Origin of the sequence: Roseibium sp. (assembly GCF_965276855.1) — a bacterium.
Taxonomy (GTDB): domain Bacteria; phylum Pseudomonadota; class Alphaproteobacteria; order Rhizobiales; family Stappiaceae; genus Roseibium.
This window is the reverse complement of sequence record NZ_OZ255700.1, coordinates 1,425,017-1,482,687: the sequence shown is the minus strand read 5'-3', so window position 1 is coordinate 1,482,687 and position 57,671 is coordinate 1,425,017. Positions and strand designations below refer to the sequence as shown.

Genomic DNA, 57,671 nt, shown 5'->3' with positions numbered 1-57,671 from the left:
GAATGACATGCCGAAAATTGAACAGGCGACAGATATGACCGACAGCAAGATTTCAGCCAATAAAGTGCAGGTCTATTACGGCGACACGCACGCGATCAAGGACGTGGATATTGAAATCCAGCCGCGTTCGGTCACGGCCTTCATTGGCCCGTCCGGGTGTGGCAAGTCGACATTCTTGCGGACTATCAACCGCATGAACGACACGATCGATATCTGCCGGGTCGAAGGCTCCATCCAGATCGACGGAGAAGATATCTACGATCCGAAGGTCGATCCGGTGCAGCTGCGCGCCAAGGTCGGAATGGTGTTCCAGAAGCCGAATCCGTTCCCGAAATCGATTTACGATAACGTAGCCTACGGCCCGCGCATTCACGGTCTGGCCCGGAACCGGGCTGAGCTTGATGACATCGTGGCCTCCAGCCTGCAAAAGGCGGGTCTTTGGGAAGAAGCCAAGGATCGTCTCGACGAACCGGGCACCGGCATGTCCGGTGGTCAGCAGCAGCGCCTGTGCATTGCCCGCGCGATTGCCGTCAGCCCGGAAGTGATCCTGATGGATGAGCCGTGTTCCGCTCTCGATCCAATCGCGACCGCCAAGGTTGAGGAGCTGATCGACGAGCTGCGCGAGAATTACACGATCGTGATCGTAACGCACTCCATGCAGCAGGCCGCCCGCGTGTCTCAGCGCACTGCATTCTTCCACTTGGGAATTCTGGTTGAAGAAGGTCCGACACAGGATATCTTCACCAACCCGGTGGACAAGCGCACGCAGGACTACATTACCGGCCGCTTCGGTTAACCGGATCGCACATTTTTTCGAAGGGACACAGGATGTCTGAACATACAGTCACGGCTTATGATGACGAATTGAACGTCATGGCCGGCCGGATCGCTGAAATGGGCGGTCTTGCAGAAAAAGCATTTGCAGAAGCCGTTTCCGCCCTCGTGTCCGGCGACACCGATTTGGCGCGCCGCGTGATTGATCAGGATCGCCGTCTTGACGCGCTGCACCAGGACGTGGAGGAAGGCCTGATTGCAATGATCGTGCGCCGTCAGCCAATGGGGCAGGATCTGCGTGAAATCACAGCCGCCAGCCGGATCGCGAACGATCTGGAGCGTGTTGGCGATCTTGCAAAGAACGTCGCCAAGCGGGCAATCGCAATCGACAACGACATTCAGAGCAAGAAGCTGGCAATCGGCGTCGAGCACATGACCGAGCTGGCCCTCGGGCAGCTGAAAAAGGTTCTGGATGCCTACACCGGACGCAATGCAGAGGCTGCGCGCCACGTGCAGGAAGCTGATGCCGAAGTCGATGCGATCTACACCTCTCTGTTCCGCGAACTTCTGACGTACATGATGGAAGATCCACGGGTGATCACCTCCTGCGTCCATCTTCTCTTCTGTGCGAAGAACATCGAGCGGATCGGCGATCATGCCACCAACATTGCCGAAAACGTCTTCTTCATGGTGACGGGCGAGCGGCTTCCGGAAGACCGCACCAAGGTTGATGAAACCGGCGCTATGTGAGTTGCCAGAGCCAGCCTGAGCGGGCTGTGAAGCAGGAACTGTAAGCCGGCGCTTTAGTGCCGGCTGAGGGAATTGGAGCGAGAATTCATGCCGAAGGTCCTCATCGTCGAAGACGAAGAACCGTTGAGCCTTCTGTTGCGGTATAATCTGGAAGCTGAAGGATACGCCGTCGAGACCTGTGTCCGCGGCGACGAGGCGGAAATCCGCCTCCGGGAAACCCAGCCGGACCTTTTGTTGCTGGACTGGATGTTGCCCGGACTGTCCGGAATCGAACTGTGCCGGCGCCTGCGGGCACGCGAAGACACCGAGCGCTTGCCGGTCATCATGCTGACGGCGCGCGGCGAGGAAGCTGAGCGCATCAGAGGCCTGTCGACCGGAGCGGACGATTACGTGGTCAAACCGTTCTCTGTCCCGGAGCTAATGGCGCGTGTCCGCGCGATCTTGCGGCGGGCAAGCCCGGAGGTGGTATCTACGATGCTGCGCTCTGGCGACATCGAACTTGACCGGGAAACACACCGCGTCCGGCGCAGCACCAAGGAAATCCATTTGGGGCCAACAGAGTTTCGTCTTCTGGAATTCCTGATGACCGCACCAGGCCGGGTCTTTTCACGCGAACAGCTCTTGGATGGCGTCTGGGGGCACGATGTCTATGTGGATGAACGCACGGTCGATGTTCACGTAGGCCGGCTGCGCAAAGCGCTGAACAAAGGCAAGGCGAAGGATCCAATCCGCACGGTGCGCGGAGCTGGTTATGCCTTCAACGACCAGTTCACTGCAGCCTGATCGAGACTTTCAAGACAAACAAAAAAGCCCGCCAAATCGGCGGGCTTTTTCTTGGGTCTTTCGAGATCAGGAGGCCTGGGCAACACTGGTCTTGTTGTTGGCGCTCCGGCGGCGGTCAGCGACCGGCTGGTAAGCAATCTTGCAGTGGTAGGGGCAGTAGGGCACCCCGGCTTCGGAAACCTGACCGCAGAAGTAGAAGTCTTCTGTCGCCGGATCGCCGATCGGCCACTTACAGGTGCGCTCAGTTAGCGTCAGGATGGTCGCCCGCTTGGACATTGGAACAACGTCAGCGATCGGTTCTGCAACGGGTTGAACCTCTGCGACCGGGGCCGGTGTCGGTTCCATCTTCAACGCTGCGGAGCCTTGGGTCTGCGGCTGTGTTTGCGGACGTTTCGGTGCCGATTGAGACGATGGGTTGGCCGTTGTGCGCGGACGGCGCGGTTTCGCGCTTGAGGAAGAAGATTTGGCGCGGCCGGAAAGACCGAGCCGGTGAACCTTGCCGATCACCGCGTTCCGGGTGACACCTCCAAGCTCACCCGCAATCTGGCTTGCGCTTAAGCCTTCGCCCCAGAGCTTCTTCAAAAGCTCAACCCGATCGTTCGTCCAACTCATTGCCGCACCCCTTGCCAAGGCCAGTGACTGGCCAAAATCCCGTTATTGGACACGCAAACGCAAGTCCATTATGGCATATCTTGTGCCTCTATTTGACACGCCGCACGAGATGTCGTGTCTGATTAGTCAAAGGTTACAATAACGTTAATTTGTGAAGCAACCGTCAGGCTGCAGTGAGTTGGGGATGAACGGACTTTTCCCCAACAGATGCGAGGTCATTGAGACTTTTACATAAAACAGCCCGAACCCCGACAATGGCCATTTCCATTGACAGGCGGGGACCTCGGCAGTGTATAAGGATCTTGCAACGTGCCGCCGCTTTGGCGGCACATTGCGTTTTTGGCCTTTATTTTAGGCGATGCCCCGGAGTTCCGACGGTCCGATACCAGTGGCGCTTCCGGCGGCCAAAGGAGACTAAAGAGGTATGTCCGCGTCCGCGCTTTTTGGAAACTACGCAAGATCGAACCTGTCATTCGATCACGGGGAAGGTGTCTGGCTTGTTACGAGTGACGGCCGACGATTTCTCGATTGCGGGTCCGGGATCGCGGTAAATTCGCTCGGACATGCTCATCCGCATCTGGTCCAGGCTCTCCAGGATCAGGCGGCCAAGCTCTGGCATATTTCCAATCTGCACCAGATGCCGGATGGCGCGCGGCTTGCGCAGCGCCTCACCGATGCAACATTTGCAGACAAGGTTTTGTTCGTGAATTCCGGCGCCGAAGCTATGGAAGCGGCGATCAAGTGTGCCCGGCGTTACCACTATGACCGCAATGAGCCGGACCGGTATCAGATCGTGACCTTCGAAGGCGCTTTTCATGGCCGGACGCTCGGCACAATTGCAGCAGGTGGCCAGGCGAAATATCTGGAAGGTTTCGGACCAAAGGCCCCAGGCTTCGATCAGGTGCCCAGCGGGGACTTGGAGGCCTTGAAAGCCATGGTCGGTCCGCAAACCGCAGGGATCGCGATCGAACCCATCCAAGGCGAGGGCGGCATTCGGGAAGTCGACTACGAATTCCTGCGCGCTCTGCGTAAGCTTTGTGATGAAACCGGAGCCCTGCTGATCTTTGACGAAATCCAGACGGGTGTCGGCCGGACCGGAAAAATGTTCGCGCATCAGTGGACTGGCGTTGATCCGGATCTGATGGCCGTTGCCAAAGGCATCGGCAGTGGGTTCCCGATGGGCGCTTGTCTTGCGACCGAAGAGGTTGCGTCCGCGCTGGCACCTGGAACTCACGGCACGACATTCGGCGGCAATCCACTCGCCATGGCTGTTGGCAATGCGGTTCTGGACGTCATTCTTGCAGATGGTTTTCTGGAAGAGGTTCAAAAGAAGGGCCTCTCCTTCAAGCAAAAACTTTCCGGGCTGGTCGATAGCCACCCGAAGGTGTTTGAGGCTGTCCGGGGCAATGGTCTGATGCTCGGCATCAAGTGCACCGCGCCGGTGGGAGACTATGTCGCAGCCGCGCGCGAAGCGGGCATTCTTGCGGTCCCGGCGGGTGACAACGTTGTCCGGATCCTGCCGCCACTTACGATCTCGGAAGAAGAGATTTCCGATGCCGTTAACCGGCTTGAACAGGCTGCACTCGCCGTTGAGAAAAAGTTGTTGGAAGGAGCGGCCGAATGACCGCCAACGGAGCGTACAAAAACTTCCTGGATCTGACCCAATTCGAGGGCGATGATCTGCGCGCTATTCTGGAAACCGGAAAGAAGATCAAGGCAAACCGCAACGGCGTTCGCCGGGGTGAGGGGCCGCTGGCCGGCAAAGTTCTGGCCATGATTTTCGAACAGCCATCGACACGGACCCGCATTTCCTTTGACGTTGGAATGCGCGAACTCGGCGGCGAGACGTTGATGCTGACCGGTGCGGAGATGCAGCTGGGCCGAGGCGAGACCATTGCCGACACGGCGAAGGTGCTGTCCCGGTTCGTCGACGGCGTCATGATCCGGATCCTGGACCACGAAGCTCTCAATGAACTGGCTGAAAACGCGACCATTCCGGTGATCAATGGTCTGACCAAGATCTCGCATCCGTGCCAGATCATGGCAGACATCATGACCTTCGAAGAGCATCGTGGTGGGATCTCCGGGCGCAGCATTGCCTGGACCGGCGACAGCAACAATGTTCTGGCGTCCTGGGTTCACGCCGCACCGCGTCTGGATTTCGAACTGCGCATCGCGACACCGGCCGAACTGGCCCCACCGCAGGATCTAATTGAGACCGCCCGTGCCAAGGGTGGTTCCATTCTGGTTACCGACGACCCATATGAGGCTGTCAAAGGGACCGACTGTGTCGTCACCGATTGCTGGGTGTCGATGGGCGACGACGACGCCGAAAGCCGTCACAATCTGCTAAGTGCCTATCAGGTGAACAAGCGCCTGATGGCCGAGGCGAATGGGGACGCGCTGTTTATGCATTGCCTTCCGGCACACCGCGGCGAGGAAGTCACCAACGAGGTCATGGACGGTCCCAACTCTGTCGTGTTTGACGAAGCCGAAAACCGGCTCCATGCTCAAAAGGGCATTTTGGCCTGGTGTTTCGGCGCAGCTTAAGGCGTAGCCAAAGTGGCATTAAATTTGGAAGAACTGGGCATCAAGCCCGCAGGGCTGGACGCTGTCCGGCCCTTTGCCGTGGAAGGACTGGATGTCCGCGGGCGCAGTGTTGCGCTTGGCCCCATCCTTGAGAAAATTCTTGGACGCCATGATTATCCGGAGCCGGTATCCCGGCTTCTGGCGGAAGCCATTGTCCTGACAAGCCTGCTCGGAACCTCTCTGAAGTTCGACGGGCGGTTTACACTCCAGACCCAGACGCAGGGTCCGGTATCGATGCTGGTCGTCGATTTTGAAACGCCGGACGCAATCCGTGCTTGCGCAACGTTCGACGCAGAGCGTGTTGCCGGGTTGATCGATGCCGGTGCTGCTACGCCAGAAGCCCTGCTTGGGCATGGTCATCTGGCGATGACCATCGATCAGGGCAAGCACATGCAGCGCTACCAGGGCTTGGTCGAGCTGAATGGCATCTCTTTGGAAGAGGTCGCGCGCCGGTACTTCGAGCGATCTGAGCAGATCCCGACCGAAGTTCGTTTGGCTGTCGGTGAACTCTATACACGGCAGGACGGAGACGCGCCGGTCAAATCCTGGACAGGCGGCGGCTTACTCATCCAGTTCCTGCCTGAAGCGCCGGAACGGATGCGTCAGGCGGACATTGATCCGGGTGATGCGCCGGCGGGAACCGTGCGTCACGAAATTGACGAAGACGATGCCTGGGTCGAGGCCAAGGCACTTGTCGATACGGTCCAGGATGTGGAGCTGACCGACCCTGAAGTCAGCGTCGAAACGCTGCTCTACCGGTTGTTTCATGAGCGCGGCGTCCGGCTTTTCGATGCCCAGCCGATTGCCGACAAGTGCCGTTGCTCGCGCGACAAAGTTGCCAATGTTTTGGCAAACTTTAGCGCAGACGAAGTGGAAGAAGTCACAGTTGATGGCAAAATCGTCGTGACGTGCGAATTCTGCAGCACCACTTACGAATTTGACCGCTGAGAACAGACTGCAGGCCGGTAACATCTGGCCTGCAGACTGTATCCACTGATACATTTGGATACACGAATTCCGGCCTGAAGAGCGCGTTTCTGCGCTGAAAACCTTGATTTTTTGCAGTGCAAAGTAATCTTATGCCCACGGTTCGCGTATAGTTTAGAGCCGTCGCATTCGCACCTGTGAGAAAGCTTGAGTATGTTGCAGTCCGTTGAACCGGAAACCGGCAAGCCGCCAAGTCCTGAAGTCCTGCCGCCCGCAGGCCGGACACGGACACCGATGGAGCGCACAAAGCTGGTTCTGAAAGCGCTGCTTCAAACGGCGCTTGCATTTGCCATTCTCTTCGGTGCCTTCAAGGGCATGAATCAGCTCATTGCAACCCGCCCGGACGTGCCGAAGCGGCCGGTTCAGGAAAAAAGCTATGCGGTTGAGACAACCACCGTTCAACAAGGCGATTATGCGCCGTTGATCTCCGTTTACGGCCAGACCCAGGCTGGCCGGGAGGTCGATTTGCGGGCGTTGGTCGGCGGCGAGATTGTCGAAGTCCATCCGGATCTGAAAGCTGGCGGCAAAGTCGAGCGCGGCGATACCCTGGTTGTGATTGACCGCTTCGACTACGAAGGGGCCGTGACCGAAGCCCGTGCCAACCTTGCTGAAGCGCAAGCCGCCCTGGTGGAAAACGAAGGCCGTGTTGCGCTCGAAAAAGCCAATCTGGTTCGTGCCGGAGAACAGCTGGAGTTTGCCCAACGGGATCTGGAGCGGGCAGAGGAGCTTCTCGGACGCGGTGCGGCAACAGAGCGAACGGTCGACGACCGTAAGCTGATCGTGTCCCAGCGCCAGCAAAGTGTTGAACGGTCTGAAAACACGTTGGCTTTGGAAGAGGCAAAGGTCGTTCAGCAAAAGGCGACTGTCGAGCGCCTGGAATGGCGCCTTGAAAACGCTCAGCGCCAGTTGGAGAACACTGTCCTTACCGCACCATTCGATGCGATCGTGCGCTCTTCGGCAGCAGAGCCAGGACGTCTTATCAGCGTAAATGATGCAATTGTATCCCTCTACGACAGCAGCGAATTCGAAGTCCGGCTGACTTTGTCGGACAACCAGTACGGCCGCTTGCTCGAAGACAGCGGTACGGTTGTCGGGCGCCCGGTCGACGTAATTTGGAACCTCGGGGATCAGCCTGTCACTTATCCGGCCACAGTCACGCGAATTGGAGCGGATGTCGCAAGTGACCGGGGCGGCGTTGATCTGATAGCCCGCATTAATGCATCCGGAGCGGCTGTTCCGCTGCGCCCGGGTGCCTTCGTTGAAGTGGCGGTTCCGGACAGAACCTATGCCGACAGCTTTCGCATCCCGGAAACAGCCTATTATGGCCAGGGGACTGTCTATGTCGTTGAAGACAATCGCCTTCAGGCCAGATCAGTGAACGCACTTGCAATTGACGACGGCTTCATTCTCGTGCGCGGTGACCTGAATTCCGATGAAACCTTGTTGGTAACGCGTATCCCGGAAGCTGGCGAAGGACTGCTGGTCAGCGATGTGAACGCTGAGCAACCGGCGCCGAACCAAGCTGCTGAGCCTGCAGATCAATCTGCTGCGGTTGCGCAGTAAAAGGGGGACGACATGGCACGCCCTATGGAACCCCGCGGCATCATGGAAGTTCTTGTCCGGCACCCGAATGCAGCCAACCTGATCATGGCGATCATGGTGCTCTTTGGCGCCTACGGCCTTGCGAAGCTAAATACGCAGTTCTTTCCAACCGTCAAGATCGACAGCATCTCCGTTTCGGTTGCCTGGCCGGGAGCCAGTGCGGAGGACGTGTCGTCCAACATTCTCGAAGTTATCGAGCCCGAACTCCGGTTCATTGATGGCATGAAGGAATTGACGTCCTACGGCCGCGAAGGCAGCGCCTCGGTGCGGATGGAGTTCTTCGAAGGCACCGACATGCAAAAGGCTTTGTCGGATGTCGAACAGGCCGTCTCTGCGGTCACGACGCTTCCCGTGGATTCCGAAACGCCCGTCGTATCGGCGGCAAACTTTACAGACGGCGTGGCAACGCTTGCCCTTCGTGGTCCGTTCCCGGAGCAGGCGCTGAAAGTCTTTGCGCGGCAGATGCGCGATGACCTGCTCGCCCGCGGCATCGACAAGGTTGAGCTCAAGGGGTATCGGTCGCCGGAGTATCTCGTTGAAATACCGGAACGCGAACTCCGCCGGCTGGATCTGACCGTCTCGGATGTGGCCACCCAGATTGCCGGAAACACAGTTGATTTGCCTGCCGGCAATCTCGACGGAGGTGTCGAACGGCAGATCAGGGCCTTGTCTGAGGATCGATCTCCGGAGGCTGTCGGTCGCGTTGAGGTGAAGTCCTTTGCATCGGGCGAAAAGACCAAGGTTGAGGATATCGGTACGGTCGTCCGGGATTTTGACGAAAGCGAAAACCAGGGTTTTTCTCAGGGCGCGCGCGCAATTGAACTCGACATTCTTCGAGCCGAGACCACAGACACATTGAAGGCGGCGCAGATCGTCGATGACTATTTGGCAGAAATCACGCCTCAGCTGCCGCAGTCACTCGAAATCCTGAAATACGACGTCCGGGCCGACGCCGTGAAGGGTCGCATCAACCTGCTTGTCGAAAACGGGCTGACAGGTCTGGTGCTCGTGGTCGGGATTTTGTTTTTGTTCCTCAATGCTCGGATTGCCTTGTGGGTGGCAGCCGGTATTCCGGTCGCCATGATGGCAACGCTTGGGATCATGTGGCTGATGGGCGAGAGCATCAACATGATCTCCATGTTCGCCCTGATCATGATGCTCGGTGTGATTGTTGATGATGCGATTGTGGTCGGCGAGCATACGGCGACCCGGCAAGCCATGGGGGACAGTCCTGAAGATGCGGCTGTCAACGGGGCAACCACGATGCTGGCGCCGATCTTTGCCGCAAGCCTGACGACTATTGCGGCCTTTGTGCCGATCCTCCTGATCAGTGATGTGCTCGGTCAAATCATGGGAACGCTGCCCGTCGTTGTGGTCGCTGTTGTCATCGCGTCCTTGATCGAATGTTTCATGATCCTTCCGGGCCACCTGTCGCATGCCCTCGGCAGCCGGCCGCGCTGGAACTGGTGGCGCGTCGTTCTTCTTGCGAGTGCGCCGGCGCTGTTCCTGAGCGCGCTTGTCAACCAGCCGGACATGTCGGTTCCCCCATTCCTGGATGTGATCGATGATCCCTTGCGCGCCTTCAAGGAAACCGTCGGTTTGGTTCCGTTCGAGGCGATTGTTGTCGCGGTCTGTTTTGCGCTTGCAGTCGGATTTGAAGCTTTTCTGAGCGTCATGCGCCGATCACGGGCCGGGTCCCGCCGCAGCGGCCAGTCAAGCTGGTTCCGCCGCGGGTTTGACGCTGGCTTCAACTGGGTCCGCGATTATCCCTTCCATGCTTTTGTGAAAGTCGCGGTGAACTGGCGGTATGTGACATTCGCGGTTGCGGTCGCCGCCATGGTGCTGGCTGTGGGGCTCGTCCGGGGTGGCCGTGTGGGCTTTACATTCTTTCCCTCGCCAGAAGCGGAAAACCTGACTGCCTCAATATTTTTCCACGCGGGCATCCCGGAAGATCAAGCAATAGCTGGGATCATCAAAATTGAGGACGCCCTCAAAGAAGCGGAAGTGGAGCTCACTGGCGGTGCTGGTTCGAGCCTTGTCGTTGCGACTTACGCGACACTCGGCGTTGCGGGCAACAACCGTGGCGACAATGTCGCGAACATCACCGTTCAGCTCAGCCGGTCCGAGGAGCGAACTGTCAGAACACCGGCCATTGTCAATGCATGGCGGGCAGCCGTTCCAGAAATTCCCGGGATTTCACGTGTTGCGATCGCCGAGCGGCGCGGCGGTCCTCCAGGGCGGGATCTGGATATCCGTCTGACCGGCGCATCGCTTCAGGATTTGAAGGCGGCAGCACGGGAGCTGCAGCAGGAATTGTCTGCCTTCCCGGGGACCAGCGGCGTTGAGGATGATTTGCCTTATGGCAAGCCGGAGCTGCTGGTTGAGCTGACGCCACGCGGACGGGCACTCGGGTTCACGGTCGAAAGCGCAGCCCGGCAGATCCGCAATGCGTTTGAGGGCAACATCGCCCGGAGGTTTGCTGAAGGCGATGAAGAGGTGACCGTTCGGGTTCGCCAGCAAATCGATGTCGACGGTACAGCGGCCCTACGCCAGCTCTCGTTGCGAACACCGGGTGGTGAATTCGTACCGCTCACAGAAGTCGTCAACCTGACCGATGCGCAAGGCTTCTCGGTGATCCTGCGCCGGGATGGCAAGACGGTTGTCTCCGTGGTCGCCGACATCGACAGCACGGTGACGTCGAACAACCAGATCATTGCCGAGCTTCAGGAGGCTTTCCTACCCAATCTCGCCAGAAGCTACGGTCTGGAGTATTCCTTTGCGGGCCGGGCAGAGGAGCAGGCGAATGCGTTCTCCGAGCTCCTGACCGGTGTTCTCATGGCAATTGCCGGGATCTACATCATCCTTGCTGCGATCTTCGGCAGTTATTCCAGGCCGCTCGTTGTCATGTCGATCATTCCGTTTGGCATCGTCGGTGCAATTGTCGGCCATTACCTGATGGGCTTTAAGCTCACCATTCTCAGCATGATCGGTTTGCTCGGACTTGCCGGGATCCTGGTCAACAACTCGATCATTTTGGTCGCCCGTTTCGAGGAACGGCGCAAGAGTGGCGAGGACCTGGATTCAGCTGCAATCAGTTCAAGCTGCGATCGTCTTCGGGCCGTGTTGTTGACCTCAATGACCACTATCGGCGGGTTGTTGCCGCTGATGTTTGAGACCAGCCTGCAGGCGCAGTTCCTGTTGCCCATGGCCATCACGATCGTGTTCGGTTTGGCGACCGCAACAGCGCTTGTTTTGGTGCTGGTGCCGGCTCTCCTGAAGATTGGCGACGATATCGCCGGTCTTGTCCAGTTGCGCCAGAGGCCTGTGCCACCATCTGCTATGAACGGACGTGGATTGACTCCCGCCGAGTAGTGTCAAAGCCCGACTGCGAACTCTGCAACGGCTTGAGCGGCGGCGTTGATGTTGCCATCAAGCGTTGCGGGCGATTTGCCGCGCGGGCCAAAGTCATGGTTGCCGTCTTCCAGATATCTGAGCGCGACAGCATCGGGCAGAGTGATGGCATCAATTTCCGCCTGATTGCCAAAGGGATCGCGATCTCCCTGCAGAATTAGTACCGGGCGCTTGGCGTCCTGAAGAGGGGAAAGCCGCCAGTCTGCATCCGGCTTGCCTGTGGGATGGAACGGATAACCGAAGCAGCAGACACCCTTGACCCGGGAGGGCAGCGAACCGCCACCGGACAACATGGCAGCCACCCTGCCGCCCATGGATTTCCCGCCTACCAGAAGCGGTCCTTCTGCTTCACTCATCAGCTTCTGCAGGGCAGTTTGGAACTCACCGATCAGCTTGTCGGCCTTCGGCGGTGGTTTCTTGGGGCCGCCAGTTCTGCGGCCAGCCATGTAAGCAAATTCGAACCGTGCACTCGCAATTCTGTTTTCGGCGAGAGCACCTGCCAGCTTCTCCATGAATGTAGAATCCATCGGTGCGCCGGCTCCATGTGCCAGGAGTAGTGTTGCCAAGGGGGCTGTGTCCGGCCGGGTCCAAAGAAAATCAGTCATGGTTTTGTCTGCTGTGCCGCGCGAATGTGAATTGCTGGAAATCGTGTCCGTGCACTACATATGCTCGGCAAGGAAAGCAAGTCAGGGATGCGAGGTGCAGGTGGAGACGGCTGGATTACTGGAAGGTCTGGATACGAACACAATCCGGCTGACCTGTTTTGCGGGAATATTTGGCCTGATGGCGGCTATTGAATTCGCATTGCCGAAGCGGGAGCAACCACTCGGGCGGAGCAAACGCTGGCCGACCAATTGGGCGCTCGTCGTGCTTGATGCAGCGTTGGTTCGGTTCATCTTTCCAATTGGTGGTGTTGGCCTGGCGATGCTGGCCTTCGACAACGGCTGGGGCCTGTTCGGCTGGCTCGGCTGGTCGGGCGTTGCTGCCTGGTTGCTGACCTTCGTTATTCTGGATCTTGCGGTCTGGTTTCAACATTGGGCGTCTCACAAGGTGCCGCTGTTCTGGCGCATTCACCGGATGCACCACGCAGATGCTGAGGTCGATGTTTCGACCGCACTTCGTTTTCATCCAATTGAGATCCTTCTCTCGTTTGTCTGGAAAGGTGCGGTCATTGTCGCGCTCGGCGGACCGGTGGAAGCGGTGCTGGTTTTTGAAATCGTGTTGAATGGCGCAGCACTCTTCAATCATGCAAATGCCTCGCTCCCGGGATGGCTCGACCGGGTCCTGAGAGTGTTGATCGTGACGCCAGACATGCATCGGGTACATCATTCGGTTGAGCGCCGCGAGACGGACTCGAACTACGGTTTCAACCTTTCCGTATGGGATCGGATTTTCGGAACCTATGTGCCGCAGCCTGAGCGGGGGCACGATGGCATGGAGCTCGGCCTTGGACCCGAACTCACGCCGAAAGCGCACAGTTTGCCGTTCAGTCTGGCTATTCCGTTTCTGAGGTCCAGACGGCGTCCCGAGGTACCTGAAAATCAGTAGAAACTGAGTGGAAAATAACGCAGATACAGTTCCTGGTAGACGCCCTTTTGGTGCAGCTGTCTTAGGGCATAGTTCAATGCTGCGGCCCGCTCGGTATCGCCGCTCCGCGTAGCAATCGCCATACCCTCCCCAAAGTAACCCGGCTCCAACCAGGGACCACCGGCAAAGCGGCAGCAGTTTTCTGCCGCTGGGCTGCGCAGCCAGAACGAGAGACTGAGACCGTCACCAAAATGAGCATCTGCCGTCCCATCCTTCACGGCTTCTCTCGCTTCTGCAGTGGACGGGAAGTTCAGGATGTCGGCGCTGGGCCAGAACTTGCGGGCAAAGGCTTCGTGACGGGTTCCGTCTTGGACCGCGACTGTTTGGCCGGGTTCGGGAGCATCGCCGAAGTCGTTATCCGGTGAGTTTGAAACGATCACACGGGCCGGCAGTTTCATGTAATCGTCGGTGAATGTCAGATCGCGGGCCTGCGGTGAATACCTGGAAAGGCCTGAGATGATTGCGTCTCCCTCTTCCTCCTCCAAGGCCGGGATCAAGACCTCAAAGTCCTTTATTTTCAACGCACAGGAGATTGCGAGCTCCTGACATAGGGCACGGGACAAGTCGATGTTGAACCCTGTCAAGCGGCCTTGCGGATCGCGGAACACAAAGGGCGGGAAGTTGTCCGTTGCAAGAAACTGGATTGTGTCCGGGATGTTGTTCGGCCGGTCAAAAACAGCTTTGTGATCCCAGAAATTTGGAACGATGATTTCCGGTTGATTTGCCCGAGCTAAATCAGAAGTTGCAACCATAGCGATTATAATTAATAGTAATGCAACTAAAAATACGAAAGTAACACCAAATACCCGTTTGCCGGGGGGCAGCAACTCAGCTTCGTTTATTGACGATCCCCTACGGCAGAAGTGCGTGTATCGAGTATGCGGGGGGAACGGAAATGCAGGACAGTCTGCCGGGTGTTCTTGAAATCCTGTTGTCACGTGGCGTTCCCCGATCGGTTTTAACAGCGGCTCATGACGCGGCCCAAGTTCACGGCGTCCCGTTCGAAGAGTATCTGCTTCGCCACGCCATTGTCACTACGGAGTGTCTTTACAGCGCCTTTGCAGAACTCTGCAATCTACCGTTTTTGCCCGAAAACGGATTTCGGTTGCGCACCTTGAATGACCGGCCATTGGCCATAGGGGAGGCGGAGTTCGGCCCGACCCTGTTATCGCTTTACCGGAACCAGGCGCTTTATGCGATCGCTCCGGAGCCCGGACAGTTTCTCGCGGTCCGCCGCCATTTGGAACGCCATCCGGTGCTTGCCAAACAAATCCGGATTACGACCCCCGCCGCAATCGAATATGCGTCCCATGTATCCAATTCACCGGCCGGAGAATTGGAAATCCGGTTTCCGTCCTATTCGGCGCGGCATATCCGGTTGCCGGCGGTCCTGTTGATCCTGTGTTTTCTCGCTGTTTTTGTGCTGGGTGTCAGCCAGATGATTTCCGGGGCTTTGCTGTTTGTTGTAACCGGCGTCGTTTCGCTGGCCTGCTTGGGAGCCGGGATCATCCGCTTTGTTTGCGCACAGGCTTCTCAAGAGGAAGACTTGGTCTACCATTTGCCGGAACCCTTAAGTTCCGGGCTGATCATTTGGCCGCGATATACGGTTCTTGTTCCGCTCTATAGGGAAGCAGGTGTTGTTCCGGATCTACTACGAGCCTTAAATGCGCTGAATTATCCGCGCGACCGGCTTCAGATCCTCCTCCTGATGGAAACGGACGACCTTGAAACCGCGGCAGCCCTTCCTGAAGATCTGCCACCTCACATCGAAGCCTTGGTGGTGCCGGACGGGACACCCCGGACGAAACCACGCGCGTTGGACTACGGTCTGGCAGCAGCCACCGGAACTTATGTGACTGTCTTCGATGCGGAGGACAGGCCAGACCCTGACCAGCTGAAGAAGGCTGCTTTCCTGTTTGCTCGAGGACCGGCCGAACTCGCTTGCCTGCAGGCGCGATTGGTTGTCGATAACGCCAACGAGACCTTCATCTCCCGCCAGTTCGCGCTTGAATATACCTGCCTGTTTGACCAGTTGTTGCCGTGGTTGTTCAGGCATCGTTGGCCGTTTCCGCTGGGGGGGACCTCCAACCACTTTCGCATCAGTGCATTGCATGCTGTTGGTGGGTGGGACCGGTACAACGTGACCGAAGACGCTGATCTCGGCGTCCGGCTCGAACGGCTGGGGTTCCGGCTCGGTGTCTTGCCGTGTCAGACATTGGAAGAAGCGCCGGTTACCTTGAAGGCTTGGCTCGCCCAGCGTGCCCGCTGGCACAAAGGGTGGCTGCAGACAATTTTCGTTCATGCCCGATCACCGAGACGGTTACTGAGCGATCTTGGAGCGGTCAGAACAGCCGTTTTGGCGGCATTGTTCCTCGGCACTTTTCTCTTGATCGCACTACATCCGGTTTTCTTGGTTCTCCTGACCGGTTCTCTCCTTGGGTATTACGACCACACTTATTTCTTCGGCAATATTGTGCTGACCGTGATGTTTGTATCAGGTGCGGCCGCTGGCTATGCCGGCGCTTTGTTTGCTTTGTGGACAGGTGCCCGCAGGCGCGGGCATGGCATCCGGTTGCTCGACGCACCGGGCGTCTTGATCTACTGGATGTTCGCGGGTCTCGCCTTTTACAGAGCCGTCTGGGAATTGGCCTCAGCACCTTACCGCTGGAACAAGACGGAACATGGTGTATCGCGTCAACGAACCTCTTTGACCGATTGGAAAACGACGCCCGAAGCGGAACTAAAATAAGCATTATCTTTGTTGCTAAACGTAATCACCCCATTTTCTTGAAAAATCGAAAACTGCTGATCTCTTTCCCCTCTGGCTTATAGGGGCGTTGAAGGCCATATTTCCATCTGCAACTGAATTTAAGGGAAGAATGGCAGTGCCGAAGTCGTACTACGCGCCAACAGGCGGACATCCAGGGCAGGAAACACTCTTGACTGACAGGGCCGTCTTTACAGACGCCTATGCCGTCATTCCGCGCCGGACCATGCGCGATATCGTAACCAGCTATCTGCCATTTTGGGACGAGACGCGTCTTTGGGTCCTGTCCCGCCCATTGTCCGGGTTTGCTGAGACCTTTTCGCAGTACATCATGGAAGTCTCTCCCGGTGGTGGCTCAGAGCGCCCGGAAACGGACCCCGATGCTGAAGGTGTTCTGTTTGTTGTGGAGGGCGAGGCCGTTCTGACTGTCGAGGGAACGCGCCATGATTTGCGCGCCGGAAGTTATGCCTTCCTGCCGCCCGAGACGGATTGGACCTTCAAGAATGAAAGCGCCAACCCAGTGCGCTTTCACTGGGTACGCAAATCCTATGAAGCTGTTGACGGTCTGGATTTCCCTGAGGTCTTTGTGACCCATGAAGACGATGTCGCGCCAATAGAGATGCCGGGAACGGACGGCAAGTGGGCAACGACCCGGTTCGTCGATCCCAAGGACTTGCGGCACGACATGCATGTCAACATCGTCACCTTCCAGCCGGGGGCGGTTATTCCCTTTGCCGAGACCCATGTGATGGAGCACGGGCTTTATGTGCTCGAAGGCAAGGCGGTTTACCGGCTCAATCAGGATTGGGTCGAAGTGGAGGCCGGTGACTACATGTGGCTCCGGGCCTTTTGTCCTCAAGCCTGTTATGCCGGCGGCCCGGGGCCATTCCGGTACCTTCTCTACAAGGACGTCAATCGGCACATGGCGCTCTAAACATCTGCGTCAGACGGAATGGGAAGAGGTAGGGCATTTGCCTGCCCTTTCCCATAATTGTCTCTAAGGACAATGTTTTTCGAGACAGACAGCCGTGGATTGATAAAAGTAAGGCCGCGGTTCGGCTGCATTAGCCGGGCCGTATTAACCCGGCCATGCCGGGTGTTTCGGCTGCTCTTCATCATAGCGGACATGTAACATGCGGATCGTCATCAACGGGTTCGGCCGTATTGGCCGGACTGTCTTGCGCCAAATACTGCGGTTGCCAGCTGATCACTCCATTGATGTGTTGCAGATCAATGACATCGCAGCGCTCGAGACCTGCGCATACCTCTTCAAGTACGACAGCGTCTTTGGTCCTTATCCGGGATCCGTTGAGCGCACGGACGACAGCCTGATCGTGGACGGGCGTAAAATCCCGTTCACGTGTGCTCCGGACATTTCCGGGTTCGACCTGTCAGGTGTGGATGTGGTTATGGAATGCACCGGGCGGGCAGATACCAGAGATGTTGCGTCCCGGGGCCTCAAGGCCGGCGCCAGCAATGTGCTGATCTCTGGTCCTTCGGCTGCTGCAGATGTGACCTTGGTCCTCGGTGCGAATGAAGATCAGCTCGGCAGCCACACGATTGTGTCCAATGGGTCTTGCACAACGAACGCCTTGGCTCCGCTCTTGCGCGGAATTGATGATGCGATCGGTATCGAAACCGGCCACATGACGACGGTCCACTGTTACACCGGCAGTCAGCCGATGGTGGATGCGCCGCGTGGGCCGCTGGAGCGCAGCCGGGCAGGCGGTGTGTCTATGGTTCCGACGACCACCAGTGCGACCAAGCTCTTGGGCGTTGTGCTGCCGCAGCTGGACGGCAAAGTCAGCGGGGCTGCCGTGCGAGTTCCCTCGATCAGTGTCTCGGCAATAGACGTCACGCTCACGTTGAAAGAGCCGCCCGAAGGCGACGTCAACGCGCAGCTCCAGAAGATCTTTGACAGCAGTTCAATCGTCGGTTTTACAAACGATCATGTCGTCTCGACCGATATGCGTGCCCGGCCGGAGTCTCTGGTTGTTGCTCTGCCGGAAACGCTTGCCGTTGGGGACCGTCAGGTCCGCATTTTCGGTTGGTACGACAATGAATGGGGATTCTCCTGCCGGATGATCGACATGGCGCGCCTCATGGCGGCCCGGTAGGTCAAACAGCTTCAACGATCCAGGGCGTATCGAACCAGTGTTCTTCTAGGTTTGCGCCATCCCCGATCCGGTCGACGACGATATAGCGGCCGGGTTTTTCGATTGGGGCAAGGACCCCGTGCCACGTCCCCCGGTGAAGGTTGATGGACTGCCCTGGCTGGGTGACAAAGGCTTTCAAATTGCCCGGCGCGCCGTCCTGGTCTTCGGCGACAATCACCAGCATCGGAACACCGTCCAGTGGAACAAATGCCTGACTGCCGTCCGGGTGCCGCTCGACCATGTCGACCGTGTAGGGAAAGCTCCGAGCCTTGGCGTCAAAGAGGCTGATCCCGGCGCGGCCGGTGCCAAAATCAACCTTTGCCAGATCGTGATGACGCCCGCACATACCTTGGTTGATGATCTTGTCCGGCTCACCGGATACCTCGATCACATCGCCATAGGCCGAAAAGGCCTCAGCTGTCAGTGGCGCGGGCGTCAGAACATGGGTCATGGCAGAACATCCATCAGGCGGAATTCCGCGATCCGCTCAACCTGTCGGCAGGCCTCGGCAAATTCCGTTTCACGGTCATTGCCGATCCGCTCGTGAAAGGCAGCCAGGATGGACGCCTTGGTGTGATCACGGACGGCGATGATGAATGGGAAGCCATGTTTTGCGACGTAGTCGGAATTGAGCTTGGTAAAGGTCTCCCGCTCGTCGTCGGTGAGCATATCCAGACCCGCACCTGCTTGTTCGCTGGTGCTTTCTGCGGTGAGGCGTCCAGCCGCTGCCAGCTTTCCGGCAAGGTCCGGGTGTGCGGTCAATACGCCCAAACGCTCCTCCGCGTTCGCGGTCCGGAATTTGCGGCAGAGCGCATTGTGCACCCCGGCCGCACAGTCATGCGCCGGGCCGAGTTCCAAATCAAACGCACGTTCCGCAATCCAAGGCGAGTGCTCAAAGATGCCGCCGAATTTGGCAACGAACGTGTCGCGATCCATCTGGCTCGGCCGCTCAAAGGCTTGCGGCGGATGGTGTTTGGCCCAATGCTCAGCAATCTCGATCCGGCGCGGACACCAAACGCCGGTGTGGCTCTGGATGTAATCGATAAACTTCTTCAAGGCCGCGATCTTGCCTGGTCGGCCGATCAAGCGACAGTGAAGGCCTATAGACATCATCTTCGGAGCGCCCGCTTCGCCTTCGGCATAAAGGACATCGAATGCGTTTTTCAGGTACTCGAAGAAATCCTCACCGCTGCTCCATCCCGGCGACACAGAAAAGCGCATGTCGTTGGCTTCCAGCGTGTAAGGGATGATCAGCTGTTGCCTGCCGCCGATCTCAAGCCAATACGGCAGGTCATCGTCATAGGTGTCGGAGATGTAGTCAAAGCCACCTTCTTCCGCGACCAGCCGGACCGTGTTTTCCGAGCAGCGCCCGGTGTACCAGCCGTGCGGACGCTCACCTGTCACTTCCGTGTGGAGACGGATCGCTTCTGCGATGGCCGCGCGTTCGGTCTCCGGATCCATGTCCTTGTGTTCGATCCATTTCAGACCATGGCTGGCAATTTCCCAGCCGGCGCTCTTCATGGCCGCGACCTGTTCCGGATTGCGGGCGAGCGCCGTCGCAACACCATAGATCGTCAGTGGAATGTCTGCGCCGGTAAAGAGCCGGTGGATCCGCCAGAAACCGGCGCGCGCGCCGTACTCATACATGGATTCCATGTTCCAATGGCGTTGACCCGGCCACTGGGCGGCACCCGGAATATCTGACAAGAACGCTTCAGACGCGGGATCGCCGTGAAGGACGCAGTTCTCGCCGCCTTCCTCATAATTCAGAACGAATTGCACAGCGACCTTGGCACCGTTCGGCCAGTTTGCGTTCGGCGGCGTGGGACCATAACCACGAAGATTGCGGGGATAGCGATTCAAGACAGACCTCCAAGCTTTCCGGTCTTATAAAACAGCGCACGGGTGTTTGGTTTTCGATAATTCTTGAAAGTGCTTCACAGTTCCAGCTTCAGACTGAAGGCGTTTTGGCCAGTTCGTCCTGAATGTGTGAAACCATGAAGTCGATGAAGAGGCGGACTTTAGGATCCTGACGGCGGCGGTGGGTATAAAGGCATGCCATTTGAACGGGGATCGGTGGTTCGCTTTCCAAAACTTGAACCAAGCGCCCGGACTTCAAGTGTTCTGCAACTTCGAACACCGGTTTGACGACGATGCCATGACCTTCCAGCGCCCAAGCGGTGAGCACATCGCCGTGGTCGGACTCAAAAGGACCTTTGACCGGAATGCGTTTCACACCCTCGGGTGTTTCAAGCGGCCACTGAAATTCTGGCGCGCCGGGATAGCGCATGTTCAAGCAGTCGAATTTGCCTGTCGACAAATCAGCGCTCGATGCCGGTTGCCCCGTCTTGGCAATGTAGTCCGGAGAGGCGCAGAGGATCCTCTGGCAATCGGCGATCTTGCGGATTTTAAGGTTCGAGTCTTCCGGAACCCCCAAAAAGAATGCGGCATCGAGGCCTTCGCCTGTCAGGTCCACCTTCCGGTCCGACAAACGCAACCGGATATCGATCAGCGGATGGTCTGCCTTAAAGGTCGGAATGGCCGGGGCAATCAGACTTTGCCCCATGCTGATGGGAGCCGCGACGAACAATGTCCCGCGCGGTGAGCGGGTCATGTTGGTGATTTCCGCTTCCGCTTCTTCCACCGCTTCCATTATTTTTGTTGCGCCGCGGTAAAAGATATTGCCCTGTTCGGTCGGGCTCAGGGCGCGGGTCGTGCGCTGAAACAGCCGGACATTCAGGTGTTCTTCCAGTTGAGAAATCCGGGACGACGCGACCGCAGACGAAATTCTAAGGTCCCTTGCGGCCGCGGACATGTTACCGAGCTCATAGACACGTAAAAAGGTGCGGATATTCTCCAGGTAAGCCATTTGGCGATTGTTCCGGATTTTTTGAAACTGCTTGGATTATGTCGGGATACCAGAAAATTGGATGATCGACTAGGTTGATGGCAAAGTTTTTGGAGGGATTGGAATGCTGGATATCGCCATCATTTGGGACTGGCTGATGTTTGCCGTCAGGTGGCTTCACGTCATCACCGCGATCGCCTGGATCGGATCGTCGTTTTACTTCATCGCGCTTGATCTGGGCCTTAGAAAAGTGCCGCATTTGCCTGTTGGCGCGCATGGTGAAGAATGGCAGGTCCACGGCGGCGGCTTCTACCATATCCAGAAATACCTGGTCGCGCCCGCCAACATGCCGGAGCATCTGATCTGGTTCAAATGGGAGAGTTATGCGACCTGGTTGTCCGGCGCGGCTCTCTTGATGATGGTCTACTGGGTCGGCGGCGAGCTTTATCTGATCGATCCGGCAAAAGCGGACCTTGCGCTTTGGCAGGGCATCTTGATCTCCGCAGCATCCCTGTCGATCGGCTGGCTGGTCTATGACTTCCTCTGCAAGTCGAAGCTCGGCGACAATCCGACTCTTCTTATGGTGCTCCTGTTCGCGCTGCTGGTCGTCATGGGCTATGGCTACAATCTGGTCTTCACCGGTCGCGCCACCATGCTGCATCTGGGAGCCTTCACGGCGACCATCATGTCGGCGAATGTGTTCTTCATCATCATTCCGAACCAGAAAATTGTCGTCGCGGACTTGAAGGCGGGCCGGACGCCTGATCCGAAATACGGCAAAATTGCCAAGCTGCGGTCCACGCACAACAATTACCTGACCCTGCCGGTGATCTTCCTGATGCTGTCCAATCACTACCCGTTGGCATTTGCCTCGGAGTACAATTGGGTGATCGCAGCGCTTGTCTTCCTGATGGGCGTTACCATCCGGCACTACTTCAACTCCAACCATGCCGGAACCGGCAATCCGACCTGGACATGGCTGGTAACCGCACTGCTGTTCCTCGGTGTTATCTGGCTGTCGATGGCTCCGCTTCAGCACGACACCTACGAAGCGTCCGAAGTGCGGCCGCTGACAAAGACCGAGCAGGCCTTTGCCAATGCCGAAGGGTTTGAAGAGGTCATGGCGATCGTGCCCGGCCGCTGTGCCATGTGCCATGCCCGGGAGCCCTTCTACGAGGGGATCCATTGGGCGCCGAAGGATGTGCTCCTGGAGACAGAAGCAGATGTCGTACGCTCGGCCAAGCAGGTTTATCTCCAGGCCGGTGTGACCAACGCCATGCCGCCGGCCAATGTGTCTCATATGGAAGAGAGCGAACGGCGCGCGATTGTGGCTTGGTACAGGAACGCCACAAAGGATCAGCCGTTCTGGATTGGCGCGCGCTGACGGACCGGTCGGTCAATTTCTTTCACGCTTGAAATAACGCGCTTGTTAAACCGCACCTGCTGGCCTCCCAATGCTTACATTCGGGAGGCGGCGTTGTTCAGTGTTCGGCTCTGTCGATTGAAGAGTTGTGTCATTCGTCAAATTTCCCAATAAAAAACTTTGCCTATGCCCTTGCGTCACGGGGTTTTACTGAGGCCGTCCCGCATCTATGGTTGAGGCGCAATCTTTGCTGCTTGAGGAGGCAACTAAAGGTTGTTTAAGGAGCAGGCTGGTGATGCCGGGAGGAAGCAATGACATCAAGCGATCGTCCGTGGACCGCGTTTTATGGCCCCGATGTGCGGTCCGATATAGACGCCGCATCCTACCGCACGATCAGTGATTTGATCCGGTCTGCAGCAGACACTTACAAGTCTGCCCCGGCCTTCACGACCTGCATGCACAATGGCATGAACGGCACTTTGACCTTCGAGCAGGTCGATGAAATGTCAGACGCCTTTGCGGTCTATCTTCGGGAGGTGGCAGGACTTGCGCAGGGCGACCGCGTGGCGTTGCAAATGCCAAATGGCCTGTCGTTTCCAATCGCTGCCTTTGGGGTCTTCAAGGCCGGCTGTGTTCTGGTAAACGTCAACCCGCTTTACACGGCTGAAGAGATGGCGCGGCAGTTCCAGGATGCGGAACCGCATGCGCTGGTGATTGTCGATATGTTTGCTGACAAGATCCCGGCTGCAACAAAGGGACATCCGATCCCCAATATTATCGTCACGCGGGTTGCGGAGTTTTTGCCTTCATTGCCGCGCGGCATCATCGGGTTGGTGCAAAAGTACTGGGACCGGTCGGTCAAACCGATCGAAGTCCCGCATATCCGTTTTCCGGAAGCGCTTGCCGCGGGGCGGGAACACAAAACCCGCGACCATGTCGAAGTTGATGCCTATCACCAGTCCGTCGAGCCCGACGATGTGGCCTGCTTGCAATACACCGGCGGGACGACGGGTGTTGCGAAGGGCGCGATGCTCACCCACAAGAATCTCCTTATGAACATGGAGCAATCGCTGGAGATGTGTCCGGCGGTGCAACGAGGTGAGGAGGTCGCACTGACTGCCCTTCCGCTTTACCATATCTTCGCGTTCACGCTGAATTTGCTTGCCTTTTATTGGATCGGATCGCGGAACATTCTGATCCCGAATCCTCGGCCGCTGACAAATCTCAAACGCGCGTTTGAGAATTACAAGATCACCTGGATGAGCGGGGTGAACACCTTGTTCAACGGTCTGTGCAACGAGACGTGGTTTCTCGACAGCCCGCCAAAATATCTGAAGTTTTCCTCAGCCGGCGGCATGGCCTTGCAGGCAGATGTTGCTCGGAGATGGGAGGAGGTGACCGGCCGGCCGGTTCTGCAAGGCTACGGGCTGACAGAAACCTCACCTGTTCTCAGTTTCAACCCGATCGGCAAGACGCGTGACGGTTCAATCGGGATACCGCTGCCGTCCACCTTGTTGCGCTGTGTGGACGATGACGGCAACCCGGTGCCGCAGGGCGAGCGCGGGGAAATCGCCGCCAAAGGCCCACAGGTCATGGCTGGATATTGGAACAAGCCGGAAGAGACCGCGATCGTCATGCGAGATGGCTGGTTTCTGACAGGTGATATCGGCGTGATGGAGCCGGATGGGTACTTCTACATTGTTGACCGGAAGAAGGACATGATTGTCGTGTCGGGCTTCAATGTGTACCCGAACGAGGTCGAAGACTGCCTTGCATTGCATCCGGGCATCTTCGAAGCCGCCGTAATTGGCGTTCCGGATGACACCACTGGAGAAGCGGTGAAGGCCTATGTTGTTCTGAACGACAAGAGCCTGACCAAAGAGGCGATCCGGGCTCATTGCAAGGAGCACCTGACAGCGTACAAGGTGCCCAAACGGGTTGAGATCCGGGACGACCTGCCCAAAACAAACGTAGGCAAGATCCTCAGAAAAGACCTGCGCGCAGAAGAGCTGCAGGCGGCGGAGTAATAATCCATGGTCGGAGCATTTGAACAGGCGCTTCTGGCGGCCATGATCTTCGTCATCATGCTGGGAATGGGCGCGTCCCTGACCCCGCGCGACTTCTATCTGGCACTGCGCCGGCCCTATGGTCTCGCCGTTGGTGTTGTCTCACAATATGGCTTTATGCCGTTCATCGGCTTCCTGATGACACTGGCTTTGGCATTGCCCGAGCCGATTGCAATCGGACTCTTGATCATGTCCTGCATGCCGGGGGGCACGACATCGAACATTTTTGCCTATTTCTCCAAAGGCAATCTGGCACTGTCGGTTCTCATGACGGTGACCTCGACCGTGTTCGGCGTCATCCTCATTCCGATTGTCCTTGTGATCTACGCCACGGCGCTGGACCTCGAAATCCCACGGGAAAACATCATCGCAACCCTGGTGATCCTGTTGGTCCCGGTCGCGATCGGTATGGGTTTGCGGAAAATTTCCGCGAATATCGGTGCGGTGACCGAGTTCTTCGGATCGGCCTTGGCCTTGTTCTTCATCGCCTTCATCGCGATCTCCTGGATCCCGCGGAACTGGCAATTCCTTCTGACAACCACGCCGGCAACCTATTTCGCAGCGATCATGCTCGGTGTCTTCGGGATATTGGTCGGCTATCTCTTCGCCCGGTCCTTGAAGCTCCATCCGCGCAACGTCCGGACTATTGCCTTGGAAACCGGCATTCAGAACGGACCGCTGGCCGTTGCCATCATCGCCCTAACCTTCCCAAGCGACGAGCAACAAGGGATCATGGCCGTGGCGGCGCTCTATTCCCTGTTCATAGTGATCACGTCAACGTTGGTGACACTCATCTTCCGGCGGGCGAACACGGCCGCGGAACAGAAGATCCCCGACAGCCTGCTTTAGAGCGTGTCGCGGTTAATCGAATTCAGCAGGTTTAGCGTTCGAGGCGCTACCGAGAGGCAGCGAAACCTGAATCCGTTTAAACGCGATTTGCTTTAACGGCTGTCGAGTCTCTGCGCCGATCGGATTGCCGTAAGACTTCCATCAAGCCTTTGCAATCAGATGATCTGAATATCCGACAGGTCCAACTGTGAAACGGAAACGCCAAGCAGGGTGATCGACAGGCTGTCTGAGAAGCTGAAAACGGCTCCAACATCGGTGTTCGCGGCGAGGGCCAGGATTTCGGCAGATGACGAGAAACCTGCGACCCCGATCTGAAGGATGTCACCGTTGCGGTTACTGGTGCTGAAATCAGTTACTTTGTCCGATCCGAAGGCTCCGTCAAAAACAAAGGCGTCACTGCCGCGCCCTCCATTAAGGGTGTCGTTGCCCGTGCCGCCGACCAGCACGTCATTGCCATCGCCGCCATAAAGTAGGTCGTTTCCGGCCTGGCCGAACAGGACATCGTTTCCGTCCTGTCCCTCCAACTGATCGTCCCCGCCGGCGCCGTCCAGAACGTCATTGCCGCGATTGCCCAGGATCAGGTCTCTCTCTTCCGAACCGACCAAAGCATCATCCCTGTTGGTCCCGCCGAGGCGGTCGTATGCCAGCATCACGTTGTCCTGAATGGACCGGATGTCCGTGTTGCGCTCGATCACGTCGGCCAGCGTGGTGGACCACAGAGCATCAATCTGAGCCTGAGGAAGATCCAGGCCCTGGCTCCAGAAGGGATCGCCGTCGCGCAACCGCAAAAACTGATCAAGAAGGATCGTCGCAAACAGCTCTCCGACGATGCCGTTGCCCGAAGGATCCTCGGCAAGTCCGCCGATCCAGGCATCGACCTGATCGACGGATCCGTAAACGCTGGCCAGTTGTGCGGCCAATGTGGCATCCGAGGTTACATCCGAGAAGTCAGCTGCGCGTTGCAAGCCGAGGACCTCGCGCAGGTCGTTGTAGCTGGCGACCCCAAGATCTCGGCCGCGTTCGATGTTCAAGGCGGCGAGATCAAGCCCGCCAGAGCCTGGAGCGCCAAACAGGAAGGAGCGCACATCCTCCACGATGTGCGTATCCAACTCTTGCGCCATACCGTCTGCAAGTCCGCGCAGAAGGGGATCGATTCCCCCATTTTCTGCGATCTCTGACGGGTTGAAAAACGCTTCACTCAAAGAGAGATCTCCGGCGGCGATGGTATCGCCATCCCGGTCCAACCTTTGAATGCTGGATGACAAGAGGCTGTGGCCAAAGCGGAAAGCGGCAGTTGCAAATTCGACCGAAATGCCAGGATTTACGTCCGGATTGTACCCGGCGTAGTCCGTGATGGCATTCTGTCCCAAGAGGAGTGGAAGAAACTCATTATAGGTGATTGCCTGGATTTCAGCTTCAATGATGATCCGGGCTGCGTCATAGAGTTCATCCGAGCTCATGCTTGGGTCCTGGCGGGCCAGCCGGTCCACCCAGAGGTTATGCTCGCGGGCAAACAGGGTGTGCATGGATGTCAGAGCGACATTTTCCGCAGCGCGCACTTCGCCGGCCAACACGCCACCTGTTTCCGTTTCGATGAGGAGGTTGTTGTCCGTCAGGAGCAGCGTCCCGCCGTCGCCGCGCAGCGAGGCGGCAGTTTCGGCATCTGATCCGTAAACCATGGAGGCATCGATAAAAGCGGTGATTTCATTGCTGTATTGCCGGGCAGACGTGGCTCCGGTTCCATCAACAAATCCCGCGCGTGTAAACGGTATGACCGCTTCACCCGTTCCGGTTGGGTCAAAGTCGCTGTCGGCAGCAGGGACAACAATCGGCGCGAATTCAAATCCCTCGCTGCCGGTCAGTGTGATGTCATGATCGATGAATTGGCCCCAGACCCAGAACATGTCACTCAGGCCGAAGGAATTGGGCATATCTTCAGTTTGCTGCGCAACGGCGTTGCTGATCGCGCGGGCGTTCGGAAGGTCAGTTGCGACGGAGCCGATGCCGTCTGTGTAGTTCGCATCTGTTAAGCGCAGCATTTGCTGGCCGACAGATCCCCAGTCGATGTTGGTCTCATGACTGGAGGATCCGTCAATGGACCGGGTTTCAAGAGCCGCGACAAGTTTTGCCTGAATCTGAGCCAAAGTGTTTGGCGCGCTTTGCTGGTTTTGTGGCTGATCCGGGTTTTGCTGATCGCGGCGTTGATCTTGATTGGACCGAGGCATCTCAAGCTCCTGATTTTATTGTTGGATGGGACGGAACGTGCGGTATCGTCAAAACGCCAGTGCACGCGGCGTTTGGTCGAATGCGATGAAGTGCTGTTGCTTTGGAATGGTGAGGTTAGGGGACGTGGATCGCACGAATAAACGGCAATCGCAGCGCCGGGCTGCGAGCTGGCTAGTGTCGTTGGTTTGTGTTGCGGCCTTGCAAGTAAAATCGCAAGGCAATGGCCTCCGGTACGGAGCAACATACCGCTCGTCCCCCAGTCTGGAGTCCACCACACCCAGAATTATGCACGCCCTACTTGAACAACCCTTCGGAACGGGATTCATTCCGTTGGCCATGAAAAAATGCTAAGTTAGAAAGGCTTGGGAAATGCAGGGACAGGGCACCTGGCCTTGGTGCCTCGCGCGGGAGGTGGTCACCAAAGATACAGGAATTCGAGTGACCATTAAGACTTGCTCAGTGGTGTGCGATTAAGAAGCAATCGAACCTCAATTAATTCAGTGAACAATATTGCATACCATTGTATACTGAATTATGTAGTGCGCAGCGAGCTTACCCGGCGAGCCAGCAAAGGTGCGACCCGGCGACTAAGCGATATTCAACTTCAAGACGCCGGGGTCCTTATGAGTCTCTATACTGATTATCTCGCCGAGATCGAAACGCGCAAAGAGCAGGGCTTGCATCCCAAGCCAATCGAAGACGGAGCTCTGGTTGCCGAGCTGATCACGCAGATCAAGGATGCTGGAAACGAACACCGCGACGACTCGCTGAAGTTCTTTATTTACAACACGCTGCCTGGCACGACGAGTGCTGCAGGAGTCAAAGCGAAGTTCCTGAAGGAAATCATTCAGGGCGCAGCGTCTGTCGAGGAAATTGCTCCGGCGTTTGCCTTTGAACTGCTGTCTCACATGAAGGGCGGCCCGTCCGTTGAAGTTCTGCTGGATCTGGCTCTGGGAGAGGACCCGTCAGTTGCAGGACAGGCAGCCGATGTTCTGAAAACACAAGTGTTCCTCTATGAGGCAGACACCGACCGCCTGAAAGAAGCCTTCGAGGCGGGCAACACCGTCGCCAAGGACGTCCTGGAAAGTTACGCGAAGGCCGAGTTCTTCACCAAGCTTCCGAATGTCGAAGAGGAGATCAAGGTCGTGACATATATCGCTGGTGAAGGCGATATCTCCACAGACCTTCTGTCTCCGGGTAATCAGGCGCACTCGCGGTCTGACCGTGAACTGCACGGCAAGTGCATGATTTCCGAGGCCGCGCAAAAAGAGATCGAGGCGCTGAAACTGCAGCACCCTGACAAGCGGGTCATGCTGATCGCTGAAAAAGGCACCATGGGCGTTGGTTCCTCGCGTATGTCCGGCGTCAACAACGTTGCGCTTTGGACCGGTAAGCAAGCAAGCCCCTATGTTCCTTTTGTCAATATTGCTCCGGTCGTTGCCGGTACCAACGGCATTTCGCCGATCTTTCTGACCACCGTTGGCGTAACCGGCGGGATTGGCATCGATTTGAAGAACTGGGTCAAGAAACTCGGTCCGGATGGCAAGCCGATCATGAACAACGATGACACGCCAGTCCTGGAGCAAAAGTACTCCGTTGAGACCGGTACTGTCTTTACCATCAACTCCAAGACCATGAAGCTGATGAGTGAAGACGGCAGCGAGGAGCTGACCGACGTTTCTTCCGCCTTTACACCGCAAAAGGTCGAATTCATGAAGGCCGGCGGCTCTTACGCCGTGGTTTTCGGCAAGAAGCTGCAGACATTCGCCGCTGAAACCCTCGGCGTTGAAAAGCCGCAGGTCTTTGCGCCGTCCAAGGAAATCTCGCATGAAGGTCAGGGCCTGACCGCTGTTGAAAAAATCTTCAACCGCAATGCCGTCGGTACGACGCCGGGCAAAACCCTGCATGCTGGGTCCGACGTCCGGGTTAAGGTCAACATTGTGGGGTCCCAGGACACCACCGGCCTGATGACGTCCCAGGAACTGGAGGCAATGGCGGCAACGGTCATTTCGCCGACCGTGGACGGGGCCTACCAGTCCGGCTGTCACACAGCGTCGGTCTGGGATCTGAAGGCGCAGGCCAACATTCCGAAACTCATGAAGTTCATGAACAACTTCGGTCTGATCACGGCCCGTGACCCGAAAGGCGTCTACCATTCCATGACGGACGTGATCCACAAGGTTCTGAACGATATCACGGTTGACGATTGGGATATTACCATAGGCGGTGACAGCCACACCCGCATGTCCAAGGGCGTGGCCTTCGGCGCGGACTCTGGAACGGTGGCGCTCGCTCTTGCGACCGGTGAAGCGACCATGCCGATCCCGGAAAGCGTAAAGGTAACGTTCAAGGGCTCCATGGCCGATCACATGGACTTCCGTGACGTGGTACATGCGACGCAGGCGCAGATGCTGAAGCAGCATGGCGACAACGTGTTCCAGGGCCGCATCATTGAGGTGCATATCGGCACGCTGCTCGCCGATCAGGCATTCACATTCACAGACTGGACTGCGGAAATGAAGGCAAAGGCCTCCATCTGCATCTCCAATGACGAGACGCTGATCGGTTCGCTGGAATTGGCCAAGGGCCGCATCCAGACCATGATCGATAAGGGCATGGACAACCAGAAGAAGGTTCTTCAGGGCTTGATCGACAAGGCCGACAAGCGTATTGCCGAAATCAAATCGGGTGATAAGCCGGCCCTGACACCGGATGCCGATGCCAAGTATTTTGCAGAAGTCGTCGTTGATCTGGATGAAATCAACGAGCCGATGATCGCTGATCCGGACGTCAACAACGAAGACGTCTCCCGCCGCTACACGCATGACACGATCCGCCCGGTTTCCTACTACGGGGGTGAAAAGAAAGTCGATCTCGGCTTTGTCGGGTCCTGCATGGTGCACAAAGGCGACATGAAAATCGTTGCTGGTATGCTGAAGAACCTGGAAAAGGCGCAAGGCAAGGTCGAGTTCAAGGCACCGCTTGTTGTGGCAGCTCCGACCTACAACATCATTGATGAGCTGAAGGAAGAGGGCGACTGGGACGTTCTGCAGAAATACTCGGGCTTTGAGTTTGACGATGCGGCACCCAAGTCGGCCGCGCGGACCGAATACGAGAACATTCTCTATCTCGAGCGTCCAGGCTGTAACCTGTGCATGGGCAACCAGGAAAAGGCTGCCAAGGGTGACACGGTCCTGGCCACCTCGACCCGCCTGTTCAAGGGCCGTGTGGTGGAAGACAGCGCCGACAAGAAGGGCGAGTCCCTGCTGGCATCCACCCCGGTTGTCGTTCTGTCCGCAATCCTCGGCCGCACACCGAGCATTGATGAATACAAGGAAGCGGTTGAAGGCATCGACCTGACAAAGTTCGCTCCGCCTCTGGCAAAGCCGCTGGATTCGAAGTCGGTTCACTTCTAGGCGAAGAGTGTGATGGCAGCCGGCTTTGCCGGCTGAGCATCCATGGTCTTGGATTCAAGAGAAGGGCGGCAGAGGGTTCTGCCGCCCTTTTTTATGCCTTCCAGTCGCCGATGCCATGCCACCAGCGGTTAATCATGCGCAGGCTCAAAGCCGGGTAGGGAGTTCCAGCATCCGGATCATCCGGGTGTGGCAGCGCGCCATGTGACTGCAAAACCCTCAGGCTGGTCAGGAAATCACGCATACGGTTGGTGATCTGCCGCGTCTCGTCACCGGTCTTGGGGGGCGCTCCGTTCGCAGGGCGGTAGAATTGCTCCCATTGCCGGTAGAGCGCGTGGCCGAGCTCAATAACTTCCTGCTCGCCATGGGGTTCGAGGCCGAGGCACATCTTGATGAGTTTGGTTGCAGGGCCTTTGCCGTCTGTGAAACCGGGTGTCACCGATGAGTCTCTTTTCTGTTCTTTCTCTTGGGCGTCCGACATTCCTCATGCCTATCGCGTGTAAAGCCTATTGGACGGCAGAGCCTCTCCCCTTTTGAGAATAAAAGGGACTTTTTGGAGGCGCTGAGAGAATTGGTCTGAAACGTTTTGGTTAGCTGACGACAGATGAGTCGCCGAGCAGGTCCCTAGTTGGCAAAAGTGCCGTTAGGAAATGCAATGGTTATTCCGTCTTAGGAAGGCGTCATCCAACGGCTTGTTCGGCCAATGTAATGGCTTCCAAAGCCGAGAGAGCGACGAAATCAGCACCCATGTTCTGGAAGCTGTCTGGATGCGTCAGAACAGCAGCACCGCCAATGACGATCTTGGTATTGTCGGTCGCTGCTTCCGACCGGCACCGTTGAATGGCTTCCATGCAGTCATTGGCCTCTTCGAGACGTCCGACCGACAGACCGAGCATGTCATACGGCCTTGCAGACAAGCGCATATACATCGTGTCACCGATTTCCATATCGGCGCCGCCATCGACGATCCATCCAAGGTCACGGAAACACATTCTCACCAGGTTCACGCCAAGCGTATGTTTGGTCCCGTGCGACCGCGCCAGCAAAATACGTTTGGCCGACGTTGGTACGGATGGCTGAGGCCCGGCATGGGTCAGATGATTGACGATGTTGCTCAGCCGGGTTGAAGCCACGGCAACCTGCATGAAATCGGCATCATCGGTGCACCAGTAGTTGCCAAGCTCGGTTGCGATCGGGCAAAGCAAATGAATGGCCAATGTCTGAAGCGGGATATTGGTCTGGACAAGTTCCTCGATCAGATCCCGGTGGTGGCGAGGGTCTGGGTCGATCAGTGATTTCAGGAACGGCACGCGGTAGGAAATAGCAACATCCATGGACGGCATTTGCCGCGCCCGCTCATCCAGTTCGGGATGCAAACGAAGATCGAGACCTGAAACCGGGCTCCCATTCATACCTGGATTTTCGGCATTCGGGTGAAGGGCACCGACCAATCCGGATACCTGCCCACGTACGGTCTTCTCCAGGACGGTGAGATCCTGCAGGGACAAATTGGCAGTATCGGCTGCCGTCAACGTTTGGCCATTGCCAGCAAGGTCTGACGGGGTCTTGTTTTTTTCCGTCTGTCGCTCGCTGTCGTCTTTATCGGCCAATTCCCCCTCCCGATGTCTCGGCCTAGGCGGTCAAGCTCCTCCAAGCAAAAGATCGTACTATACAACCTTTCCCCCGCCAATTGAGATCACCTATTCGTCTTTGCAATAATAAGTGCCGGTCTTCAACGGTCCTCCGCGTGGTGTGTCCACAAGGGGCGATCTTGTATTCGGGTGGTTCCGCCTCCGAGTGTTGCGCGCGACCCGTGACCCATGCGTGACAGGGTCACACGCACGAGATCGGCGATCTGGCGGGCATTCAACCCGGCTTCATTATACATTTCCCACGGCGATGCTTGCGAAATGAACGTATCGGGCAGTGTCATCGTGCGCACGCCGCAGCGTCCATCCAGTAGGCCTTGGTCTGCAAGGTGATGCAAAACCAGGGCCCCAAAGCCGCCGGTCGCGCCTTCTTCGACTGTCACCAGAAGCTCATGGGTTTCAACAAGGTCCTCAATCAGCTCCGTATCGAGTGGTTTTGCAAAGCGGGCATCGGCGACCGTGACGGAGATGCCGAGTGCGGACAAAAGTGCTCGGGCTTCAAGGCATTGTTCCAGCCGTCCACCGAAAGACAACAGCGCGGCTGTGTGCCCGATGTCGACGATCCGGCCCTTTCCGATCGGCAGAGCCACCGGTTGAACGGGAAGTTGTGCGCCCGTTCCTTCACCGCGCGGGTACCGGAAAGCAATGGGACCAAGGTCGTGTTCGGTCGCTGTCTTGACCATGTTGACCAGTTCCGCCTCGTCGGCGGCGGCCATGACCGTGAAATTCGGCAAGTTCGCCAGGAAGCCTATGTCGAAGGCCCCGGCGTGTGTTGCGCCGTCCGCGCCGACAAGACCGGCACGATCGATGGCAAAGCGCACGGGAAGGTTTTGCAGTGCAATGTCATGCACGACCTGATCATAACCGCGCTGCAGGAAGGTGGAGTAAATCGCGCAGAACGGCCGCATGCCGCTGGCGGCCAGCCCGCCGGCAAACGTTACGGCATGTTGTTCGGCGATCCCGACATCGAAACTGCGATCCGGAAATTGTTTTCCAAACAGGTCAACGCCGGTGCCCTCGGCCATGGCTGCCGTGATGGCGATGACCCGGTCATCCTGCCGGGCTTCCTCGATCAAAGCGTTGGCAAAGACCTTGGTGTAACTCGGCGCTTTTGGAACCGACTTGGACTGTTTTCCAGACGGAACGTCGAACTTCGAAACACCATGATATTTGTCGCTTGCCGCTTCCGCATGGACATAGCCGGCGCCTTTGCGGGTGATGGCATGCAAGACGACAGGGCCCGTGCCTTCTTCTTTCAAGTGGCGCAGTGTCGCCAAGAGAGTTGGAACATCATGCCCGTCGACGGGACCATGATAGGCAAATCCCATATTCTCAAAGAAGCTGCGTTCCCGCTGGACGGTGTCGGATTGGGCGAGGGTGTTGAGGTGACCCGACAACGCGCCGGTCGGCGGGGAAATCGACATGTTGTTGTCGTTCAGGATGACGATCAAGCGGCTGTTGAGGTGGCCGGCGTTGTTGAACCCCTCATAGGCCATCCCGGCTGTCATTGCGCCGTCGCCAATGACACAGACGACATGACCGTCCTTGCCTTCAAGATCCCGGGCAACGGCAAATCCAAGCCCGGCAGAGATCGATGTGGAAGAGTGGGCAGCCCCGAATGGATCGTACGGACTTTCGCTGCGTTTCGTGAAACCGGAAAGGCCGTCCTTTTTGCGCAAGGTCCGCATTCTATCACGCCGGCCGGTCAGGACTTTGTGCGGGTAGCACTGGTGGCTTACGTCCCAGATCAGGGTGTCGTCCGGCGTATCGAACACGGCATGGATGGCGACCGTGAGTTCGACAACGCCAAGACCAGATCCCAGATGGCCGCCGGTTTCTGACACGATATCAATAACATCTGTCCGAAGTTCATCAGCAAGTTGGGCGAGTTCACCGTCACTGAGGCTTTTCAGGTCTCCTGGCGTGTGGATGGTATCCAGCAATGGGGTTGCGGATGTCCTGTTGGAGCTCATTGCGTTTCCTCCACCGCATGGTTCCGTCTCTCTGGTGGTGCCAAGCTGTGACCAGCTTCACGTACGACCAGTAGACATTGATGTCGTTAGGGTATTCTCGGGGATCTTGGTTGATGTGTAAACTTTTTTTTACACATGAAGGCAGGAAATATGTCGTCAAAGTTGACAGTTTATGCAGGTCGCTGCACGTTTTCGGGCTATCATGAGCAAAGCGGCGGTGGGCTTGTTTTCCTGCCTGGTGCCCTTTAATCCAGTGTGACTGTTCGCAAATGCTCCGCAGTTCTTCATTGCGGAACCCGCGTTTCTATGTATTGCAGGGTCTAATCCCCCGGAACGGAGCCTTTGATGGCCATCGCAGTTTTTATTGGCGTCGTTATTTTGGCTGCAGCCAGCGGTGCCGTGTTCAAACCAGGACCGTGGTACGAGGAGCTGCAAAAGCCAAGCTGGACACCGCCAAACTGGGCTTTCCCGGTGGTCTGGACACTTCTTTACATCATGATCGCCTATGCTGGCTGGAGTGTCTGGTCCAAGGTTGGTTGGTCGTTGCCGATCGTATTCTGGGCCTTGCAGATCGTGCTCAATGCGGCCTGGTCCTGGTTGTTCTTTGGACTGCGGCGCATGGATCTGGCGCTTGTTGATGTCGGTCTTCTTTGGTTGGCAATTGCAGGGTTTGTTGTCACTGCGTGGCCTGTTTCACCGATCGCAGCGCTGCTTTTCGTGCCTTATCTTGCCTGGGTGACAACTGCCGGATTGCTCAATCGAGCCGTCCAGCAGCTGAACCCGGAAGTCTAAACACGCAATCGCGTGATCAGGTCCCATATGTGGGCGATCAGTGCGAGGCTTAGAAACGACAGCACAAGAAACAGGGCATCGCCGCGCAGGGCAAATCCGAGCGCGGCCATCAGGCAGCTTCCGGCAAGGACATTGGCGAGCAACAACTTGAATCGCTCGCCAGGTGCGTTCGAAAACCTGCAAAGAACCGCGAACTCTATCCAAAGAAATAGAACCGCGCCGAACGGCAACCATCCGGACTGCAGCCACGTCAAAAGAAGGTTCATTTCTGGCTGGCCGGCAGGCCTGCAAGTTGTGCCAGATCTTTGAAGAACACCCGGATATGGCCCAGCGGATCGCGGCGGACCAACCGCTTGTTGAGATAAGATTCCCAGGTCAGGCGCTGGACGTCCGGGTCGGCGCACATCGTCACAAACCGCTCCCGCAAACCGTCACTGCGGTACCAGACCGCCTGCATGATGCCGAGAATGAAAAAGATACGGCCATGTTCCGCCATGAACCGGCGCCGGGCTTGGCGCAAAGCGGAGGCTTGGCCGGTCGCAAGGCACTCAGCAACGGCATCTGCACTCAGGTTGCCGCACAGCATAGCGTAGTAGATGCCTTCGCCAGACGATGGGGCAACGGTGCCTGCGGCATCGCCGGCAAGAAGGACATTCTGTCCGTTGTCCCAACGCCGCATTGGTTTGAGGGGCAGCGGAGCCCCTTCGCGCCGGACGGTCCGTTGTCCGGTTAACCCGGCACGGTCGCGCAAGTCGGAGGTGGCATCCCTGAGGTTATGCCCCTTGACCGCAGAGCCGCAGCCGACTGACGTTTGTCCCCCATGCGGGAAGACCCAGCCATAGAAGTCCGGAGAAATCCGGCCATCATAGACAACATCGCAGCGGTCGCGCTGGAAGGCGTCTGGGTCCGGAGCCTCCGGGCTTTCCACGATCTCATGATAGGCAAAAACGTAAGGCGGCTTCTTTTTCGCTGGGAACATCAACCGCCTGACAGCGGAATTTGCGCCATCGGCACCAATTACCATGCGCGCATTGAGGTGTTCCGTTGTTCCCGGGTTCTCTGGATCGGTCCCGTCCACTTTCAGGTCCAGGCTTCCATTCGACGCTGTGTCCATGCCAGCCAGCTTGCCCCGGATAAAACGGGCACCCGCCTGTTCAGCCCGGGTGCGCAAATATGGATCAAAGGTTTCCCGGTCGACCATGCCGACAAATCCAATATCGCCAATGCGCATTTCCACCGCATTCCCCGACGGGGCAATGACACGTGCCGCATTGGCCCGGGCAACCAGCAAGTCTTCAGAGATTTCGAAGTCTTTCAGGGCGCGGGACGGGATTGCCCCACCACAGGGTTTGATCTTGTTGTCCGGGTCGACCAGAACAACAGAATGACCGGATCGCGCCAAGCGCTCCGCAGCGATCGCACCACAAGGACCGCCTCCAATGACAGCAACATCAAAATTCGATTTCATTGCAGGCTCCCTGGTGTGAGGTTTTGCGCCTATTCGGCGGGCACTGCCGATGGTTCCCGGTGTACGGGCAAACGAGGTTTGGCAACTTGACCGCCGCCGATCCGCATCGCGATGGCCGCGGACATGAGGAACAAGACGGCTTCCATTGAAAAGACGATTGCAAAAGCGGTGCTGTCCTCGGCCGTTGCCCATCGCCCGAGGGTCAGTGCGATCGTTCCGGCCAGTCCTCCAAGGCCGAAAGAGATGGCCTGAGCCGCGCCCCAAACGCCCATCCGCATGCCTTCGTTGGCTTTTTTTCCGGCGCCAGCGAGGATCATCATGGTGCCAATGGCCGCAACGGCGAACGCGCCATTCATGAAACCAAGTACGAAAATGTTGGCCTCAAGCGGCCAGGCCGGTGCAAAGGATGCCGAGACCGCGAGGCAGGCGAGCGCCAAGCCTGAGCCGACACAGCCGGTAACGATGAACATCTTCATCAGGCCGGGCTTGCGCTTTGAAAACAGCCACCCGGCGATCCCGACAAGTGCCATGCCTGCAAAAATACCGCCGTGCTGAGTTCCGGACAGCTTTGTTGTCTCGCCCGGAGACATCCCGAACAACAAGCCGGCAAACGGTTCCAGGATCAGGTCTTGTGTGGAATAGGCCAGCATCGACAGGAAGATGAACACGGTCAAAAGGCGCGCTTCCGGATCGCTCCAGACTTCACGGACACTTTCGCGGAAACTGCCCGGTTTCTCGCGGCCAGTCTCGCCCACCATGGTCGGTTTGCGCTCAATTCCGGCAACTGCGACGGCCGACAGAACCAGAACGGCAACACCGGTGAGGGCGGTAACAGTAACAAGCCGTAGATGCGAATAGGGCTCAAGGTTGATGCCGGTGACAATTGAAGTCACCACGATGCCGGCAATCATCAGCATCCAGGTGATCGTGGCTGCCGATGCCCGGCGTTCCGGTGCCGTTTTGGTTGCAATCAACGTGAGTAGCGATGTGCCGCTTGCCCCAATCCCGACCCCGATGAGCGCGTAGGCGAGAACCGCGGCTGCCAAGCCAGCCGCAAAGTTGATCTCAAAAAGGAACGTTGTTGCCGCGGCTGCTGTCCCACTTACGGCGAGAAGCGCCAAGCCACCCAAGATCCACTGGGTTCGCGAGTTTCCGATATCCGACCGGTGCCCCCACAAGGGTCTGGAGATCTGCACGCCGTAGTGAAGCCCGACGAGCAAGCCAGGAATGACGGCTGCCAGGGCGAGCTCGACGATCATGACTCTATTCAGCGTAGAGTTGGTGAGAACCACGATGGCGCCCAGTGACGCCTGTACTAGTCCAAGACGCAAAATCGAGATCCAGCTCAGTCCTTTGACAGCTGTGGAGTTTTGCTGATTGGCGTCTCCCCGACCGAACATGGGGATCTCCCTTTTAAAAAAAGCCTAAGAGATGGTTGGCACCAGAGTGCGCAGGCCAAATGCCGTGATCATCATTCCTGTGACGTAGAGCCCGACACCTATGGCCGAGTACCAGACCGCAAATCGCACGGGATTGCGGGCAAAGCGAACCATGCACACCATCTGAAGCAGCAGAACAATAAGTATTGCCAAGGCATAGACCGGCAGTCCGAGAATCCAGAGTGTCAGGACAACGCCTGCCTGAGCCACGGTCATGACGGCGCAGGCGATGAGGGCTGCCGATCGTTCCCCATGCAGAACGGGAAGGGTCCGGATGCCCATTTCCTTGTCGCCTGCAATCGCCTTGAAATCGTTCAGCGTTAGAATACCATGGGCACCAAGGCCATAGAGCAAGGCCACGATCCAGATTGGTGTTTCCGGCACAAGGCCAGTCATGGCGGTCGCTGCTGTCAGCCAAGGCAGGGTTTCGTAACTAAAGCCGACAACGCCATTGCCCAGCCAGCCGTTTTGCTTGAAGCGGAAGGGCGGCGCGCTGTACGCCCAGGCAAAGGCAAGACCGAGAAGCGCTGCTGCAAAAATGAACGAGCCCATCAGCCCGGCGACAACAAGCGAGAGCGCCGACATGATGATAGAGATATAAAGACCCCAGTGTCCCGGCATCCGGCCGGACGGGATCACCCGGTCCGGTTCGTTGATCGCATCAACATGTCTATCGAACCAGTCGTTCACGGCCTGGCTGGTGCCGCACAAAAGCGGGCCGGCCAAGAGGACGCCGAGCACGATGAACCCTAACCGCCCATCCATCCCGTGACCTGTGGAGATCGCACCGCACGCATAGGCCCACATCGGCGGAAACCAGGTGATCGGCTTGAGCAAAGCGACGATCGCGCCGGGCATGGGCCAGTTGGCCTGTGGTGTTTGGCGGGTGAGTTCCATGCCAAACATGCTAGGCGTCGCCCTAAAAAGTGTCAATTAAAATTGACACATTGCGCGGCTATAAAGTGTAACTGTAAATGAGAGTTGACGGGTGCTGGAAAGCTCTAACTGCCGGGACGGTAGTTTTCGAGCCCGTGCCGGCGCAGTTTGATGTAGAGGCTTTGACGTGAGAGGCCCAGGATCTCGGCCGCGCTGGCGCGGTTGTTGTTGGTCTGGTCAAGGGCGGCTTCAATGCAGATCCGCTCAACAACGTCCAGTGACTCGCGGATCAGCTCTTTTAACGGCACTTTGCCAACGAGGCTCGCAAATCCTTCGGCCTGATCTGGTGTCGCGGGTGGCGGCAAGGTCATTTTACCGGCGCTGGCCGCTTGAGGAATAACCAGCAGCTGTGTGGTTTCGGTCTCTTTGTTGTAATGGGCGGAGAGGCTGACATCCTGACCCTCCCCGAGCGTATCGGTCAGAACAGAAGAGAACCCGCTGAGGGTCTTTTCGTCCCGGACGCGGGTGAAGAGAACACTTAATTCGACAGTGGATTTGCCGAGCCAGTTTGACACATTGCGTCCGACCACTTGATTGAGGGTCGGTGCATGAACACGGTCCAGAAACAGTGTATTCGCTGATAAAACCGTGCCTTCGCCATCAATCGTCAACGCGGCTTCGGGCAGAAGTTCCAGATCAACGCGAACGCCATTGAGATGATCGCTGGAGCGTTTTGCATCACCCCTGTCCGTTTCCTGGGAGTTCTCCAAGGTAATGACCAAGTTTGTGGTGCCGTGTTCCCGGTAGGCGCGCAGTTTTGCGTCGAACGTACTTCCTGCGCTGCTGTGAAGGTTGGCAAGCTGGACTGGTTCACCGCTATGGCGGGCTTCGCCAATCGCATCTGCAAGACGTTCCCGGTCCTCTTTCTTAAAGAGGTCCCGCATCGCCTTTCCGGTTAGATTGCCGGAAGCGCCGATCAAGAGAGATACAGCTGCCGTATTGGCTTCCAGAATTGTTCTTTTTTCACCGTCCAGCACGACATGGGCTGTTTCGGACATTTTGAAGACTGTCCGGTACCGCGCTTCGGCCTGCCGGAGTTCGCGGTAGTCGGCCTCCATTGCGATCTGCGCTTCCACCAATCGCTGCTGGTCCAGCATCTGCTGCCGCATTTCGTGTCCGACAACAATGGTGAAGGGAAAGTCGTCAGTCCTGCTGGCCGTGTAGGCGACCGGAAGGTCGGGAAGGCCGCTGGCGCTGTGGTTGACCTGATAGCCACGGGCGGGCCGTTTTTTTGCCGGGGCCAGGAGGGCGTCAATTTTCGGAACGGATTCCACGGTTACGCAGTCGCGCAAGGGCTTGCCGACGATGGCCGACAAACCATACGCATCCAGATCGGAGTTGCGGTAATGGCCGCGATTTACGACACCTTTGTCGTCGACCAATGCAACGATATCGGCACCCAATCCGATCAAGGCTGTTAAGGCGTCTGCGCCCAGCAAATCAAGCAAATCAGTCCCAACCCCGATATCTTGCAGCGCGCCATGTGTCGAGGGAGAGGTCATTGGGAATGCCGATCGATGCTGCTTTTTCTTCTTTTTGCATCGCGGCCTTCCTGCGCGGCAAAGTGATTGATTTTTTCCAAATTGTAGAAACTCTCAGCGATTTTTACCGCTGAAAGCGCGCTATCGCAAATACAATCGACGCCCATTTCTACAAGGGGCTCAATAAAGTCAAGTGCGGCGGCTCCGCCTGCAATTATGGGTGGTGTTTTGTGGCTGGAATACAATTTGATGTCGTTAATCAGTTGGATTGCGTTGCTTTTAAGATACGTGGTGCTCCATGCGACACAGGCAACATCGGCCCGGGTAATCACTTTGGCGAACTCAAATTCACTCAGTGATTCGTTCGGAACAACCTGTTGCTGCCATCCGAGTGCCTGAAAAAGGGCGCCAGTGAGGTAGGACATCAGGCTGTGTTGTTCATCAACGGGCAGAAAGATGACGGCGAACGGGGCCTTCGATCCAGAACGGTCCCGCGCAGCTTCAGTCGTGAGAGCTTGAGCAATGGCTTGCAGCCGGGCTGAAGCGATCGTGACATCGATGAAGCTGGCGGCATCGCAGCTCCAGTTCTTGCCCAGTTCGCGCGCAACCGCTTCTAAAAGCATGACTTTCATTGCGGTGGGCGGAAGTGCTGCCGGGTTGCCATTTGATCTGAACCTGGAGCGGACTTCCTCGTCCAGAAAGGCAAGATGATCCTGTATGCGGGCATCTGGTGCCAGGATACGTTCGTACATTTCTGCAATAACAGATTTGTAGCGGATGTCGGTTTCAAGACCTGCATCCAGCAGGCCAGATAATTGCTCTGCGGCCATTGCTGCTACTGGTCCTTGGATGAGGTTGCGGAGCGTTGCTTGTTCGCCGCTGTTAAGCCGGGATTTCTTTACCATATTTGCCTGATCAGAAACAAAAATATTGCCGTCGGCAGGCTCTGTCCGGCGGGCGTCCGCGGTTTCAACGGGCAATTCTGTTGTGCCGTTCATCCTCACTTCGCGGTCGGCCTCCCTGGCCTTACGGAAAGGGGTCATGCTCCGGCGTGCGCAATTGTTGCTTTTATTTGCACCTTGAGCCTGCTTAGCATGACTCTCACGTGACGTGATGTAAACAAAAATATACGTCAATCAAAGTTGACACTTTTGCAGTTGCGGCGTTACCCTCACTCATCTGCTGAACCCAATGTCGGGTTCGGGGGGAGGGTTGAATGTCCGTGAGTGGAAACAGGAATTCGATAAAACCCGGTTTTCTTTACACCGAGGAAGAAAGACGCCGCCGTGATGAAACCGTTTGGACACTGGTCCAAGGCGTTCTGGCACCCGTTCAGTTTGTCGTCTTTCTGATCAGCCTTGCACTTATCGTTGTTTTTTTGATCTCAGGCGAGATGCAGGGCGCTGCCGAGCTCTCCGTCGTGATCAAGACGCTTACGCTCTACGCGATCATGATCACTGGATCGATCTGGGAGAAAGAGGTGTTCGGGTGTTACTTGTTCGCCCGTCCGTTCTTCTGGGAAGACGTCTTTTCCATGTTGGTTCTGGCCTTGCACACGGCCTATCTCGCAGCTCTTTTCACCGAGGCTCTGACTGCCAATCAGCTGATGGCTTTGGCCTTGGCAGCCTATGCAACATATGTGGTCAATGCCGGACAATTCGTCTGGAAACTGCGGCTCGCCCGGCTGGATCAGACGGCCCGCAAGACCGGTCTTGAAAGTGGCGTCCGGTCCGCCGGCGTTAGCGATTTGCAGATCGCGGGAGGTTCTCAATGAACCAGACGTTTTCTGCAGGATGCGGGACAGGGCCGACAATCCGGGAGCGGGGACAGCATGAAGTCTTTTGTGGCCTGACCTCCATCATCTGGCTGCACCGGAAGGTCCAGGATGCCTTCTTTCTGATCGTTGGATCCCGCACTTGTGCGCATCTGATGCAATCGGCGGCTGGGGTCATGATCTTCTCAGAGCCGCGCTTTGCGACCGCGATCATGGAAGAGCGGGATCTTGCCGGCATGGCGGACATGCATGATGAGCTCGATGGCGTGGTCGACAAGCTGCTCGCGCGCCGGCCGGACATCAAAATGCTGGTCCTGGTCGGGTCTTGCCCGTCTGAAGTCATCAAGTTCGATTTGTCCAAGGCTGCTGAGCGGTTGAACCGGGTTCACGCACCTAAACACCGTGTGCTCTGTTATTCGGGCAGTGGCATCGAGACGACTTTCACCCAGGGTGAAGACAATTTCCTCACCGCGCTTGTGAACGAAGCGCCAGCCTCAAGTCCGCAAAACGAAACCAAACTGATTGTCGCCGGGTGTCTTCCCGATGTTGTTGAAGATCAGTTCGCGCGCCTGTTTGAAGACCTTGGCATTGAGGGTGTTCAGTTTCTGCCCGGCCGTTCAAGCGCGGCAATGCCGTCAATCGGTCCGGGAACCCGGTTCATTCTGGCTCAGCCCTATCTGGGGGCGACAGCCGCAGCTCTGGAATCCCGCGGCGCTGAACGCATTAATTCCATCTTCCCGCTCGGTGAAGAGGGGACAACGGCCTGGTTTAAGGCGATCGCCGGCACTTTTGGTGTACCGGAGGACCGGTTCGAAGCAGCAACAGCCGCGCCGCGCAAGCGCGCCAAAGCCGCGCTTCAATCCTATTTGCCCTGGCTTGAAGGACGCAGGATGTTCTTCTTCCCAGATTCTCAGCTCGAGCCTTCGCTGGCGCGTTTCCTTCACAGCGAAACGGGAGCGGAGATAATCGAGGTCGGAAGCCCCTATCTTCACCGGGAACATGCAGCAGGCGAACTTGCACTGCTCCCGCCGGGCACCGCGATCTCGGAAGGTCAGGATGTTGATCTTCAAATTGATCGCGCCCGTGAGGCGGATCCCGATCTGATTGTCTGCGGTATGGGTCTTGCCAATCCATTTGAAGCGGGAGGCCGTCTGACCAAGTGGTCGATCGAATTCGCCTTCACACCGATCCAGGGCTACGAGCAGGCAGGCGATCTTGCAGAACTCTTCGTGCGCCCGCTGCGGCGCCAGTCCGTTTTGAAATCCGGTCTCGGATTTGAGGAGGGCGCGCCATGCAGCTGAGCATGTGGACCTATGAAGGACCGCCTCATGTGGGCGCCATGCGGGTCGCCGCTTCGATGAAGGATGTGCATTACGTTCTGCACGCGCCTCAGGGCGATACCTATGCCGATCTCCTGTTCACGATGATTGAGCGGCGGGACAGCCGGCCACCTGTAACCTACACAACGTTTCAGGCGCGCGATCTCGGCGCGTCAACCGCCGACATTTTCAAGACGGCCTGTCACGATGCGGTCGACCGGTTCAAGCCGCGTGCCTTGCTGGTTGGGGCATCGTGTACCGCAGAACTCCTTCAGGACGATCCAGGCGGCCTTGCCAAGACACTTGATCTCGATATCCCGGTCGTGCCGCTTGAACTGCCGTCTTACCAGAAGAAAGAAACCTGGGGCGCGGCGGAAACGTTTTATCAGCTGGTGCGGGCGTGCGCGTCCAATCGGCAGCGGCCTGAGACCATTCCAGCCAACACCTGTAACATATTGGGCCCGACATCCCTGGGGTTCCGGAACCGGGACGATGTCCGCGAGATCAAAGCGTTGCTGGAAGAAAACGGTCTGAATGTCAGGGTGGTCGCCCCGCTCGGTGCAAGTCCGGAAGATCTGGCCAGACTGCCAGAGGCTGCCTTCAATATCGTGCTTTACCCGGAAATCGCCGATACCGCTGCCCGCTGGCTAAAAAAGGCGTACGAGATGCCGTACATGTCTACGGTGCCGATCGGCGTGTCCGAAACTCGCAGATTTGTCACCGAGGCACGGGCTTTAGCCGGTCTTGAACCGGTCCTGTCATCGTCAGAAAACAAGGACCGTCTCACTTGGTACTCCCGGTCTATCGATAGCACCTACCTGACCGGCAAACGGGTGTTCATCTTCGGCGATGCGACGCATGCAATTGCCGCAGCCCGAATTGCCGCGAACGAACTTGGCTTCGAAGTCTGCGGTCTTGGAACCTACATGCGCGAGTTTGCGCGCGATGTGCGGGCTGCAGCCAAGGAGTACGGCGTTGAGCCGCTGATCACCGATGATCATTTGGTCGTTGAAGATGCCATCATAGAAGCACGCCCGGAGTTGGTGCTCGGCACCCAGATGGAACGCCACATTGCCAAGCGGCTGCGTGTTCCCTGTGCTGTCATTTCATCGCCGGTCCATGTCCAGGATTTCCCGGCGCGGTATTCGCCGCAGATGGGCTTTGAGGGTGCCAATGTCATCTTCGACAGCTGGGTTCACCCGCTAATGATGGGGCTGGAAGAGCATTTGCTGTCCATGTTCCGCGACGACTTTGAATTTAATGACGGGGCGACGGCCTCGCATCTGCATGCCCACAGTCCTGAAGCTGCCTCAAACCAGCAAACAGGCCCAGCAGCGCCGGTATCAGAAGACCAGATCACCTTGCCAGCCAGCGCAACGCTCTGGACAGATGAAGCAGAAAAGGAACTCAAGAAAGTCCCGTTTTTTGTGCGCGGCAAGGCACGGCGCAACACCGAGAGCTTTGCCGCTGACAACGGCATTCACCCGATAACCGTGGAGACGTTATACGATGCGAAAGCGCACTTCGCCCGATAACGACCTCCCGATCCGGGTGGTCTTTGTTACGCTCGACAATCATGTCGCAGCCGCCGTCGATGATGCGCGCAGGGCTTTGCAAACAGAGATGCCGGGTCTGACCTTCACGGTGCATGCGGCAACCGACTGGGCGGACAATCCGGACAAGCTGGCCCGCTGCCGTGACGCCATCCGGGCAGGCGACATCATCGTTGTTTCGATGATCTTCGTCGAAGAACACGTCAAGGCGATCGCAGACGTTCTGGAAGAACGGCACCTTGAGTGTGACACCATGGTCTGCTGCATGTCTGCTGGCACGATCATGAAGTATACGGCCATGGGCCGCTTCCGCATGAGCGGTGAGCAAAAAGGGCCGCTGGCGCTTTTGAAGAAACTGCGCGGCAGCAGCTCCAACAGTGGCAAGGAGACCGGCAAAACGGCCGGCGAGCGCCAGATGGCGATGCTCCGCCGGTTGCCCAAGCTTTTGAAGTATATCCCGGGCACCGCCCAGGATGTGCGCAACTATTTCCTGACCCTGCAGTACCGGATCGCGGCGTCGGACGAGAACATCGCCAACATGGTCCGCCTGCTGGTCGGCAAATATGCCGCCGGCGAACGGAAATCGTTGCGCTCGGCGGTGGCGGCGAAACCACCGAGTGACTACCCGGATATGGGGCTCTACCACCCGCGCACCGAGCCGCGGATTACGACCCAAAAGAGCGATCTTGCAACTATCAAAGGGGCGAACGGCACGGTCGGGCTCCTGCTTCTGCGAACTTACATTCTGTCCGGTGACACCGGTCATTATGACGGGGCCATCTCGGCGCTGGAGGCGCGCGGTCTGAATGTTGTTCCGGTGTTCTGTTCCGGCCTCGATATGCGGTCTGCGATCGAAACCTACATGACGGATGCCAATGGCATGCCAACGGTCGACGCGCTGTGTTCGTTGACCGGCTTCTCGCTTGTCGGTGGTCCGGCGTACAGCGATGCAACTGCGGCCGCGGAAACCCTTCAAAAGCTTGACGTTCCTTATCTGTCAGCCTGCGTGACCGAATTCCAGAGCCGCGAGGGATGGCAGGCTTCAACGCAAGGGCTTACGCCGATTGAAACCACCTTGATGGTTGCCATCCCCGAGCTGGATGGTGCCGTCGGATCCATGGTGATCGGTGGCCGCAGCGGATCGGACGCCAATGGCAAGAGCTGCATTTGCGCCCGCCAGCTTGGAGCATGCCCGTCTGGCCGGTCTTGCATGCGGCCGGATGATGAACGTGTTGGTCTGCTTGCCGACCGGATCGCGGCAATGACCAAGCTGCGCCAGACCCCACGGTCAGACCGCAAGATCGCAGCCACCTTGTTCAATTACCCGCCCAACGGCGGCAACATCGGAACAGCAGCCTTCCTCTCCGTTTTTGAAAGCCTTCTGGAAACGATGAAGCGCTTGAAAGCGGAAGGCTATGATGTCGATGTGCCTGCCGATGTTGAGACGCTTCAGAACATGATCCTCAAGGGCAACTCGGACCGATTTGGCACCGAGGCCAACGTCCATGCGACAGTGTCTGCAGATGATCATGTCCGCCAGGAAAAGTTCCTGAGCGAGATCGAAACCCAATGGGGACCGGCTCCGGGACGCATTTTGAGCAACGGCCGCGGGATTCATATTCTCGGCCGCCAGTTCGGCAATCTACTCATCGCCATTCAGCCGTCCTTCGGCTACGAGGGCGACCCGATGCGGCTCCTGTTTGAAGGCGGGTTTGCTCCGAACCATGCCTTTGCCGCGTATTACACGTATCTCCGCGAAACATTCGCCGCTGATGCCGTTCTGCACTTTGGAACGCATGGCGCGCTGGAATTCATGCCGGGCAAACATACCGGACTGTCCGGCTCCTGCTGGCCGGATCGGTTGCTGGGCGCCTTGCCGAACTTCTATTTCTACGCGGCCAACAATCCGTCCGAAGGCTCGATTGCCAAACGCCGGTCTGCGGCAACGCTTGTGTCCTACCTCACCCCATCAATCACGGAAGCCGGTCTCTACAAGGGCCTGAACAGCCTAAAAACCAGCCTTGACCAGTATCGCTCCATGGCGCCTGAGGCCAGAGGCGAGCGCGAACGTCTTTTGGACGTGATCCGCGTTCAAGCCGACGAACTCGATCTCACGGGCAAAACGGCGGAGCTATCCGAAGACCAATTTATTCAGCATCTCGTCGCGGCCATCACCGAAACCGAATACGCGCTGATCCCCCACGGCCTGCACATTGCGGGACGCGGTATGGATACGACCGAGCGCTCAGAAATGCTCGCGAAGATGGCTCTGAGTGTCGAGACAGACTCAGGCTTTATCGCCGACCCGGAGCTGTGTCAGGTCATTGCCAATCGAGATCGCGATGCCCTGGCTGCGGCATCGGACACCCTCGACGAAGAGGCAAAGTCTGTTGTCCAAAAACTCGTCCAGATCGATCAGGACTTATCAGAAAATCGGGAACTTGACGGCCTGGTACAGGCACTTGATGCGCGCTTCCTACCGCCAGCCCCATCTGGCGATTTGTTACGCACGCCGGATCTCCTGCCAACTGGCCGGAACATTCACGGCTTTGATCCGTTTGGTATCCCAAGCAAGTTCGCGCTTGAAGATGGTGCCCGCCAGGCAGCCCTCATTCTGGAACGGTATTTGGAGACCGATGGCAAACTGCCAGAGACCGTTGCGATCGTTTTGTGGGGCACAGACAATCTGAAAACCGGTGGTGCACCGCTGGCGCAGGCCATGGCGCTCATGGGCGCGCGGCCGCGGCTGGACTTCTACAACCGGGTCTGCGGGGCAGAGTTGATCCCGCTTGAAGAACTGAACCGGCCACGTATCGATGCCGTGATGACCCTGTCCGGCATTTTCCGCGATCTCTTGCCGATCCAGGCGAGCATGCTGGCTGAAGCAAGTTATCTTGCGGCCACTGCCGAAGAGCCGGTCGAGCAGAATTTCATACGCAAACATGCACTTGCCTATTGCGAGGCCAATGGCTGCGATCTGGAAGAGGCGGCCTATCGCGTCTTTTCCAATGCCGATGGCACCTACGGGTCGAACGTCAACATGTTGATTGCCTCATCGGCCTGGACCGATGACGAGGAAATCGCGGAGACCTACACGAACCGGAAAAGCTTTGCGATAAGCCGCAAGGGCAAGACCAGCCGTCAGACCGAACTTCTCGATTCTGTTTTGGCAGATGTCGACATGGCCTATCAAAACCTGGAATCGGTCGAAATCGGCGTCACCACGATTGAGCATTATTTCGACACGCTTGGCGGGCTTTCAAAAGCCGTCTCAAAGGCCAAGGGCGGCGCGGAACTCCCCGTTTACATTTCCGATCAGACCCAAGGTGAAGGCAAGGTTCGCTCCATCGACGAGCAGGTTGCTTTGGAAACCCGGACCCGGACCCTCAATCCGAAATGGTACGAGGGCATGCTCCAGCACGGCTATGAGGGTGTGCGGCACATCGAAGCCAATGTCACAAACACCTTTGGCTGGTCGGCAACAACCGGCGGCGTTGACCCCTGGGTCTATCAGAAAATCACTGAAACCTACGTGCTTGACGAGGCGATGCGCCGTCGGCTCGCCGATCTCAATCCGGCCTCCGCGGCGCGGGTCGCAGCAAGGCTCATTGAAGCGCACGAACGCGACTACTGGCAACCGGACGAAGAAACGCTCGAGGCTCTGCGCCGGGCGGGTGAAGAACTGGAAGACCGGCTGGAAGGCCTGGCAACGGAGGCAGCCGAATGAACATCTACACCCATCCGAAAACAGCCGCACAAGAGGCGAAAACCGCTCAGAAACTCCGGGAGCGCGCGGATGGAGACGGCAGTGTCCAGGTTCATCTTGATCCGACTATGGAAATCGACGGCGCCAAGGTTTTTGCGATTTACGGCAAGGGCGGCATTGGCAAGTCGACCACCTCGTCCAATCTGTCCGTGGCTTTCTCCAAGATCGGCAAGCGGGTTTTGCAGATCGGCTGCGATCCGAAACACGACAGCACCTTTACGCTGACAAAAAGCCTGATCCCGACCGTGATCGACATCCTGGAACAGGTCGATTTCCACACCGAAGAATTGCGTCCGGAAGACTATATGGTCGAGGGGTTCAACGGCGTGCAGTGCATCGAGGCCGGTGGGCCGCCAGCTGGAACCGGCTGCGGCGGGTATGTGGTCGGTCAAACCGTCAAGCTCTTGAAGGAACATCACCTACTGGATGACACAGATGTGGTGATCTTTGATGTCCTTGGAGACGTCGTTTGCGGTGGTTTTGCCTCTCCACTTCAACATGCCGAAAGGGCGGTTGTTGTCGCGGCCAACGACTTCGATTCCATCTTCGCGATGAACCGGATCGTCGCCGCAATCAAGGCGAAGGCGAAAAACTACGAAGTGCGCCTCGGCGGTGTCATCGCCAACCGGTCCCGCGAAACAGACCAGATCGACCGTTACAATGACAGTGTTGGACTGAAGCGCCTCGCCCACGTGCCGGACTCCGATCACGTTCGCTTGAGCCGCCTCAAAAAAAGCACGCTCTTTGAAATGGGCGACAGTCCTGAAATCGCAGCCATACAGAACGAGTACCTCCAGCTCGCTGAGCAACTTTGGGCGGGGACAGAGGCACTTCAGGCTGAACCCATGAAAGACCGGGAAATCTTTGAATTTCTCGGCTTTGAATAAGAAGGTTTGAACCGGATATGACACGGGCCAGCTACACACAGCGGATTGGCGAGATCGAACATTACTTCGATCGCACGGCGCTTGATGCCTGGAAAAAGCTGACCGGCGATCAGCCGGTAAGCGGCATCCGGGCAACCGTGCGTCAGGGCCGTGAAGACATGCGGTCAACCCTGGCAAGCTGGCTTCCACAGGATCTCACCGGTTGGCGCATTCTCGACGCCGGCTGCGGTTCTGGCGTGTTGTCCATGGAACTGGTCGCCCGTGGGGCGAACGTGGTTGGCATCGATCTGTCGGCACAAATGATTTCCTTTGCCCGCCAGCGAGCAGCCGAACAAATGAGGCACCTCAACGGTCACCCGCACGGAACTGTAACCTTCAAGAGCGGGGATATGCTGGATCCGCATTTGGGACAGTTCGATGCGGTCTTTGCGATGGACGTCCTCATTCATTACGCCCCCGAGGACGCCAAGAAGGTTCTGGAGCAGTTCGCTGAGCGCACCAGCAAAAGCCTTTTGTTTACGCTTGCTCCGAGCTCGCACCTGCTGAAAGCCATGTTGATGATCGGCAAGGCATTCCCGCGGGCGGATCGGGCCCCGGCTATCTATCCGGCCAACCCGGAACGTTTGGTGGATCAACTCGTGCATCAACCGCATATGGCCGGTTGGACAAGCGGTCGAACGCACCGGATTTCAGTCGGCTTTTACACCTCCCAGGCCATGGAGGTGATCCGGCCATGATGTTCAAGTCCGCATCAGACAGGATGATCGGGTTCTGGCAGACCGCCGGGGTCCACTTCATGCCGTTTGCGGACGCGGCAACAAAGGACGTGCCGCTGTCACGTCTTCTTCGCCTCGCGCTGTTCCAGGTGTCTGCGGGCTGTGTGCTTGTTCTATTAACCGGAACGCTCAACCGGGTTCTGATCGTCGAGCTCGGAGTATCCGTTGCATTGGTGTCTGCTGTGGTGGCAATCCCGGTTCTGGCAGCGCCGTTGAGGCTTTTCTTCGGGTATCGTTCAGATACCTACAAGTCGGTGCTCGGCTGGCGGCGTGTTCCCTACCTCTGGTTTGGAACGATCTTGCAGTTCGGCGGGCTGGCCTTCATGCCCTTCGCGCTTTTGCTCCTTGAATCCCAAAGCGTTGGACCGGCCTGGGCAGGGACCGTGCTGGCTGGTCTTGCCTTTCTCTTTGCCGGCTTTGGTCTGCACATGTCGCAAACGGCAGGCCTTGCGCTCGCAACCGATCTGGTTCCGCAAGACAAGCGGCCCCGTGTTGTTGCGCTGCTCTATGTAATGTTGCTGGCGGGCATGATTGCCGCCTCGATCTTTTACAGCCTTTTCCTCGCCGACTTTTCGCCGAAACGGCTCATCCAGGTGATCCAGAGCACTGCGCTTCTGACCCTGGCGCTCAACGTGATTTCCGCCTGGAAGCAGGAAGCCCGCAACCCGGCCCGAACGTCCCGCGATAGGAAAGTTGCCGGGTTCTTTGAGGCCTTGGCCGACTATCGGCGCGAGCCGGGCACCGTTCGCCTGTTGATTGCTGTCGCGATCGGGTCTGCTGCGTTTTCCATGCAGGACATCCTGCTGGAGCCTTATGGTGGCGAAATCCTTGGCATGACGGTCGGGCAAACCACGCTGCTGACGGCGCTTTGGGCTGCAGGCACGATGGCAGGTTTTGCCTGGGCAGCACACAGCCTCAATCGCGGTGCCCATATGTATCGGGTTGCCGCCCGCGGCCTTCTGATTGGCATTGCCGCCTTTTCCGCTGTTGTTTTTGCATCGCCGCTCGAGACCGACATGCTGTTCTACGCCGGCGCGGCCGGTGTTGGGCTCGGCGGTGGTCTCTTTGCCGTCTGCACAATGCTGGCAGCCATGGGCATTTCGAAACGCGCTGACAGCGGCATTCTGGTCGGCGCCTGGGGAGCGGTTCAGGCAACCGCCATCGGCGTGAGCCTGTTGCTCGGCGGCCTGATCAAGAATGGTGTCAACATTCTTGCACTGGACGGGCTGCTCGGATCTGCAATGAACAACGAGGCCGCCGGGTATCTGGCTGTCTATCATATTGAAATCGCGCTTCTTTTCATCTGTCTCGCCGTTCTTGGTCCCCTGGCTGGGCACCAATACCGTCAAGAACGCGGAGACAACGTGCGCTTTGGCCTCGCCGAATTGCCCGGGTGACCCCGGATCGGCGTTAGTTAAGGAGGAATGACCATGACCGGTTCTATCGTCGGCAGCAGCATGGATGTCGCCCAGGTGGTGCTCTATGTCTTTTGGGTCTTTTTCGCCGGGTTGATCTGGTACATCCGGCAGGAAGACCGGCGCGAAGGCTATCCGCTTGAAGATGATGTCACAGGCAGGTTCAACAAGGACCCTTGGCTGTTTGTGCCAGACAAGAAGACATTCGTCCTGCCGCACGGACATGGGACCGTTCAGGTTCCCGATCTAAAGCGCGACGACCGCCCCTTGAACGCCAAACGGGTTTCTCCTGCACCTGGATATCCGATGGAGCCGGAAGGCAACCCGCTGCTCGCGGGCGTTGGGCCGGGTTCATGGGCCGAGCGCGCTGATACGCCGGATCTGACCGCTCATGGCGACGCCCGGATTGTCCCGATGCGTGAGGCGGCAGGATTTGCGATCGCCGACGGTGAACTCGATCCAATTGGCCTTTCGGTTGTGGGCTGTGACAGCAGTTCTGCAGGAACCGTCAAGGACGTCTGGGTTGATCGGGCAGAATTTCTGATCCGCTACTACGAAGTTGAGATTGAGGGCGCTGAGAAACCGGTGCTTCTGCCGAACAATTTTGTCGTCATCAAGCGGGGACGCGGAAACAAGCCTTACCTCTATGTCCACGCGATCACATCCGAGCAATTTGCTGATGTCCCGGCACATGCGAAACCGGGCACGGTCACCTTGCTGGAAGAGGACAAGATTGCGGCCTACTTCGGCGCCGGTCTCCTCTATGCCTCGAAAGATCGTCGGGAGGCCTTGCTGTGAAACAGTTTGTCGCTCGGGAACATGAGATGGAACCGGTTCCCGGATTGCCTGAATATTTACCGGACGGCGAAAAAATGCTGTGGCAGGGGCGGCCTTCGACACGCCTTCTTGCCCGCCATCTCCTCAAGAACCGCTGGATTACCGGCTACTTTCTGATCCTGGCAGCATGGGCGGTGATTGGCGGTCTCTATGATGGCCGCCCATTGGCTGGCATCGTCTTCTCGGTCGCCGTATTGACCGCCTTGGCCGCGATCCTGATCGGCATGCTGGAGTTGTTTGCCTGGGCTGTCCACAAGACGACGCTTTACACCATCACAACGCAGCGCGTTGTCATCCGTTTTGGTGTCGCGTTTTCCATGACGCTCAATCTGCCTTTCAAACAGCTGGCCGCAATCTCAATGGCCGAACTCCCGGGTGGTGCGGGACATGTTGCGATCCAGGTCCTGCCGGGACACCAGATTTCCTGGTTGGTGCAATGGCCGCATGTTCGTGGATGGCGGTTTGCGAATGTCGAGCCGAGCCTGATCTGCTTGAGCGATGCGAAGAAAGTGGCTGACATCCTTGCCCTCGCAATCAGTCAGAATGCAGCTGTAACTTCTGGTCACTCGCGTCTGGCTCACAATGACACCTCACCGCAGGGTGCAGTTCCTGCATCTGTAGAAGCTGCGGAGTAGGAGCCAGCGATGCCTTCGGTTTCCCATCTCGGATATTTCTCGGACCGCAAGGGCCGGCGCGGCAAACAGTTTCCGCGCAGGATCCTGATCGGGACCGCCTTGCTTCTGAGTTTTGCTGTCGCTGCGGTCGTTTTCGGCCAGACGACCGGCATTGGCGTCATCAAGCACCAAACCGGCGCACCGGTTGCGATCCGGGATATCCTGATTACGCGGGACGCTGCCGATATCGTCACGGTTACAGACGCGCGAAGCGGCGTTGTGATCTCAGCCTTTGAAAAGGACGCCGGGGGGTTCGTACGCGGCTCGCTGCGGGCTTTCGAACGCATGCGGATGGTGGCGAAAGTTCCGGCCGCAGCACCTTACAGGCTCATTCAATGGGAGACCGGCGCGGTCAGTCTGTCTGACACCGCACTCGGCGAACGCATCTATTTGGAAGCCTTTGGAAAAGATAATGCAGCGGCCTTTGCAGCCCTGCTTGAAACCCGGGAAGGAGCGCGCCAATGAACGCGATTTTCAATCTCATGAGCCGGAAGGAAACCGTCAGCTGCACGGTGGAGATCAACAACACCTTTGATCAACTCGGTGCCCATCTGCGCTTTGACAATGGCGTGGTGGTGCATCCGGGCGATGAAGTCTTTGTCCATGGTGCTCCCGTGTCGATCCCTTACGGGGAAAGTCAGAGGTTTCGGCGCGAGGCGACCATCCGCCGGGCCGGGCCGCTGGAACGCGCCTGGACCCGCGCGACCGGTGATTTTGAAATGATGGAACTGTGTGAATTCAGCTTCACGGAAAGGGCGTTGTCATGAACAAGACCGTATCGCCAGCCGATTTGGCCTCCAATGAACCGACCCTTGAAAAGCGCCGGGCCGCCGTCAACGATACGACCAAGAGTGCCTTGGTCTCCACGATGTTGACACCGCGGTTCTACACCACCGACTTCGACGAAATGGACAAGATCAATGTCGAGCCCGTCCGGGAAGAGTGGGACGTCTTGATTTCGCAAATGCGCTCCGACCCCAACCGGGGCCACTTCAAGCGCAGCGAAGCGTGGGAGGATATTGATCTTGATGCTCTGCCGGATGATTTGCGTGAAGAGCTGATCGATTTCCTCGTTTCGTCCCTGACCTCAGAGTTCTCCGGCTGCGTGCTTTACAAGGAAATGAAACGGCGCGGCAAGAACCAGGAAATCTGCGAGCTCTTCGGCTTCATGAGCCGGGATGAATCCCGCCATGCCGGGTTCATCAATGATGCGCTTAAGGACTTCGGCATCGGTGTGAACATGGGGTTCCTCGCCAAGGCGAAGAAATACACCTACTTCAAGCCCAAATTCATCTACTACGCGACCTACCTGTCAGAGAAGATCGGCTACGCCCGGTACATCACAATCTATCGCCATCTGGAGAAGCATCCAGAACACCGGTTCCATCCGATCTTCAAGTGGTTCAAGGAATGGTGCAACGACGAGTTTTCACATGGCGAAGCGTTCTCCCTGATCATCCGGTCGGACAAGCGCTTGCTTGAAGGGCGCAACAAGCTCTGGATCAAGTTCTTCTTGCTGGCCGTCTTTGCCACGATGTATGTGCGCGATCACATGCGTCCTGCGTTTCACAAGGCACTTGGGATCAACATAGAAGACTACGACATGCGGGTGTTCCGCTTAACGTCTGAAATCTCCCGCCAGTGTTTCCCGCTCGAACTTGATCTCGATAATCCCAAGCTTCTGGAAGGTTTCCGGCGCATGGAGCGGATTAGCCGCAAGATGCAGGCTGCAACCGAAAAAGGCGGCCTCTTTGGCCAGCTGGGAAGAGCGTGGTGGGGGGCAGCCGCAGGGCTGAACTTCGTGCGGATGTACATGATCCCGACAAAGAAAAATACTTTGCCGGAGACCTCGCGCCTGCAGCCGGTCTGGTAGGCCAACGCTCATGTGGCTCGCAAACCCGGTCATAACCGTTCTGATTGCCACTGGCGTTTGGTGGCTATCGACCGGGCTTGTCTTGTTGATGGTCCATTGGTCAATCCGGAAGAAACTCGGTCCCTGGCAGCTTTTGCCGCTGGTGACACTGGTCGGTGTTGCCGGTTTTCTGTTGCTCCTAAAGGGCAGCGAGATGCAGACCCCGCTTGGATCCTACGCCGGGTTCTTTGGCGCACTGCTGGTCTGGGCCTGGCATGAAACGACGTTTTTGACCGGGATGGTGACCGGCCGAAGCAAACAGGAGTGCCCGCCCGATGCGAAAGGCGCTGCCCGGTTTGTCGCTGCCTGGAAAGCCGTGTGTGATCACGAGATCGCGCTGCTTGTTACGGCCGTGTTTCTCTGGTTTGTCCTGGCAGGCGCCCCCAACACCTTCGGCCTTGCCACTTTTGGGCTCTTATGGGGGATGCGGATCTCGGCGAAGCTGCTGATTTTCCTGGGCGCGCGCCATGCAATCAGCGGCCTGATGCCCCCGGGGATCGTGCACCTGAAGACCTACTTTAATACTGGACGGACGACCCCCTTTTTCCCGCTTCTGCTGGCGATCGCGGTCGGGTTGTTTGCGGTCCTGGTGGCTGGAGCGATGAATGCGCACAGCGCGTACTCCGTCGTAGGTCACATTTTGCTCGCCGCTTTTATGGCGCTCGCAATCATCGAACACCTAATTCTCGTTCTGCCGGTCTCGGACATGGCACTTTGGCGCTGGGCGGTTCCCAAAGGGGCGCGCGACCCCCGCTCAAACCCACCAGGACATGAGTTTGCACCTGTCGGCGTCGGCACGAAACGCGGCTTGGAAACGCGATAATTGGAATACCTTTAGGAGAGGACGAAGCGATGGACATCTTGAAAACTATGGAGACCGCTCTCTCCGACTTGCACGAGGCTGGCAATTATCGGGTCTTTGCCGAGCTGGAGCGCCATTGCAACGCCTTCCCCAAGGCAACGTTTTATGACGATGCCGGTGAGACAAGTGAAGTGACGGTCTGGTGCTCCAACGACTATCTGGGCATGGGGCAGAACCCTGTTGTCACTGATCGGATGACTGAGATCATTCAAAAGTGCGGGGCAGGCGCGGGGGGTACCCGCAATATTTCCGGCACCAACCATTATCATGTGATGCTGGAGCGTGAGCTCGCTGATCTGCATGACAAGGAAGCGGCACTAATTTTCACATCTGGATATGTGTCCAACTGGGCGGCGCTCGGCACGCTCTTGGCGAAGATCCCTGGAATAATCGTCTACTCCGATGCCCTCAATCACGCGTCCATGATCGAGGGGATTCGCCATTCCAGATGCACAAAGCGGCTCTTCCGGCACAATGATCCGGAGCACCTGGCCGAATTGATGGCGGCCGATGACCCGAACGCGCCGAAGCTGGTTGCTTTTGAGAGCGTCTACTCCATGGATGGCGATATTGCGCCGATCGAGGCGATCTGTGATGTCGCTGACCGGTTTGGAGCAATCACATACCTCGATGAAGTTCATGCCGTTGGAATGTATGGACCGCGTGGCGGCGGTGTGGCCGAACGGGAAGGTCTTATGGACCGGCTGACGGTAATTGAAGGAACCCTTGGCAAGGCGTTTGGCGTCATGGGGGGCTACATCACCGGTCCGGAAGTGCTTGTGGACTTCGTCCGTTCATTTGCATCGGGCTTCATCTTCACGACAGCCTTGCCGCCGGCGCTGGCCGCTGGCGCAACAGCTTCGATCCAGTACTTGAAAGAGAGTTCGGTCGAGCGGGATGCACACAAGGCCAATGTTGCGAAAGTGCGGGCAGCACTCAATGCCAGAGGCATTCCGCATATGGAGAACCCAAGCCACATCGTGCCCGTCATGGTTGGAAATGCGTCGAAGTGCAAATGGATTTCTGATGTTCTCCTGACCGATTTCGGCATATATGTGCAACCGATCAATTATCCGACCGTGCCGGTTGGAACGGAGCGGTTGCGGATCACACCGACGCCTCTCCATACCGAGGCTGATATCCGGCATCTGTCAGAGGCGCTGTGCTCCTTGTGGTCACAGTGTGCTTTGGCAAGAGCGGTGGCCTGATCAAGGCGAAAGCAAGAAGACCCTGTCTGGATCTAAGAAGGGGCAGAGAGCCCGTACACCAATGAACAAGCCCTTGATAATTCCTGCTGTCGCACCGGACGGATCATTTTATCCGGTCGAGAAACTGCAAGCCCATATTGATGGCGTGTTGCATCTGGCTGTGTCTG

The 57,671-nt window shown here is 57.4% G+C and carries 48 protein-coding genes (1 of these 48 cut by a window edge); 32 read left to right on the top strand and 16 right to left on the bottom strand.

Annotated features, from left to right (window positions below; genetic code table 11):
* Window positions 1-7 precede the first annotated feature (7 nt).
* The 3 genes from pstB to phoB all read left to right on the top strand — a co-directional run bounded on the left by pstB (window position 8) and on the right by phoB (window position 2,307).
* The gene (gene pstB, locus ACQY4Z_RS06735; RefSeq protein ID WP_286189813.1) at window positions 8-796 is read left to right on the top strand and encodes a phosphate ABC transporter ATP-binding protein PstB; all 789 of its coding nucleotides are present in this window, start codon (window positions 8-10) and stop codon (window positions 794-796) included.
* Between the two features lie 32 nt (window positions 797-828).
* On the top strand, window positions 829-1,524 hold the full coding sequence (phoU, locus tag ACQY4Z_RS06730; RefSeq protein WP_133948073.1) for a phosphate signaling complex protein PhoU: 696 nt from the start codon (window positions 829-831) through the stop codon (window positions 1,522-1,524).
* 87 nt (window positions 1,525-1,611) lie between these two features.
* Window positions 1,612-2,307 carry a phosphate regulon transcriptional regulator PhoB gene (gene phoB, locus ACQY4Z_RS06725; protein ID WP_040451610.1) on the top strand — a complete coding sequence of 232 codons (696 nt, stop codon included), beginning with the start codon at window positions 1,612-1,614 and terminating at the stop codon, window positions 2,305-2,307.
* 66 nt (window positions 2,308-2,373) lie between these two features.
* Here phoB and ACQY4Z_RS06720 read toward each other — a convergent pair whose 3' ends face one another.
* Entirely contained in the window at window positions 2,374-2,919 is a 546-nt protein-coding gene (locus ACQY4Z_RS06720; RefSeq protein WP_428527793.1) for a GcrA family cell cycle regulator, read from the bottom strand.
* A 424-nt stretch (window positions 2,920-3,343) separates the two neighbouring features.
* Between ACQY4Z_RS06720 and ACQY4Z_RS06715 the strand changes: the two genes are divergently transcribed.
* The 5 genes from ACQY4Z_RS06715 (at window position 3,344) to ACQY4Z_RS06695 (ending at window position 11,469) form a co-directional block, all read left to right on the top strand.
* A complete protein-coding gene (locus ACQY4Z_RS06715) occupies window positions 3,344-4,543 on the top strand; it encodes an aspartate aminotransferase family protein (RefSeq protein WP_428527791.1) in 1,200 nt (399 codons plus the stop codon).
* Complete coding sequence (argF, locus tag ACQY4Z_RS06710) at window positions 4,540-5,469, top strand: ornithine carbamoyltransferase (RefSeq protein ID WP_428527789.1); 930 nt, start codon at window positions 4,540-4,542, stop codon at window positions 5,467-5,469. Before ACQY4Z_RS06715 ends, argF begins: the two co-directional genes overlap by 4 nt.
* 12 nt (window positions 5,470-5,481) lie before the next feature.
* Complete coding sequence (locus ACQY4Z_RS06705; protein ID WP_420338572.1) at window positions 5,482-6,456, top strand: Hsp33 family molecular chaperone; 975 nt, start codon at window positions 5,482-5,484, stop codon at window positions 6,454-6,456.
* 192 nt (window positions 6,457-6,648) lie between these two features.
* Window positions 6,649-8,058 carry an efflux RND transporter periplasmic adaptor subunit gene (locus ACQY4Z_RS06700; RefSeq protein ID WP_428527787.1) on the top strand — a complete coding sequence of 470 codons (1,410 nt, stop codon included), beginning with the start codon at window positions 6,649-6,651 and terminating at the stop codon, window positions 8,056-8,058.
* 12 nt (window positions 8,059-8,070) lie between these two features.
* Window positions 8,071-11,469, top strand: coding sequence for an efflux RND transporter permease subunit (locus ACQY4Z_RS06695; protein WP_428527785.1), 3,399 nt, complete (start codon window positions 8,071-8,073; stop codon window positions 11,467-11,469).
* 2 nt (window positions 11,470-11,471) lie between these two features.
* Here ACQY4Z_RS06695 and ACQY4Z_RS06690 read toward each other — a convergent pair whose 3' ends face one another.
* The gene (locus ACQY4Z_RS06690; protein WP_428527783.1) at window positions 11,472-12,113 is read right to left on the bottom strand and encodes an alpha/beta family hydrolase; all 642 of its coding nucleotides are present in this window, start codon (window positions 12,111-12,113) and stop codon (window positions 11,472-11,474) included.
* Between the two features lie 178 nt (window positions 12,114-12,291).
* Here ACQY4Z_RS06690 and ACQY4Z_RS06685 point away from each other — a divergent pair, with 178 nt between their 5' ends.
* The gene (locus tag ACQY4Z_RS06685) at window positions 12,292-13,056 is read left to right on the top strand and encodes a sterol desaturase family protein (RefSeq protein ID WP_428529739.1); all 765 of its coding nucleotides are present in this window, start codon (window positions 12,292-12,294) and stop codon (window positions 13,054-13,056) included.
* On the opposite strand, the gene ACQY4Z_RS06680 is transcribed toward ACQY4Z_RS06685, so the two are convergent.
* Complete coding sequence (locus tag ACQY4Z_RS06680) at window positions 13,050-13,847, bottom strand: transporter substrate-binding domain-containing protein (protein ID WP_428527781.1); 798 nt, start codon at window positions 13,845-13,847, stop codon at window positions 13,050-13,052. The two genes, ACQY4Z_RS06685 and ACQY4Z_RS06680, sit on opposite strands and share 7 nt — an antisense overlap.
* A 143-nt stretch (window positions 13,848-13,990) precedes the next feature.
* Between ACQY4Z_RS06680 and ACQY4Z_RS06675 the strand changes: the two genes are divergently transcribed.
* From ACQY4Z_RS06675 to ACQY4Z_RS06665, 3 genes are all read left to right on the top strand, one after another.
* The gene (locus tag ACQY4Z_RS06675; protein ID WP_428527779.1) at window positions 13,991-15,844 is read left to right on the top strand and encodes a glycosyltransferase family 2 protein; all 1,854 of its coding nucleotides are present in this window, start codon (window positions 13,991-13,993) and stop codon (window positions 15,842-15,844) included.
* Window positions 15,845-15,974: 130 nt separating this feature from the next.
* A complete protein-coding gene (locus ACQY4Z_RS06670; RefSeq protein ID WP_428527777.1) occupies window positions 15,975-16,796 on the top strand; it encodes a bifunctional allantoicase/(S)-ureidoglycine aminohydrolase in 822 nt (273 codons plus the stop codon).
* Window positions 16,797-16,995: 199 nt separating this feature from the next.
* Window positions 16,996-17,979 (top strand): type I glyceraldehyde-3-phosphate dehydrogenase, encoded by a 984-nt coding sequence (locus ACQY4Z_RS06665; RefSeq protein WP_428527775.1) that lies wholly within the window; start codon window positions 16,996-16,998, stop codon window positions 17,977-17,979.
* 1 nt (window position 17,980) lies between these two features.
* Here ACQY4Z_RS06665 and ACQY4Z_RS06660 read toward each other — a convergent pair whose 3' ends face one another.
* From ACQY4Z_RS06660 to ACQY4Z_RS06650, 3 genes are all read right to left on the bottom strand, one after another.
* Window positions 17,981-18,469, bottom strand: a complete 489-nt coding sequence (locus ACQY4Z_RS06660) for an ureidoglycolate lyase (RefSeq protein WP_428527773.1) — start codon at window positions 18,467-18,469, stop codon at window positions 17,981-17,983.
* Window positions 18,466-19,881 carry an allantoinase PuuE gene (puuE, locus tag ACQY4Z_RS06655; RefSeq protein ID WP_428527771.1) on the bottom strand — a complete coding sequence of 472 codons (1,416 nt, stop codon included), beginning with the start codon at window positions 19,879-19,881 and terminating at the stop codon, window positions 18,466-18,468. The genes ACQY4Z_RS06660 and puuE overlap by 4 nt, the downstream gene beginning before the upstream one ends.
* Before the next feature lie 88 nt (window positions 19,882-19,969).
* Entirely contained in the window at window positions 19,970-20,887 is a 918-nt protein-coding gene (locus ACQY4Z_RS06650) for a LysR family transcriptional regulator (protein WP_428527769.1), read from the bottom strand.
* A gap of 103 nt (window positions 20,888-20,990) precedes the next feature.
* Between ACQY4Z_RS06650 and ACQY4Z_RS06645 the strand changes: the two genes are divergently transcribed.
* The 3 genes from ACQY4Z_RS06645 (at window position 20,991) to ACQY4Z_RS06635 (ending at window position 25,144) form a co-directional block, all read left to right on the top strand.
* Window positions 20,991-22,250 (top strand): urate hydroxylase PuuD, encoded by a 1,260-nt coding sequence (locus tag ACQY4Z_RS06645; protein WP_428527767.1) that lies wholly within the window; start codon window positions 20,991-20,993, stop codon window positions 22,248-22,250.
* A gap of 290 nt (window positions 22,251-22,540) precedes the next feature.
* A complete protein-coding gene (locus ACQY4Z_RS06640) occupies window positions 22,541-24,256 on the top strand; it encodes an AMP-binding protein (protein WP_428527765.1) in 1,716 nt (571 codons plus the stop codon).
* A 6-nt stretch (window positions 24,257-24,262) separates the two neighbouring features.
* A complete protein-coding gene (locus tag ACQY4Z_RS06635) occupies window positions 24,263-25,144 on the top strand; it encodes a bile acid:sodium symporter family protein (RefSeq protein WP_209177033.1) in 882 nt (293 codons plus the stop codon).
* A 155-nt stretch (window positions 25,145-25,299) separates the two neighbouring features.
* Here ACQY4Z_RS06635 and ACQY4Z_RS06630 read toward each other — a convergent pair whose 3' ends face one another.
* A complete protein-coding gene (locus ACQY4Z_RS06630) occupies window positions 25,300-27,369 on the bottom strand; it encodes a peroxidase family protein (protein ID WP_428527763.1) in 2,070 nt (689 codons plus the stop codon).
* A gap of 624 nt (window positions 27,370-27,993) precedes the next feature.
* Here ACQY4Z_RS06630 and ACQY4Z_RS06625 point away from each other — a divergent pair.
* Window positions 27,994-30,786 (top strand): bifunctional aconitate hydratase 2/2-methylisocitrate dehydratase, encoded by a 2,793-nt coding sequence (locus ACQY4Z_RS06625; RefSeq protein WP_428527761.1) that lies wholly within the window; start codon window positions 27,994-27,996, stop codon window positions 30,784-30,786.
* A 91-nt stretch (window positions 30,787-30,877) separates the two neighbouring features.
* Here the strand turns inward: ACQY4Z_RS06625 and ACQY4Z_RS06620 are convergent, their stop codons facing one another.
* The 3 genes from ACQY4Z_RS06620 to ACQY4Z_RS06610 form a co-directional block, all read right to left on the bottom strand.
* On the bottom strand, window positions 30,878-31,222 hold the full coding sequence (locus ACQY4Z_RS06620) for a hypothetical protein (protein ID WP_428527759.1): 345 nt from the start codon (window positions 31,220-31,222) through the stop codon (window positions 30,878-30,880).
* Between the two features lie 241 nt (window positions 31,223-31,463).
* Window positions 31,464-32,393 carry a cobalamin B12-binding domain-containing protein gene (locus ACQY4Z_RS06615; protein WP_428527757.1) on the bottom strand — a complete coding sequence of 310 codons (930 nt, stop codon included), beginning with the start codon at window positions 32,391-32,393 and terminating at the stop codon, window positions 31,464-31,466.
* A gap of 122 nt (window positions 32,394-32,515) precedes the next feature.
* Window positions 32,516-34,405: a 1-deoxy-D-xylulose-5-phosphate synthase gene (locus ACQY4Z_RS06610; RefSeq protein WP_428527755.1), complete on the bottom strand. Its 1,890-nt coding sequence runs from the start codon at window positions 34,403-34,405 to the stop codon at window positions 32,516-32,518.
* Window positions 34,406-34,750: 345 nt separating this feature from the next.
* On the opposite strand from ACQY4Z_RS06610, the gene ACQY4Z_RS06605 reads away from it, so the two are divergent.
* Entirely contained in the window at window positions 34,751-35,197 is a 447-nt protein-coding gene (locus ACQY4Z_RS06605; RefSeq protein WP_428527753.1) for a TspO/MBR family protein, read from the top strand.
* Here ACQY4Z_RS06605 and ACQY4Z_RS06600 read toward each other — a convergent pair.
* The 6 genes from ACQY4Z_RS06600 to ACQY4Z_RS06575 form a co-directional block, all read right to left on the bottom strand.
* The gene (locus ACQY4Z_RS06600) at window positions 35,194-35,463 is read right to left on the bottom strand and encodes a hypothetical protein (RefSeq protein ID WP_306149491.1); all 270 of its coding nucleotides are present in this window, start codon (window positions 35,461-35,463) and stop codon (window positions 35,194-35,196) included. The two genes, ACQY4Z_RS06605 and ACQY4Z_RS06600, sit on opposite strands and share 4 nt — an antisense overlap.
* Window positions 35,460-36,665, bottom strand: coding sequence for a geranylgeranyl diphosphate reductase (locus ACQY4Z_RS06595; protein ID WP_428527750.1), 1,206 nt, complete (start codon window positions 36,663-36,665; stop codon window positions 35,460-35,462). The genes ACQY4Z_RS06600 and ACQY4Z_RS06595 overlap by 4 nt, the downstream gene beginning before the upstream one ends.
* 29 nt (window positions 36,666-36,694) lie before the next feature.
* The gene (locus ACQY4Z_RS06590) at window positions 36,695-38,065 is read right to left on the bottom strand and encodes a BCD family MFS transporter (RefSeq protein ID WP_428527748.1); all 1,371 of its coding nucleotides are present in this window, start codon (window positions 38,063-38,065) and stop codon (window positions 36,695-36,697) included.
* A 24-nt stretch (window positions 38,066-38,089) separates the two neighbouring features.
* Window positions 38,090-39,010 (bottom strand): chlorophyll synthase ChlG, encoded by a 921-nt coding sequence (gene chlG / locus ACQY4Z_RS06585; RefSeq protein ID WP_428527746.1) that lies wholly within the window; start codon window positions 39,008-39,010, stop codon window positions 38,090-38,092.
* Window positions 39,011-39,105: 95 nt separating this feature from the next.
* Complete coding sequence (ppsR, locus tag ACQY4Z_RS06580; RefSeq protein ID WP_428527744.1) at window positions 39,106-40,542, bottom strand: transcriptional regulator PpsR; 1,437 nt, start codon at window positions 40,540-40,542, stop codon at window positions 39,106-39,108.
* Window positions 40,539-41,519, bottom strand: coding sequence for a cobalamin-binding protein (locus tag ACQY4Z_RS06575; protein ID WP_428527742.1), 981 nt, complete (start codon window positions 41,517-41,519; stop codon window positions 40,539-40,541). The genes ppsR and ACQY4Z_RS06575 overlap by 4 nt, the downstream gene beginning before the upstream one ends.
* Window positions 41,520-41,737: 218 nt before the next feature.
* On the opposite strand from ACQY4Z_RS06575, the gene bchF reads away from it, so the two are divergent.
* The 15 genes from bchF to idi form a co-directional block, all read left to right on the top strand.
* Complete coding sequence (gene bchF / locus ACQY4Z_RS06570) at window positions 41,738-42,295, top strand: 2-vinyl bacteriochlorophyllide hydratase (protein WP_209177044.1); 558 nt, start codon at window positions 41,738-41,740, stop codon at window positions 42,293-42,295.
* Window positions 42,292-43,596: a ferredoxin:protochlorophyllide reductase (ATP-dependent) subunit N gene (locus ACQY4Z_RS06565; protein WP_428527740.1), complete on the top strand. Its 1,305-nt coding sequence runs from the start codon at window positions 42,292-42,294 to the stop codon at window positions 43,594-43,596. The genes bchF and ACQY4Z_RS06565 overlap by 4 nt, the downstream gene beginning before the upstream one ends.
* Entirely contained in the window at window positions 43,587-45,149 is a 1,563-nt protein-coding gene (gene bchB, locus ACQY4Z_RS06560) for a ferredoxin:protochlorophyllide reductase (ATP-dependent) subunit B (RefSeq protein ID WP_306149484.1), read from the top strand. Before ACQY4Z_RS06565 ends, bchB begins: the two co-directional genes overlap by 10 nt.
* A complete protein-coding gene (locus ACQY4Z_RS06555; RefSeq protein WP_428527737.1) occupies window positions 45,124-48,894 on the top strand; it encodes a magnesium chelatase subunit H in 3,771 nt (1,256 codons plus the stop codon). The genes bchB and ACQY4Z_RS06555 overlap by 26 nt, the downstream gene beginning before the upstream one ends.
* Window positions 48,891-49,820 (top strand): ferredoxin:protochlorophyllide reductase (ATP-dependent) iron-sulfur ATP-binding protein, encoded by a 930-nt coding sequence (gene bchL / locus ACQY4Z_RS06550; RefSeq protein WP_008189250.1) that lies wholly within the window; start codon window positions 48,891-48,893, stop codon window positions 49,818-49,820. The genes ACQY4Z_RS06555 and bchL overlap by 4 nt, the downstream gene beginning before the upstream one ends.
* 17 nt (window positions 49,821-49,837) lie before the next feature.
* Window positions 49,838-50,557 (top strand): magnesium protoporphyrin IX methyltransferase, encoded by a 720-nt coding sequence (bchM, locus tag ACQY4Z_RS06545; RefSeq protein ID WP_428527735.1) that lies wholly within the window; start codon window positions 49,838-49,840, stop codon window positions 50,555-50,557.
* On the top strand, window positions 50,557-51,993 hold the full coding sequence (locus ACQY4Z_RS06540; protein ID WP_428529737.1) for a BCD family MFS transporter: 1,437 nt from the start codon (window positions 50,557-50,559) through the stop codon (window positions 51,991-51,993). The genes bchM and ACQY4Z_RS06540 overlap by 1 nt, the downstream gene beginning before the upstream one ends.
* Before the next feature lie 33 nt (window positions 51,994-52,026).
* Window positions 52,027-52,809, top strand: coding sequence for a photosynthetic reaction center subunit H (gene puhA / locus ACQY4Z_RS06535; protein ID WP_428527733.1), 783 nt, complete (start codon window positions 52,027-52,029; stop codon window positions 52,807-52,809).
* The gene (gene puhB, locus ACQY4Z_RS06530) at window positions 52,806-53,483 is read left to right on the top strand and encodes a photosynthetic complex putative assembly protein PuhB (RefSeq protein ID WP_420338542.1); all 678 of its coding nucleotides are present in this window, start codon (window positions 52,806-52,808) and stop codon (window positions 53,481-53,483) included. Before puhA ends, puhB begins: the two co-directional genes overlap by 4 nt.
* Before the next feature lie 9 nt (window positions 53,484-53,492).
* Complete coding sequence (puhC, locus tag ACQY4Z_RS06525) at window positions 53,493-53,987, top strand: photosynthetic complex assembly protein PuhC (protein WP_428527730.1); 495 nt, start codon at window positions 53,493-53,495, stop codon at window positions 53,985-53,987.
* Window positions 53,984-54,289 (top strand): hypothetical protein, encoded by a 306-nt coding sequence (locus tag ACQY4Z_RS06520; protein WP_409689629.1) that lies wholly within the window; start codon window positions 53,984-53,986, stop codon window positions 54,287-54,289. The genes puhC and ACQY4Z_RS06520 overlap by 4 nt, the downstream gene beginning before the upstream one ends.
* On the top strand, window positions 54,286-55,395 hold the full coding sequence (gene acsF / locus ACQY4Z_RS06515; RefSeq protein ID WP_428527728.1) for a magnesium-protoporphyrin IX monomethyl ester (oxidative) cyclase: 1,110 nt from the start codon (window positions 54,286-54,288) through the stop codon (window positions 55,393-55,395). Before ACQY4Z_RS06520 ends, acsF begins: the two co-directional genes overlap by 4 nt.
* A gap of 10 nt (window positions 55,396-55,405) precedes the next feature.
* Window positions 55,406-56,257, top strand: a complete 852-nt coding sequence (gene puhE, locus ACQY4Z_RS06510; RefSeq protein ID WP_428527726.1) for a putative photosynthetic complex assembly protein PuhE — start codon at window positions 55,406-55,408, stop codon at window positions 56,255-56,257.
* 29 nt (window positions 56,258-56,286) lie between these two features.
* Window positions 56,287-57,504 (top strand): 5-aminolevulinate synthase, encoded by a 1,218-nt coding sequence (gene hemA, locus ACQY4Z_RS06505; protein WP_428527724.1) that lies wholly within the window; start codon window positions 56,287-56,289, stop codon window positions 57,502-57,504.
* Window positions 57,505-57,565: 61 nt separating this feature from the next.
* Window positions 57,566-57,671, top strand: partial view of an isopentenyl-diphosphate delta-isomerase gene (gene idi / locus ACQY4Z_RS06500; protein WP_209172904.1) — the start only. 428 nt of this gene lie beyond the right edge of the window; 106 of the gene's 534 nt are visible here — the first part of the coding sequence; its start codon is at window positions 57,566-57,568; its stop codon lies off the right edge, out of view.

What these genes read in the sequence shown, in the direction of transcription:
- pstB (WP_286189813.1), top strand. Translation starts at nt 8, where the DNA reads ATGCCGAAAATTGAACAGGCGACAGATATGACCGACAGCAAGATTTCA.
- phoU (WP_133948073.1), top strand. Translation starts at nt 829, where the DNA reads ATGTCTGAACATACAGTCACGGCTTATGATGACGAATTGAACGTCATG.
- phoB (WP_040451610.1), top strand. Translation starts at nt 1,612, where the DNA reads ATGCCGAAGGTCCTCATCGTCGAAGACGAAGAACCGTTGAGCCTTCTG.
- ACQY4Z_RS06720 (WP_428527793.1), bottom strand. Translation starts at nt 2,919, where the DNA reads ATGAGTTGGACGAACGATCGGGTTGAGCTTTTGAAGAAGCTCTGGGGC.
- ACQY4Z_RS06715 (WP_428527791.1), top strand. Translation starts at nt 3,344, where the DNA reads ATGTCCGCGTCCGCGCTTTTTGGAAACTACGCAAGATCGAACCTGTCA.
- argF (WP_428527789.1), top strand. Translation starts at nt 4,540, where the DNA reads ATGACCGCCAACGGAGCGTACAAAAACTTCCTGGATCTGACCCAATTC.
- ACQY4Z_RS06700 (WP_428527787.1), top strand. Translation starts at nt 6,649, where the DNA reads ATGTTGCAGTCCGTTGAACCGGAAACCGGCAAGCCGCCAAGTCCTGAA.
- ACQY4Z_RS06695 (WP_428527785.1), top strand. Translation starts at nt 8,071, where the DNA reads ATGGCACGCCCTATGGAACCCCGCGGCATCATGGAAGTTCTTGTCCGG.
- ACQY4Z_RS06690 (WP_428527783.1), bottom strand. Translation starts at nt 12,113, where the DNA reads ATGACTGATTTTCTTTGGACCCGGCCGGACACAGCCCCCTTGGCAACA.
- ACQY4Z_RS06685 (WP_428529739.1), top strand. Translation starts at nt 12,292, where the DNA reads ATGGCGGCTATTGAATTCGCATTGCCGAAGCGGGAGCAACCACTCGGG.
- ACQY4Z_RS06680 (WP_428527781.1), bottom strand. Translation starts at nt 13,847, where the DNA reads ATGGTTGCAACTTCTGATTTAGCTCGGGCAAATCAACCGGAAATCATC.
- ACQY4Z_RS06675 (WP_428527779.1), top strand. Translation starts at nt 13,991, where the DNA reads ATGCAGGACAGTCTGCCGGGTGTTCTTGAAATCCTGTTGTCACGTGGC.
- ACQY4Z_RS06670 (WP_428527777.1), top strand. Translation starts at nt 15,975, where the DNA reads ATGGCAGTGCCGAAGTCGTACTACGCGCCAACAGGCGGACATCCAGGG.
- ACQY4Z_RS06665 (WP_428527775.1), top strand. Translation starts at nt 16,996, where the DNA reads ATGCGGATCGTCATCAACGGGTTCGGCCGTATTGGCCGGACTGTCTTG.
- ACQY4Z_RS06660 (WP_428527773.1), bottom strand. Translation starts at nt 18,469, where the DNA reads ATGACCCATGTTCTGACGCCCGCGCCACTGACAGCTGAGGCCTTTTCG.
- ACQY4Z_RS06650 (WP_428527769.1), bottom strand. Translation starts at nt 20,887, where the DNA reads ATGGCTTACCTGGAGAATATCCGCACCTTTTTACGTGTCTATGAGCTC.
- ACQY4Z_RS06645 (WP_428527767.1), top strand. Translation starts at nt 20,991, where the DNA reads ATGCTGGATATCGCCATCATTTGGGACTGGCTGATGTTTGCCGTCAGG.
- ACQY4Z_RS06640 (WP_428527765.1), top strand. Translation starts at nt 22,541, where the DNA reads ATGACATCAAGCGATCGTCCGTGGACCGCGTTTTATGGCCCCGATGTG.
- ACQY4Z_RS06635 (WP_209177033.1), top strand. Translation starts at nt 24,263, where the DNA reads ATGGTCGGAGCATTTGAACAGGCGCTTCTGGCGGCCATGATCTTCGTC.
- ACQY4Z_RS06630 (WP_428527763.1), bottom strand. Translation starts at nt 27,369, where the DNA reads ATGCCTCGGTCCAATCAAGATCAACGCCGCGATCAGCAAAACCCGGAT.
- ACQY4Z_RS06625 (WP_428527761.1), top strand. Translation starts at nt 27,994, where the DNA reads ATGAGTCTCTATACTGATTATCTCGCCGAGATCGAAACGCGCAAAGAG.
- ACQY4Z_RS06610 (WP_428527755.1), bottom strand. Translation starts at nt 34,405, where the DNA reads ATGAGCTCCAACAGGACATCCGCAACCCCATTGCTGGATACCATCCAC.
- ACQY4Z_RS06605 (WP_428527753.1), top strand. Translation starts at nt 34,751, where the DNA reads ATGGCCATCGCAGTTTTTATTGGCGTCGTTATTTTGGCTGCAGCCAGC.
- ACQY4Z_RS06600 (WP_306149491.1), bottom strand. Translation starts at nt 35,463, where the DNA reads ATGAACCTTCTTTTGACGTGGCTGCAGTCCGGATGGTTGCCGTTCGGC.
- ACQY4Z_RS06595 (WP_428527750.1), bottom strand. Translation starts at nt 36,665, where the DNA reads ATGAAATCGAATTTTGATGTTGCTGTCATTGGAGGCGGTCCTTGTGGT.
- ACQY4Z_RS06590 (WP_428527748.1), bottom strand. Translation starts at nt 38,065, where the DNA reads ATGTTCGGTCGGGGAGACGCCAATCAGCAAAACTCCACAGCTGTCAAA.
- chlG (WP_428527746.1), bottom strand. Translation starts at nt 39,010, where the DNA reads ATGTTTGGCATGGAACTCACCCGCCAAACACCACAGGCCAACTGGCCC.
- ppsR (WP_428527744.1), bottom strand. Translation starts at nt 40,542, where the DNA reads ATGACCTCTCCCTCGACACATGGCGCGCTGCAAGATATCGGGGTTGGG.
- ACQY4Z_RS06575 (WP_428527742.1), bottom strand. Translation starts at nt 41,519, where the DNA reads ATGAACGGCACAACAGAATTGCCCGTTGAAACCGCGGACGCCCGCCGG.
- bchF (WP_209177044.1), top strand. Translation starts at nt 41,738, where the DNA reads ATGTCCGTGAGTGGAAACAGGAATTCGATAAAACCCGGTTTTCTTTAC.
- ACQY4Z_RS06565 (WP_428527740.1), top strand. Translation starts at nt 42,292, where the DNA reads ATGAACCAGACGTTTTCTGCAGGATGCGGGACAGGGCCGACAATCCGG.
- bchB (WP_306149484.1), top strand. Translation starts at nt 43,587, where the DNA reads ATGCAGCTGAGCATGTGGACCTATGAAGGACCGCCTCATGTGGGCGCC.
- ACQY4Z_RS06555 (WP_428527737.1), top strand. Translation starts at nt 45,124, where the DNA reads ATGCGAAAGCGCACTTCGCCCGATAACGACCTCCCGATCCGGGTGGTC.
- bchL (WP_008189250.1), top strand. Translation starts at nt 48,891, where the DNA reads ATGAACATCTACACCCATCCGAAAACAGCCGCACAAGAGGCGAAAACC.
- bchM (WP_428527735.1), top strand. Translation starts at nt 49,838, where the DNA reads ATGACACGGGCCAGCTACACACAGCGGATTGGCGAGATCGAACATTAC.
- ACQY4Z_RS06540 (WP_428529737.1), top strand. Translation starts at nt 50,557, where the DNA reads ATGTTCAAGTCCGCATCAGACAGGATGATCGGGTTCTGGCAGACCGCC.
- puhA (WP_428527733.1), top strand. Translation starts at nt 52,027, where the DNA reads ATGACCGGTTCTATCGTCGGCAGCAGCATGGATGTCGCCCAGGTGGTG.
- puhC (WP_428527730.1), top strand. Translation starts at nt 53,493, where the DNA reads ATGCCTTCGGTTTCCCATCTCGGATATTTCTCGGACCGCAAGGGCCGG.
- ACQY4Z_RS06520 (WP_409689629.1), top strand. Translation starts at nt 53,984, where the DNA reads ATGAACGCGATTTTCAATCTCATGAGCCGGAAGGAAACCGTCAGCTGC.
- acsF (WP_428527728.1), top strand. Translation starts at nt 54,286, where the DNA reads ATGAACAAGACCGTATCGCCAGCCGATTTGGCCTCCAATGAACCGACC.
- puhE (WP_428527726.1), top strand. Translation starts at nt 55,406, where the DNA reads ATGTGGCTCGCAAACCCGGTCATAACCGTTCTGATTGCCACTGGCGTT.
- hemA (WP_428527724.1), top strand. Translation starts at nt 56,287, where the DNA reads ATGGACATCTTGAAAACTATGGAGACCGCTCTCTCCGACTTGCACGAG.